General features: G+C 67.4%; 48 protein-coding genes, 1 tRNA gene and 2 pseudogenes (1 of these 51 cut by a window edge). 25 read left to right on the top strand and 26 right to left on the bottom strand.

Annotated features, from left to right (window positions below; genetic code table 11):
* The 5 genes and pseudogenes from hslU to ASE89_RS15135 form a co-directional block, all read right to left on the bottom strand.
* On the bottom strand, positions 1–841 hold the 5' portion of the coding sequence (gene hslU, locus ASE89_RS15155) for an ATP-dependent protease ATPase subunit HslU (RefSeq protein WP_031393589.1). 455 nt of this gene lie to the left of the window's left edge; 841 of the gene's 1,296 nt are visible here — the first part of the coding sequence; its start codon is at positions 839–841; its stop codon lies beyond the left edge, outside the window.
* A 118-nt stretch (positions 842–959) separates the two neighbouring features.
* Positions 960–1,502, bottom strand: coding sequence for an ATP-dependent protease subunit HslV (gene hslV, locus ASE89_RS15150; protein ID WP_081874259.1), 543 nt, complete (start codon positions 1,500–1,502; stop codon positions 960–962).
* A gap of 212 nt (positions 1,503–1,714) precedes the next feature.
* A pseudogene (locus ASE89_RS15145) lies at positions 1,715–1,942 on the bottom strand (3TM-type holin); the annotation flags it as partial.
* Positions 1,943–2,013: 71 nt separating this feature from the next.
* Positions 2,014–2,549: pseudogene (locus ASE89_RS15140) on the bottom strand (glycoside hydrolase family 108 protein).
* Positions 2,550–2,725: 176 nt separating this feature from the next.
* The gene (locus ASE89_RS15135) at positions 2,726–2,911 is read right to left on the bottom strand and encodes a DUF4169 family protein (RefSeq protein WP_056680723.1); all 186 of its coding nucleotides are present in this window, start codon (positions 2,909–2,911) and stop codon (positions 2,726–2,728) included.
* On the opposite strand from ASE89_RS15135, the gene ASE89_RS15130 reads away from it, so the two are divergent.
* Positions 2,910–3,428, top strand: a complete 519-nt coding sequence (locus tag ASE89_RS15130) for a DUF3617 domain-containing protein (protein ID WP_236701819.1) — start codon at positions 2,910–2,912, stop codon at positions 3,426–3,428. The two genes, ASE89_RS15135 and ASE89_RS15130, sit on opposite strands and share 2 nt — an antisense overlap.
* A 76-nt stretch (positions 3,429–3,504) precedes the next feature.
* Here ASE89_RS15130 and ASE89_RS15125 read toward each other — a convergent pair.
* Positions 3,505–3,581: transfer RNA gene (locus ASE89_RS15125), tRNA-Pro, on the bottom strand.
* A 200-nt stretch (positions 3,582–3,781) separates the two neighbouring features.
* Between ASE89_RS15125 and yajC the strand changes: the two genes are divergently transcribed.
* The 4 genes from yajC to ASE89_RS15105 are packed head-to-tail and all read left to right on the top strand — an operon-like array spanning position 3,782 to position 7,114.
* A complete protein-coding gene (gene yajC, locus ASE89_RS15120) occupies positions 3,782–4,120 on the top strand; it encodes a preprotein translocase subunit YajC (protein ID WP_031395363.1) in 339 nt (112 codons plus the stop codon).
* A complete protein-coding gene (secD, locus tag ASE89_RS15115) occupies positions 4,120–5,724 on the top strand; it encodes a protein translocase subunit SecD (RefSeq protein ID WP_056679367.1) in 1,605 nt (534 codons plus the stop codon). Before yajC ends, secD begins: the two co-directional genes overlap by 1 nt.
* 16 nt (positions 5,725–5,740) lie before the next feature.
* On the top strand, positions 5,741–6,706 hold the full coding sequence (secF, locus tag ASE89_RS15110) for a protein translocase subunit SecF (protein WP_031441217.1): 966 nt from the start codon (positions 5,741–5,743) through the stop codon (positions 6,704–6,706).
* A 39-nt stretch (positions 6,707–6,745) separates the two neighbouring features.
* A complete protein-coding gene (locus tag ASE89_RS15105) occupies positions 6,746–7,114 on the top strand; it encodes an Mth938-like domain-containing protein (protein WP_082447040.1) in 369 nt (122 codons plus the stop codon).
* A 27-nt stretch (positions 7,115–7,141) separates the two neighbouring features.
* Here the strand turns inward: ASE89_RS15105 and ASE89_RS15100 are convergent, their stop codons facing one another.
* The 3 genes from ASE89_RS15100 to ASE89_RS15090 all read right to left on the bottom strand — a co-directional run bounded on the left by ASE89_RS15100 (position 7,142) and on the right by ASE89_RS15090 (position 9,934).
* On the bottom strand, positions 7,142–8,323 hold the full coding sequence (locus ASE89_RS15100; RefSeq protein WP_056679364.1) for a glycosyltransferase: 1,182 nt from the start codon (positions 8,321–8,323) through the stop codon (positions 7,142–7,144).
* A 43-nt stretch (positions 8,324–8,366) separates the two neighbouring features.
* Positions 8,367–8,849, bottom strand: coding sequence for a hemerythrin domain-containing protein (locus tag ASE89_RS15095; protein ID WP_056409029.1), 483 nt, complete (start codon positions 8,847–8,849; stop codon positions 8,367–8,369).
* Positions 8,850–8,926: 77 nt separating this feature from the next.
* Positions 8,927–9,934, bottom strand: coding sequence for a class 1 fructose-bisphosphatase (locus ASE89_RS15090; RefSeq protein ID WP_056679362.1), 1,008 nt, complete (start codon positions 9,932–9,934; stop codon positions 8,927–8,929).
* 170 nt (positions 9,935–10,104) lie between these two features.
* On the opposite strand from ASE89_RS15090, the gene ASE89_RS15085 reads away from it, so the two are divergent.
* Genes ASE89_RS15085 through ASE89_RS15075 form a run of 3 tightly spaced genes read left to right on the top strand, consistent with a single transcriptional unit; the run spans position 10,105 to position 13,096 of the window.
* The gene (locus ASE89_RS15085) at positions 10,105–11,229 is read left to right on the top strand and encodes an 8-amino-7-oxononanoate synthase (RefSeq protein ID WP_056679359.1); all 1,125 of its coding nucleotides are present in this window, start codon (positions 10,105–10,107) and stop codon (positions 11,227–11,229) included.
* A complete protein-coding gene (gene bioD, locus ASE89_RS15080; RefSeq protein ID WP_056679357.1) occupies positions 11,226–11,849 on the top strand; it encodes a dethiobiotin synthase in 624 nt (207 codons plus the stop codon). Before ASE89_RS15085 ends, bioD begins: the two co-directional genes overlap by 4 nt.
* Positions 11,846–13,096 carry an adenosylmethionine--8-amino-7-oxononanoate transaminase gene (locus ASE89_RS15075; protein ID WP_056679354.1) on the top strand — a complete coding sequence of 417 codons (1,251 nt, stop codon included), beginning with the start codon at positions 11,846–11,848 and terminating at the stop codon, positions 13,094–13,096. The genes bioD and ASE89_RS15075 overlap by 4 nt, the downstream gene beginning before the upstream one ends.
* Here ASE89_RS15075 and ASE89_RS15070 read toward each other — a convergent pair.
* Positions 13,093–13,755: a sulfite oxidase-like oxidoreductase gene (locus ASE89_RS15070; RefSeq protein ID WP_056679351.1), complete on the bottom strand. Its 663-nt coding sequence runs from the start codon at positions 13,753–13,755 to the stop codon at positions 13,093–13,095. The genes ASE89_RS15075 and ASE89_RS15070 overlap by 4 nt on opposite strands.
* A 110-nt stretch (positions 13,756–13,865) precedes the next feature.
* Between ASE89_RS15070 and ASE89_RS15065 the strand changes: the two genes are divergently transcribed.
* Positions 13,866–14,966, top strand: coding sequence for a glycosyl transferase (locus ASE89_RS15065; RefSeq protein ID WP_056679346.1), 1,101 nt, complete (start codon positions 13,866–13,868; stop codon positions 14,964–14,966).
* An 85-nt stretch (positions 14,967–15,051) separates the two neighbouring features.
* Entirely contained in the window at positions 15,052–16,221 is a 1,170-nt protein-coding gene (locus ASE89_RS15060) for an aspartyl/asparaginyl beta-hydroxylase domain-containing protein (RefSeq protein WP_056679343.1), read from the top strand.
* Between the two features lie 18 nt (positions 16,222–16,239).
* On the opposite strand, the gene ASE89_RS15055 is transcribed toward ASE89_RS15060, so the two are convergent.
* From ASE89_RS15055 to ASE89_RS15045, 3 genes are read right to left on the bottom strand one after another with little or no spacing between them, the layout of a single operon-like run.
* Positions 16,240–16,845, bottom strand: coding sequence for an energy transducer TonB (locus ASE89_RS15055; protein ID WP_056679340.1), 606 nt, complete (start codon positions 16,843–16,845; stop codon positions 16,240–16,242).
* Between the two features lie 51 nt (positions 16,846–16,896).
* Positions 16,897–18,225 (bottom strand): aspartyl/asparaginyl beta-hydroxylase domain-containing protein, encoded by a 1,329-nt coding sequence (locus ASE89_RS15050; protein WP_236701818.1) that lies wholly within the window; start codon positions 18,223–18,225, stop codon positions 16,897–16,899.
* Entirely contained in the window at positions 18,200–18,544 is a 345-nt protein-coding gene (locus tag ASE89_RS15045) for a hypothetical protein (RefSeq protein WP_056679335.1), read from the bottom strand. Before ASE89_RS15045 ends, ASE89_RS15050 begins: the two co-directional genes overlap by 26 nt.
* A gap of 93 nt (positions 18,545–18,637) precedes the next feature.
* Between ASE89_RS15045 and ASE89_RS15040 the strand changes: the two genes are divergently transcribed.
* Positions 18,638–19,699, top strand: a complete 1,062-nt coding sequence (locus ASE89_RS15040) for a hypothetical protein (protein WP_236701817.1) — start codon at positions 18,638–18,640, stop codon at positions 19,697–19,699.
* A gap of 107 nt (positions 19,700–19,806) precedes the next feature.
* Here ASE89_RS15040 and ASE89_RS15035 read toward each other — a convergent pair whose 3' ends face one another.
* Complete coding sequence (locus tag ASE89_RS15035; protein WP_056680710.1) at positions 19,807–22,932, bottom strand: TonB-dependent receptor domain-containing protein; 3,126 nt, start codon at positions 22,930–22,932, stop codon at positions 19,807–19,809.
* Positions 22,933–23,153: 221 nt separating this feature from the next.
* On the opposite strand from ASE89_RS15035, the gene ASE89_RS15030 reads away from it, so the two are divergent.
* The gene (locus ASE89_RS15030) at positions 23,154–23,693 is read left to right on the top strand and encodes a hypothetical protein (protein ID WP_156363515.1); all 540 of its coding nucleotides are present in this window, start codon (positions 23,154–23,156) and stop codon (positions 23,691–23,693) included.
* A gap of 65 nt (positions 23,694–23,758) precedes the next feature.
* On the opposite strand, the gene ASE89_RS15025 is transcribed toward ASE89_RS15030, so the two are convergent.
* Positions 23,759–25,246: a glycosyltransferase family 39 protein gene (locus tag ASE89_RS15025; protein WP_168427693.1), complete on the bottom strand. Its 1,488-nt coding sequence runs from the start codon at positions 25,244–25,246 to the stop codon at positions 23,759–23,761.
* A 63-nt stretch (positions 25,247–25,309) separates the two neighbouring features.
* Positions 25,310–27,601, bottom strand: a complete 2,292-nt coding sequence (gene bglX, locus ASE89_RS15020; protein ID WP_056680707.1) for a beta-glucosidase BglX — start codon at positions 27,599–27,601, stop codon at positions 25,310–25,312.
* Between the two features lie 176 nt (positions 27,602–27,777).
* Here bglX and ASE89_RS15015 point away from each other — a divergent pair, with 176 nt between their 5' ends.
* From ASE89_RS15015 to ASE89_RS14985, 7 genes are all read left to right on the top strand, one after another.
* A complete protein-coding gene (locus tag ASE89_RS15015; protein WP_082451582.1) occupies positions 27,778–28,845 on the top strand; it encodes a LacI family DNA-binding transcriptional regulator in 1,068 nt (355 codons plus the stop codon).
* Positions 28,842–31,907, top strand: a complete 3,066-nt coding sequence (locus ASE89_RS15010) for a TonB-dependent receptor (protein WP_236701816.1) — start codon at positions 28,842–28,844, stop codon at positions 31,905–31,907. The genes ASE89_RS15015 and ASE89_RS15010 overlap by 4 nt, the downstream gene beginning before the upstream one ends.
* A 67-nt stretch (positions 31,908–31,974) precedes the next feature.
* Positions 31,975–33,429: a glucoamylase family protein gene (locus ASE89_RS15005; protein ID WP_056679324.1), complete on the top strand. Its 1,455-nt coding sequence runs from the start codon at positions 31,975–31,977 to the stop codon at positions 33,427–33,429.
* Between the two features lie 66 nt (positions 33,430–33,495).
* Entirely contained in the window at positions 33,496–34,395 is a 900-nt protein-coding gene (locus tag ASE89_RS15000) for a hydrogen peroxide-inducible genes activator (protein ID WP_056679320.1), read from the top strand.
* Between the two features lie 93 nt (positions 34,396–34,488).
* Positions 34,489–36,177: an ABC transporter transmembrane domain-containing protein gene (locus ASE89_RS14995; protein ID WP_056680701.1), complete on the top strand. Its 1,689-nt coding sequence runs from the start codon at positions 34,489–34,491 to the stop codon at positions 36,175–36,177.
* A complete protein-coding gene (locus ASE89_RS14990; protein WP_056679316.1) occupies positions 36,167–37,246 on the top strand; it encodes an efflux RND transporter periplasmic adaptor subunit in 1,080 nt (359 codons plus the stop codon). Before ASE89_RS14995 ends, ASE89_RS14990 begins: the two co-directional genes overlap by 11 nt.
* Positions 37,243–38,646, top strand: a complete 1,404-nt coding sequence (locus ASE89_RS14985; protein WP_056679313.1) for a TolC family protein — start codon at positions 37,243–37,245, stop codon at positions 38,644–38,646. The genes ASE89_RS14990 and ASE89_RS14985 overlap by 4 nt, the downstream gene beginning before the upstream one ends.
* Positions 38,647–38,663: 17 nt before the next feature.
* Here the strand turns inward: ASE89_RS14985 and ASE89_RS14980 are convergent, their stop codons facing one another.
* The 4 genes from ASE89_RS14980 to ASE89_RS14965 all read right to left on the bottom strand — a co-directional run bounded on the left by ASE89_RS14980 (position 38,664) and on the right by ASE89_RS14965 (position 43,961).
* Entirely contained in the window at positions 38,664–40,532 is a 1,869-nt protein-coding gene (locus ASE89_RS14980; RefSeq protein WP_056679310.1) for a gamma-glutamyltransferase family protein, read from the bottom strand.
* Between the two features lie 83 nt (positions 40,533–40,615).
* A complete protein-coding gene (locus ASE89_RS14975) occupies positions 40,616–41,788 on the bottom strand; it encodes an MFS transporter (RefSeq protein ID WP_056680698.1) in 1,173 nt (390 codons plus the stop codon).
* Between the two features lie 137 nt (positions 41,789–41,925).
* Positions 41,926–43,263 (bottom strand): sensor histidine kinase, encoded by a 1,338-nt coding sequence (locus ASE89_RS14970; protein WP_056679306.1) that lies wholly within the window; start codon positions 43,261–43,263, stop codon positions 41,926–41,928.
* A gap of 20 nt (positions 43,264–43,283) precedes the next feature.
* On the bottom strand, positions 43,284–43,961 hold the full coding sequence (locus ASE89_RS14965) for a response regulator transcription factor (RefSeq protein WP_056680695.1): 678 nt from the start codon (positions 43,959–43,961) through the stop codon (positions 43,284–43,286).
* Between the two features lie 149 nt (positions 43,962–44,110).
* On the opposite strand from ASE89_RS14965, the gene ASE89_RS14960 reads away from it, so the two are divergent.
* From ASE89_RS14960 to ASE89_RS14940, 5 genes are all read left to right on the top strand, one after another.
* Positions 44,111–45,406: a glycosyltransferase family 4 protein gene (locus ASE89_RS14960; RefSeq protein ID WP_082451580.1), complete on the top strand. Its 1,296-nt coding sequence runs from the start codon at positions 44,111–44,113 to the stop codon at positions 45,404–45,406.
* A 95-nt stretch (positions 45,407–45,501) separates the two neighbouring features.
* Positions 45,502–46,407, top strand: a complete 906-nt coding sequence (locus tag ASE89_RS14955) for a lysylphosphatidylglycerol synthase domain-containing protein (protein ID WP_056679303.1) — start codon at positions 45,502–45,504, stop codon at positions 46,405–46,407.
* A gap of 28 nt (positions 46,408–46,435) precedes the next feature.
* On the top strand, positions 46,436–47,260 hold the full coding sequence (locus ASE89_RS14950) for a hypothetical protein (protein WP_236701815.1): 825 nt from the start codon (positions 46,436–46,438) through the stop codon (positions 47,258–47,260).
* 87 nt (positions 47,261–47,347) lie between these two features.
* Complete coding sequence (locus tag ASE89_RS14945) at positions 47,348–49,819, top strand: prolyl oligopeptidase family serine peptidase (RefSeq protein WP_056679299.1); 2,472 nt, start codon at positions 47,348–47,350, stop codon at positions 49,817–49,819.
* Between the two features lie 60 nt (positions 49,820–49,879).
* Positions 49,880–50,533: an SOS response-associated peptidase family protein gene (locus tag ASE89_RS14940; protein WP_056679295.1), complete on the top strand. Its 654-nt coding sequence runs from the start codon at positions 49,880–49,882 to the stop codon at positions 50,531–50,533.
* Between the two features lie 103 nt (positions 50,534–50,636).
* Here the strand turns inward: ASE89_RS14940 and ASE89_RS14935 are convergent, their stop codons facing one another.
* The 3 genes from ASE89_RS14935 to ASE89_RS14925 form a co-directional block, all read right to left on the bottom strand.
* Complete coding sequence (locus tag ASE89_RS14935; protein ID WP_236701814.1) at positions 50,637–51,218, bottom strand: hypothetical protein; 582 nt, start codon at positions 51,216–51,218, stop codon at positions 50,637–50,639.
* A 12-nt stretch (positions 51,219–51,230) separates the two neighbouring features.
* Positions 51,231–51,653 (bottom strand): hypothetical protein, encoded by a 423-nt coding sequence (locus ASE89_RS14930; RefSeq protein WP_056679293.1) that lies wholly within the window; start codon positions 51,651–51,653, stop codon positions 51,231–51,233.
* A gap of 180 nt (positions 51,654–51,833) precedes the next feature.
* Entirely contained in the window at positions 51,834–52,292 is a 459-nt protein-coding gene (locus ASE89_RS14925) for a hypothetical protein (protein WP_056679290.1), read from the bottom strand.
* Positions 52,293–52,483: 191 nt separating this feature from the next.
* On the opposite strand from ASE89_RS14925, the gene ASE89_RS14920 reads away from it, so the two are divergent.
* Entirely contained in the window at positions 52,484–52,855 is a 372-nt protein-coding gene (locus tag ASE89_RS14920; RefSeq protein ID WP_192003237.1) for a hypothetical protein, read from the top strand.
* Positions 52,856–52,922: 67 nt separating this feature from the next.
* On the opposite strand, the gene ASE89_RS14915 is transcribed toward ASE89_RS14920, so the two are convergent.
* The 3 genes from ASE89_RS14915 to ASE89_RS21290 form a co-directional block, all read right to left on the bottom strand.
* Positions 52,923–54,797, bottom strand: a complete 1,875-nt coding sequence (locus ASE89_RS14915; protein ID WP_197979421.1) for a putative bifunctional diguanylate cyclase/phosphodiesterase — start codon at positions 54,795–54,797, stop codon at positions 52,923–52,925.
* 555 nt (positions 54,798–55,352) lie between these two features.
* Positions 55,353–56,039 (bottom strand): response regulator transcription factor, encoded by a 687-nt coding sequence (locus ASE89_RS14910; RefSeq protein ID WP_056679288.1) that lies wholly within the window; start codon positions 56,037–56,039, stop codon positions 55,353–55,355.
* Positions 56,040–57,671, bottom strand: a 1,632-nt coding sequence (locus ASE89_RS21290) for a DUF4118 domain-containing protein (RefSeq protein WP_236701813.1), incomplete at its 5' end; no start/stop codon positions are given. It lies immediately after the preceding gene.

The raw sequence follows: 57,671 nt of genomic DNA, 5'->3' as shown, positions 1-57,671 counted from the left end.
TGGTCGCGACCGTCGTCCCCTCGATCAGCGGCAGCAGATCGCGCTGCACGCCCTCGCGGCTCACCGACCCGCCGCGCCCGTCGCTGACCGCGATCTTGTCGATCTCGTCGAGGAACACGATCCCGTTCGCCTCGGCATCCGCCAGCGCGACGCGGCTCACCTCGTCCTGGTCGAGCCGCTTGTCCGCCTCTTCCTCGACCAGCTTGTCCCACGCCGCGGTCACCGTCAGCTTGCGGCGCTTCAATTGCTGCCCGCCGCCCAGCGACTTCATCATCTCGCCGATGTTGATCATCTGCGGCGCGCCGCCGGGGATCTCGAACGGCGTGGTCGGCGTCTGCTCGACCTCGATCTCGACCTCGGCCGCGTTCAGATGCCCGTCGAGGAACCGCTGCTTGAAGCTCTCGCGCGTCGCGGTGCTCGAATCCTTGCCGACCAGCGCGTCGAGCAGCCGGCCCATCGCCGCCTCCTCCGCCTTGTCCTTCACCGCGATCCGCCGGCGTTCCTTCTCCAGCCGGATCGCCTCCTCGACCAGGTCGCGCGCGATCTGCTCGACGTCGCGCCCGACATAACCGACCTCGGTGAACTTGGTCGCCTCGACCTTGACGAACGGCGCATCGGCGAGCTTCGCCAGCCGCCGGCTGATCTCGGTCTTGCCGCAGCCGGTGGGCCCGATCATCAGGATGTTCTTCGGCGTCACCTCGTCGCGCAGATCCTCGCTGAGCTGCTGGCGCCGCCACCGGTTGCGCATCGCCACCGCAACCGCGCGCTTGGCGGCGGCCTGGCCGATGATATGCGCGTCGAGCGCGGCGACGATTGCCTTGGGGGTAAGCTGGTCGTTCATGATCACTCTTCTTCGCCCCTCCCCTTCAGGGGAGGGGTTGGGGGTGGGGACTATCCGCGGGACGGGCCCCTGGTGAAGCCCGACCCGACCCCTCCCCCGAACGGGAGGGGCGTCGAAATCAGCTGGTCGAGTCCATCGACTCCACGGTCAGCCGGTCATTGGTGTACACGCAGAGCTCGCTCGCGATTCCCATCGCCTTGCGGCACAGCACTTCGGCATCGCTCTCATACTCGACCAGCGCGCGCGCCGCGGCGAGCGCGTAGTTGCCGCCCGATCCGATCGCTGCGACGCCGTTCTCGGGCTCGAGCACATCGCCATTGCCCGTCAGGATCAGCGTCACGTCCTTGTCCGCGACGATCATCATCGCCTCGAGGTTGCGCAGGAACTTGTCCGTCCGCCAGTCCTTGGCGAGCTCGACCGCGGCCCGGAGCAACTGCCCCTGATGCTGCTCCAGCTTGCGTTCGAGCCGTTCGAACAGCGTGAAGGCGTCCGCGGTCGCGCCGGCGAACCCGCCGATCACCGACCCGTCGCCGAGCCGCCGCACCTTGCGCGCATTGGGTTTCATGACCGTCTGGCCCATCGAGACCTGGCCGTCGCCGATCACGACGACCTTGCCGCCGCGCCGGACCGAAAGGATGGTGGTGCCGTGCCAGACCGGCATGGCGTGGGGATCATTTGCACTCATGACCGCGATGTAGGGTGCGCTTTCGACCACGCAACGGTCCGCTGCATCCACCCCCTGCACCACCCCCTCACCCTCCCGCTCGACTTCCCTGTCGGCTTCCCGGTTACCTTCCCCCTTTACGTCATCCTGACGAAAGTCAGGATCCAGAGCCCCGAACGCCACGCGCGCCGCTCCGATACCAGCCCCGCTCACCGCCGCTTCCCCCACTCGCGCGCCGCGGTATACCCCAGATACCCCGTCCCGAAGAGCGCATAGAGCGGCTCGGGAATCGCCCCCAGATATGCCCCCACGCCCGCCGCGATCGCCTGCGCCGCCGCCGGCCGCACCGCCGCGAGCAGCCCCACCGGGATCGCCCCCAGCAGCAACGCGTACATCACATACAGAAACCCCGGCCGCGCCCGCGTCACCCACGGATCGGCGGGCAGCTCCGCCCCCTCCTCAACGCCTCTCGTCATGACACCCCCTTGGAAAGATGGCGCTTTCCGCCTCACGCCCGGTTGGCGAGCCAGCCATAGAGAAACGCCTCGTTCGCCGGCCGCCGCTCCGCCAGCGCGACATAGCGCTCGCCCTGCAGCGCCTCGATCGCCTTCAGCAGCACCGCCTCGCCCCCTGCCCCGCGTCGCTTGAGGAACCCCGCCAGCGCCGCCAGCGTCCCCGGCCCGATCCGGCCATCGACGACGAGATCGGGATAATCGCTCGCCCCGCGATTGAGCGCGTTGAGCGCCCGCTGCAGGAACCCACTCGCGACCGCCGGCCCCATATTGACCCCGGTATCAAACAATTCGCCCGCAATCCCCGGCGCGATCCGGCCAACCCCCTCATATCCGGGGTCAATCCAGTAAGCCTGCCGATAGATCGCGACCGCCGCCGTCCGCGGAAACACCCGCATGTCCCCCGCAAACCCATGCGCCCGCGCCACCGCCTGCGTAATCCCGAACCGCGTCGCCCCCCGCGATCCGCCGGATGATCGCCGTACCCGCCCTCACGATCGATCACCGCCTCGATCAGCCCACCGATCTCCATCCCCGATCTCCCCGATTCGCCCACCACCTTATAACCATATAGGTTAGTGAATAGCAAGATCAGCGGCACGAATGGTAAAAGACGAACACTCACTTCCACCCGTCATCCTGACGAAAGTCAGGATCCAGAGCCCAGCAAACCCACCCCCTGATCACCCGGCAACCCGCTCCCAAACCTCAGCTTTCCTCCCCATCAAGCCGAGCCCCATCCAGCACCCGCTCCCCCCGCGCCCGCTCCTCAGCATCCCGCACGCGCTCCGCCCTGGTCCGCCCGAACGCCGCGCGGTTCGCGTCCGCCACCACCCCCGCCTCACGCCGCACCCGCGCTTTGCGCGCCCGCCGCAAATTGATGATCTCGCCCATGAAAACCCCTGTCACACCGCTTGCCAGCACCCCGCCGGCGCTACAGACTGCCCCTCCTATGCGCGATCCCGTCCTGCTGTCCGCCCTCCTCCTGCTCCCTGCTGCCGCCTCGGCGCAGGCGCTGCCGCCCGGCGCCTGGGCGATCACCTCAACCGCGGTCGAGCTCGTCATTCCGGGTGCGCCGGGGTTCATCCTGCGGATGATGCGCGGAAAATCGAAGACCGAGCGCAAATGCCTGCCGCCCGAACAGGCCTCGTCGGGCGTCGCCGCGCTGTTCGTCCCCAAGCCCGAGGCGCGCTGCACCGTCGAGCGCGCGCAGTTCTCAGGTGGCCGGATCGACCATGTCATGACCTGTCCGCAGAAAAAGGGGGCGCCGATGCGGATCGTCCGCGCGGGCAGCTATGGCGCGACCGGTTTTACCGCGCGGATGACGATGAGCGGCGAGACCGACAAGGGCGCGATGCGGATCGTCGCGGACCAGGTCGCGGCGCGCACCGGTCCTGTCTGCAAACGCTGACGCCAGGATCTGGAATGGCACGATATTTCGTGCCCGGGAGCGGCATCGCCTCTGGCGGCCGGCTCCGGAAAGTTTCTGGTCGGGGCGACAGGATTCGAACCTGCGACCCCCACACCCCCAGTGTGATGCGCTACCAGGCTGCGCTACGCCCCGACCGAAGGGCGCGCATTATGCGGATGTTGCGCGCGATGCAAGCACGCGATTGCGGCAAAGCCCATATTCGTCCGTCTCATCGCGGCCCGGCCACGCTTCACCGGCGCACATTGGTTGCGCGGGGCGGCAACCGGTGATAGCGGCATCGCCCATGCGAGCGCGGGCGTATGGCGCCTGCCCACCAGCCAAAACGGGACTCCATGTTCATTTCCCCAGCATATGCGCAGGCCGCCGGCGAGACGGCGACATCGGGCGGCATCGCCTCGTTTCTGAGCCTCGCGCCGCTCTTCCTCGTCTTCGTCGTCTTCTATTTCCTGATGATCCGTCCGCAGCAAAAGCGGATGAAGGCGCTCCAGGCGTCGGTCGCGGCGGTCAAGAAGAATGACAGCGTCGTCACCGCGGGCGGCATCATCGGCAAGGTCACCAAGGTCGAGGACGCGATCGTCGAGATCGAGATCGCGCCCAACACCCGCGTCCGCGTCGTCAAGGCGACGCTCACCGACATCACCAGCCCGAACACGAAGCCGGCGAACGACTGATGTTGGATTTCCCCCGCTGGAAGGTCGCGTCGATCATCGGCCTGCTGGCCGTGCTCTGCGCGCTTGCGATCCCGAGCTTCTTCTCCGAATCGACGACCAGCAAGTGGGGGGCGATTCCGCATAAGCGGATCAACCTGGGTCTCGATCTGGCGGGCGGCAGCTATCTGCTGCTTGAGGCGGACACCGCCGACCTCGCCAATTCGCGGATCGAGGCGATGCGCGACAGCATCGCGGGCACGATGCGCAACGGCACGCCGCGGATCGCGATCGGCGATATTTCGGTGCGTGGCGGGCAGCTTAGCTTCCTGCTCCGCGATCCGAGCCAGGTCGATGCCGCGCGCGAGCGGCTGCTTTCGATCACCGGCGGTGGCGCCGGGATGAGCGGCCAGCGCGAATGGGACATCAACGTCGTCGATACCAGCCGGTTCGTGCTCAAGCCGACCGAGGCCGGGCTCCAGCAGGCGATCGACACCGCGATGAAGGACGCGACCGAAGTCGTCCGCCGCCGCATCGACGAACTCGGCACCAAGGAGCCGACGATCGTCCGCCAGGGCGCGACGCGTATCGTCGTCCAGGTGCCGGGCCTGCAGAATCCGCAGGCGCTCAAGAGCCTGCTCGGCAAGACCGCAAAGCTCGAATTCAAGCTGGTCGACGAGACCGCGAACCCCGCCGATCTCGTCAAGGGCATCGCCCCCGTCGGCAGCCAGGTCATTCCTTATCCCGGCAATCCGCAGGGCATTCCGTTCATCGCGGTCAAGCGATCGGTGATCATCTCGGGCGATCAGCTCGCCGATGCCCGCCAGGAGTTCGAGCCGCAGACCAACGCGCCGCAGGTGGCGATCACCTTCGACGCGGTCGGGGGCCGACGTTTCGCCAAGGTCACGCAGGAAAACACGAACAAGCCGTTCGCGATCATCCTCGACAATTCGGTGATCTCCGCGCCCAACATCAACGAGCCGATCCTCGGTGGCCGCGCCTCGATCTCGGGCAATTTCACGGTCGAATCGGCCAATTCGCTCGCCATCTCGCTGCGGTCGGGCAAGCTGCCGATCAATCTGAAGATCATCGCAGAGAGCACCGTCAGCCCCGATCTCGGCAAGGATTCGATCCGCGCCGGCGTCCTCGCCAGCATCGTCGCGGCGCTCGCGGTGATCGTGTTCATGTTCGTGACCTATGGCCGGTTCGGCCTCTATGCGAACCTCGCGGTGGTCATCAACATCCTCGTGATCGTCGCGGTCATGGCGATGCTCAACGCGACGCTGACGCTGCCCGGCATCGCCGGCTTCGTGCTGACGATCGGTACCGCGGTCGACGCCAACGTGCTGATCAACGAGCGTATTCGCGAGGAACGCCGCCGCGGGCGCAACATCGTCCAGGCGGTCGAGCTCGGCTATAAGGAGGCGTCGCGCACGATCTTCGAGGCCAACGTCACGCACGCGATCACCGGCGTGATCATGCTCCTGCTGGGCTCGGGCCCGGTCAAGGGCTTTGCGGTCGTGCTGCTGATCGGCATCTGCACCAGCGTGTTCACCGCGGTGACCTTCACGCGGATGCTCGTGGCGCTCTGGCTGCGCAAGAACCGCCCCACCACGATCAATATTTGAGGCGGGAGACATCATCATGCGCCTGCTGAAACTCGTACCCGACAACACCAACCTGAAGTTCGTCTCGCTCCGCAAATGGGCGTTCGGGCTGACCATCCTCCTGTCGCTCGCCGCCGTCGGGCTGGTCTTCGCCAAGGGTCTGAATATGGGCGTCGACTTTGTCGGCGGCGTCCTGATCGAGGAGCGGTTCGCAACCCCGCCGTCGATCGACGCGGTCCGGACCGAGGTCGATCGCCTCGGCGTCGGCGAAGCCTCGATCCAGTCCTTCGCCGATCCGACCGTGCTGTCGATCCGTCTGCCGATCCCCGAAAGCACCGACGAGGGTGCGACCAACGCACTCGTCAAGAAGGTTGCCGATGATCTGGCGGTCAAGTTCCCCGGCGCGACCTTCTCGAAATACGACACGATCTCGGGCAAGGTCTCGGACGAGCTGATCAGCAAGGGGCTGCTCGCGGTCGGGCTCGCCATCCTCGGCATCGGCCTGTTCGCGGTGGTCCGCTTTGAGTGGCAGTTCGGCGTGTCGACCGTCGTCGCGATCGTCCACGATCTGTTGATGACGCTCGGTTTCTTCGCGCTGACGCAGTTCGAATTCGACCTCAACATCGTCGCTGCGGTGCTGACGATCGTGTCCTATTCGATCAACGACAAGATCGTCATCGACGACCGCATCCGCGAGAATATGCGCCGCTATCGCAAGATGGACATGCGCGAGATCATCGATCTGTCGGTGAACGAGACGCTGCCGCGCACCGTCATGACCTCGGTCACGATCCTGCTCGCACTGACCGCGATGCTGGTGCTCGGCGGCCATGTGCTGCGCGGCTTCACCGCAGCGATGATCCTCGGCATCGTCGTCGGCACCTATTCGTCGATCTACGTGTCGTCGTCGCTGCTCATCACGCTCGGCCTGCGCGCCGAGCCCGAGGGCCGCAAGGGCGACCGCGACGACGCCGAGCGCGTGGGTCCGAAGGCCGGCCGCTGATGCGCGGCGGGCCCGGCGCGTGAGGACAAGCGCGTGAGAATGGACAAGGAAAAGACCGACGGGCCGATGATCTCGGCAATCGGTCATGGCGGGTTCCGGGTCGACGACGGCTATTACACCGCGCTGCTGATCACCCCGTCGCGCGCCGACGGCTGGACCCCGCCGCCGTTCGAGACCTTGGGCGCGGACGATGTCGCCAGCGTCCTCGCGCTGTCGCCCAGACCCGAATTCCTGCTGCTCGGCACCGGATCGCAGCTGCGCCAGCCCGCCGCCGCCTTCCGCCGCGCGGTCGAGGCGCAGGGCGTCGGGATCGAGGCGATGGACAGCCGCGCCGCCGCGCGCGCCTGGGCCGTGCTCCGTGGCGAAGGCCGCTGGATCGCCGCCGCGCTCTACCCGCTCGAAGGCTGAGGCTTTTCAGGCGCTTGGTCGGGCGCGCTAGGCCCCGCCCCCGACCAGCCCGGCCAGATGCGCGAACAGCGCGGCGCTGTTGGCCTCCCAGGTAAAGCGCGCCGCGACACGCCGCGTCGCCTCTCTCGCCGGCGGTGCCGCCAGGATCCCCGCGATCGCCGCACCGAACGCCGCCGCATCGCGCGGCACGATCCGGCCCGCCTCGTCCGACGTGACCACCTCGCCCGCGCCGCCCGCATCGGTGATCACGATCGGCGTCCCGCAGGCGAGCGCCTCGACCCACGCATTCGCCAGCCCTTCGGACGCCGACGCCAGCGCCATCACGTCGGCGGTCGCGACCAACCGCGGAATCGCCTCATGCGCGACGCTGCCGAGCAGCCGGACCCTGTCTCCCACGTCCAGCGTGCGGATCAGCGCCTCCAGCCGCGCCCGGTCGCCCCCCTCGCCCGCGATCCTCAGCGAAACGCCGGGCAGACGCGCAACCGCGTCGATCACCACGTCATGCCCCTTGCGCGGGATCAGCGCCCCGACCGACAGCACCAGCGGCCCCGTCACGCCCAGCCGCGCCGCCTCGGCCGCACGCGCCGCCGCGTCGATCGGGCGGAACCGCGCCTGGTCGACCCCGGTATGATGCACCCGGATCCGCGCCGCCGGCATCCCCATCGCGATCATGTCCGCCCGCATCGCCGCGCTGACCGCGAGCAGCCCGTCCGCCGCGCGGCCCGCACGCCGGATCTGCGCCCGCGTGCCCGCCGCACGACCCCAATGATGGATATCCGCCCCCCGCGCCTTGATCGACACGGGCACGCCATAGCGTCGCCCGAGCGCGACCGCGGCGACGCCGTCGGGAAAAAAGAACGACGCATCAATGACATCGAACGGAAAATTCGGCCGCACGGCGTCGAGCACCGGGATCAGCGCGTGGGTCAGCGCCGCGGCATGCCACCGCCCCCCGGTCGCAGGAATCGTCGTGAACCGCGGCCGCTGCACGCCCACCCCGCGCCACCTCTCCTCGAGCGGTAGCTGCGCAAACGGCGCAAAACGCGGCATCAGACGCAGCGGCCCGGGCGGCAAGCCGATCGGCGCAACGACACGAAGATCGACCCCCGGATGCGCCGCGAGCCCGAGCGTCTGCCGCTCGACGAAGACGCCGAAATTGGGCCGGCTTGCATCGGGAAACAGCGTGGACAGGGTCAGGACGCGCATCATGGCCCTTGGTATCGCCGCCGGGTTAAGAACCCTGTCGCTGCGATTATTGCAGGTCGACCGGCCCGGTCGCGATCACCCCCGCGCGCAGGGCATCGTCATACAACAGCGCGCTTTCGCGCTGCACCTGATGCGTCAGCCGCGCGAGCATCGCCTCGGCCTCACCGCGGAATTCATACCAGTCCGCAGGCTCGATCGTCGGCAGCCAGTGCGCGATGAACACCCGCCATTCGCGCCGCAGCGCGTCGAGTTCCGCGGCCATGACCGCGACCGTCTCGGGCGAATAGTCCGCCTCGGTCGCGATCGCGGTCAGGTCGATCACCTCGTCCTCGACGCCCAGATGGTCCGCGACCAGCACGGCGAGCTCGAGCAGCTTGCGCGACGCCGCCGCGCAATTATGCCCGCGCCGCTGCAACAGCGCGACGAGGTCGGCGCAGCGTTCGGCGATACGGTCATGATCGTCGATCAGGCGTCGCCACGACGTCCGGTCGTCACGCTGTTCGGCGAGTCTTTGTGAGGTGACTTCCATCGAACTTCTCCCCTTTTCAACGCGCGCCCTCGTCCGTCATGCCCCAACCCCCGACCGCCGGCGGGTGACGATGCGCGCTACTCCCGATAGGCGGTGGTTATCGCTTCGACCTCGGCCGGATCGCCCATGATCAGGCCGATCCGCTGGTGCAGGCTGCTCGGCTCGATCGACAGGATGCGCTGCTCGCCGTCGGTGGCGGCACCCCCTGCCTGCTCCATCAGCATCGCCATCGGATTGCCCTCGTACATCAGCCGCAGCTTGCCGACCTTGCCGGGCTGGCGGACGTCGCGCGGGTACAGGAACACGCCGCCGCGCTTGAGGATGCGGTGCGCGTCGGCGACCATCGATCCGGTCCAGCGCATGTTGTAATCGTCGCCGATCGGCCCGTCCTTGCCCGCGATCCGCTCGTCGATGAACCGCGTCACCTCGGGCGACCATTGGCGCGCATTCGACGTGTTGATCGCGAATTCGCGCTTGCCGCCGGGCATGCGGATGTTGGTGTCGGTCATCACCCACGACCCGATCTCGCGGTCGAGCGTGAACTCGTGCACCCCCGCGCCGACCGTCAGCACCAGGATCGTCTGCGGACCATAGACCGCATAGCCCGCCGCGACCTGGGTCTGCCCCGCCTGAAGGAAATCCTGCTCGGACACATCGGCACCCGACGCGGTCTCGGCGGCGCGCAGCACCGAAAAGATCGTGCCGACCGACAGGTCGACGTCGATGTTGCTCGACCCGTCGATCGGATCGAACAGCAGCAGATATTCGCCCTTGGGATAGCGATTGGGGACGAGGTGGATCGTCTCCATCTCCTCCGACGCCATCGCCGCGAGGTGCCCGCCCCACTCGTTCGCCTCGAGCAGCATCTCATTCGCGATCACGTCGAGCTTCTTCTGCACCTCGCCCTGGACGTTCTCGCTCTCGAGGCTGCCGAGCACGCCGCCCAGCGCGCCCTTGCCGATCGCATGGCTGATCGCCTTGCACGACCGCGCGACGACCTCGATCAGCAGGCGCAGCTGCGGCTGCAGCGTGCCGGCCTCGCGTTGCTGTTCGATCAGGAACTGGGTCAGCGTCTTGCGCTTCATGGGCAGGGTACCTTCGACCGGAATGGAGAATGCAATCGTGGTTAGCCAAGCCGATCCTGCTATACCATAGGAGAGAAATGCCCGATCCGACCGAACGATCCCTCTTTATGACGGGGTGTTTCGGCCAATCGGCTCGCGCTGGCGCGGCGTTGTCGCTAGAGGCTGCCGCGATGTCCGCGTTCGACCAGCATCATCGCGACCTCTCCGCGCTTGCCACGGCAACGCGCCGCCGCGCGCTGATTGCGCGGCAAGGGGTTGATTTCGCGTCCAATGACTATCTCGCGCTTGGCCAGAGCGGGCGGATCGCGGCGGCCGTCGCGGCCGCGCTCGCGCGCGGCGTCGCGGTCGGTTCGGGCGGATCGCGGCTGCTCCGCGGCAACGACCCCGAACATATCCTGCTCGAAGCCGAGGCGGCGGCGTTCTTCGGTGCGGAGGCGGCGTTGTACTTCTCGACTGGGTACGCCGCCAACGCCGCGCTGTTCGCGACGCTGCCGCAGACCGGCGACCTCGTCGTCCACGACGCGCTGATCCATGCGAGCGCGCATGAGGGGATGCGGCTCGGCCGTGCGGCATGTGTCTCGGCGGCGCATAACGACGTCACCGCCTTTGCCGATGCGATCGCGCAGTGGCGCCGGGCGGGCGGCACCGGGCGGCCCTGGATCGCGGTCGAAAGCCTCTACAGCATGGACGGCGACCGCGCGCCGCTCGACGATCTTGTCGCGCTCGCCGAGGCGCATGACGGCGTTGTGCTGATCGACGAGGCGCATGCCACCGGCGTATTCGGCGACGATGGCCGCGGCCTTGCCGGGCATCTGGAGGGGCGACCCGACATCGTCATGCTGCGCACCTGCGGCAAGGCGATGGGGTGCGAGGGCGCGCTGGTCTGCGGCCCCGAAATTGTCCGAGACTTCCTCGTCAACCGGGCGCGCGCGTTCATCTTCTCGACCGCGCCCTCGCCATTGATGGCGAGCGCCGCGCGCGCAAGCCTGCAGATCCTCGCCGACGAACCCGACCGCCGCACCGCCCTGCGCGCGCTCATCGCCACCGCCGAAGCCACGCTCGCGCCCTACGGTGTCGCGCCGACCGGATCGCAGATCCTGCCGCTCGTGCTCGGCGACGATGCGACGACGATGCGCGTCGCCGCGGCGGTCCAGGCGGCCGGGTTCGACGTTCGCGGGATTCGCCCGCCGACCGTGCCCAAGGGCACGTCGCGACTGCGGATCTCGCTCACGCTCAACGTCACCGCACCCCAGATTGCGGGGCTCGGCGACGCGTTGCAAAAGGCCCTGTCATGACCCGCCTCGTCGTTACCGGCACCGACACCGATGTCGGCAAGACCGTCTTTGCCGCCGCGCTCGCGGGCGCGCTCGACGCAAGCTATTGGAAACCCGTCCAGGCCGGGCTCGACGGCGGCAGCGATGCGTCGCGCGTCGCCGCCCTGTCCGGCCTCGCGCGCGAGCGGATCCTGCCCGAGGCCTATCGGCTGACGACGCCCTGCTCGCCCGACCGCGCGGCGACGCTCGACGGCGTGACGATCGACCTCGACCGGCTCGTGCCCCCCGCGCTGCCCGGCCCGCTGGTGATCGAGGGGGCGGGCGGGGTGATGGTGCCGCTGACCGACACCCACGTCTTTGCCGACCTGTTCGCACGGTGGCGGCTGCCCGTCGTGATCGTCGCGCGCACCGCGCTCGGCACGATCAACCACAGCCTGTTGTCGATCGAGGCGCTGCGCCGCCGCGACGTGCCGATCCTCGGCGTCGCGTTCGTCGGCGATGCGGTCCCGCACAGCGAGGCGGCGATCGTCCGGCTGGGCGAGGTGCGGCATCTCGGCCGGCTGCCGATCCTCCCCCGGCTCGACGCCGCCGCGCTCGGCGCCGCCTTCGCCGCCAGTTTCCGGCTCGAGGATTTCCGATGACGTCGCCGATCTGGCATCCCTTCACCCAGCATGGTCTCGGCGATCCGATCCCCCGCATCGTCCGGACCGAGGGGGCGGCGCTCCACACCAGCGACGGGCGGCGGATCGTCGACGCGATCTCGTCCTGGTGGGTGACGACGCACGGCCACCGCCATCCCCGGATCATGGCCGCGATCACCGAGGAGGCGGGGCGGATGGACCAGATCATCTTCGCCGGCTGGACGCACGAGCCCGCCGAGACGCTCGCGCACGGCCTCGTCGCGATCATGCCCGAAGCGCTGCGCCACGTCTTCTTCTCCGATTCCGGTTCGACCGCGGTCGAGGTCGCGCTGAAGATGGCGCTCGGCTACTGGCGCAACCGCGACGAACCGCGCGACCGGATCCTGGTGCTCGAACACAGCTATCACGGTGACACGATCGGCACGATGTCGGTCGGTGAACGCGGCGTCTACAACCGCGCCTACGCGCCGCTGCTGTTCGACGTCGGCACCATCCCCTTCCCGCACCCCGGCGCCGAACAGGCTACGCTCGACGCGCTCGAGGCAGCGTGCCGCGCCGCGCCCGCCGCGTTCATCGTCGAACCGCTGGTGCTCGGCGCGGGCGGCATGCTGATCTATCCGCCGCACGTGCTCGCGGAGATGCGCGCGATCTGCGCCCGCCACGCCGTGCTGTTCATCGCCGACGAGGTGATGACCGGCTGGGGCCGTACCGGTACGCTGCTCGCCTGCGAACAGGCGGGCGTGGTGCCCGACATCCTTTGCCTGTCCAAGGGCTTGACCGGCGGCGCGGTCCCGCTCGCGGTGACGATGGCAACCGCGGAGATCTTCGACGCGCATGTGTCCGACGATCGCGCGCGGATGTTCTTCCACTCCTCGAGCTATACCGCCAACCCGATCGCCTGCGCCGCCGCCAACGCGAACCTCGCGATCTGGCGCGACGAGCCTGTGCACGACAGGATCGCGACGCTCGGCGCACGACAGGCGGCGCATCTCGCCCGCATCGCCCGCCTGCCCGGCGTGACCAATCCGCGCCGCATCGGCGCGATCGCCGCGGTCGACCTGCAGGTCGGCGATCGCGGCTATCTATCGGATCTCGGCCCGAAACTGCTGCGCTTCTTCACCGCACGCGACCTGTTGCTGCGGCCGCTCGGCAACACCGTCTACGTCATGCCGCCCTATTGCATCGACGAGGCCGACCTCGACGCGATCTATGCCGCGATCGAGGAGGCGTGCGCGACCATGCTCTAGTCCTGGCTGTAGCGTTCCTCGGCCCAGGGGTCGCCGCGCCGGTGATAGCCATTGACCTCCCAGAAGCCCGGCTTGTCCGCGCCAAGGAACGCGATCCGCGAAATCCACTTCGCGCTTTTCCAGAAATAGAGATGCGGGATGACGAGGCGGACCGGGCCGCCATGCTCGCGCGTCAGCGGTTTGCCCTGCCAGCTGTGGACGAGCAGCGCGTCCGCCGCGGCGAAATCGGCCAGCGGGACATTGGTGGTGTAGCCGTCATAGCCGTGCAGCGTCAGGAACGCCGCCGCATCGACCGGGCCGACATGGTCGAGCAGGTCGCGCGTCGCCACGCCCGACCAGTCATTGTCGTAGCGCGACCAGGTCGTGACGCAGTGAATGTCCGACCGCACCGCGGTCTGCGGCAACGCCATGAACCCCGCCCAGTCGAGCGTCACCGGCCGCTCGACCATCCCGTCGATCGTCAGCCGCCACCGCTCGCGCGCGATATCAGGCTGCTGGCCGAGATCGAGCACCGGCCAGTCGCGGACCAGATGCTGCCCCGGTGGCAGGCGGTCGCCCTCCGCGCGGTCCGTCGCTCCCGTCAGGAACTTGCCCTCGCTTGCCCAGCGTTGCTTCGACCGCGTCAGCTTGGTCGGTTCGGACCTGTCATCATCGCTCATGCGGCACAGACTAGGCGGCTTGCGGCGACGGGGCCACCGTCGATTTCCCGGGGGATTTCCCGGGGGATTTCACGGGAGATTTCGTGGCGCGGAGCGGGTATCCCCCGGTAATGCCTCAACCGATCACCTTCTATGTCGGCCATCAGGGCCGGGGCCATGCCAATCGCGCGATGGCGATCATCGACGCGTTACCCGCCGGGCGCGCCGTCACGATCCTGACCGCGCGGCCCGCATTGTTCGACGGCTTCGCCCGCGCCGTCACGCTGGTGCCCCTGCCCGACGAGGGCGCGGCCAGCGACAGCCCCCCGCCGGCGCTCGCCGCGCAGCCCACCCCCGACATCCTCCACCGCGCACCGATCGGCGACGCGGCGATCCGCGCGACGATGCGGACGATCCTCGACCATCTCGACACGGTCGATCCCGCGCTGTTCGTGGTCGACGTCTCCGCCGAGATCGCGCTGCTGGCCCGCATCGCCAGCGTCCCTGCGATCGGGATCCGGATGCACGGCAACCGCGGCGATGCCGCGCATCTCGCCGGCTATCGCGCCTGTGTCGGCCTGCTCGCGCCCTTCGACGAAGCGCTCGAACAGCCCGAGACCCCTGACTGGATCCGCGCCATGACCCATTATGCGGGCGGGCTGTGCACCGCGCAGGACGTCGTGCCGGGCAAGGCGGAGGCGCGGGCGATGCTCGGCCTCTCCCCCGACCGTGAGATCGTCATCGTGCTGACCGGCGGCGGCGGCGCAGGCACGCCCTATGCGCCGCTGACCATGGCCGCGCGCGCGCTGCCAGAGACCGACTGGCTGGTGCTCGGCCCCGTCCAGCGCGAGGGCCATGAGACCGATTTCGGCAATCTCCACCTGCGCGGCTGGGTCTCGACGATCACCGCGCACATCGCCGCGGCCGACGTCGTCGTCGCCTCCAGTGGCGATACCATCGTCCACGAAATCGCGCGCATCGGCCGCCCCTATGTCTGCGCGCCCGAATGGCGCTATTTCGACGAACAGATGCGCAAGGCCGAGCGCCTGGCCGAACTCGGCGCCGCGATCCTGGTGCCAAGCTGGCCCGGCGCATCGACACCATGGCGCGGCCTGCTGGACGCCGCCAAGGCGCTCGACCCCGCCGCACTCGCAAGCCTCCACACCCCCACCGCCGCCGCCAGCGCCGCGAACTATCTCGACCGGCTCGCCACCGATCTCTGGACACGCTGAACCGGCATTACCGGGTTGAAAGACGGGCGGGTCCGATCCGGATGTTTTTAGCTGTATCCAGTGCAATGGCAGGCTAGCCTGCGTCATGCACCTGACCCGCCCACAGGCCGACTCGCTCGCCCGTGAGGGCATGACCGCGCTGCGCAACGGCAACGCCGCTGTCGCCTATGAAAAATTGTCGCTGTTGCGCGACGGCGCGCCGGGCATGCCCGCGCCCTGGTTCCTGATCGCGCAGGCGGCGCAGGCGCTCGGGCGCGACGACGAGGCCGACGACGCGCTCGTCCGCTTTCTCGCGACCGAGCCCCGGCATCTCGGCGCACTGCTGACGATGGCGGCGCTCAAGCGTCGCCGTGGGGACGATCGTGCTGCCGAGTCCTTCTATCGCACCGCGCTGTCGGCTGCCTCCCAGCCAGGTGCGAACATCGCCCCCGCGCTCGTCCCCCTGCTCCGGGTTGGCGAGACCTTCCTGACCGAAGTCGCCGGCCGTTTTTCGGCCCATTTCGACGCGGCCCTGAAGGACATACCCCGCGTAGCGGGTCCCCGGATCCATCACGCGCTCGACCTGCTGCTCGGCCGGAGCGAGCTCTATCTGCAGCAACCCTCGATGTTCTATTTCCCGGGCCTGGCGCAGCGTGCTTATTTCGAGCGCGAAGAGTTTGACTGGGTCGCCCCGATCGAAGCGGCGACCGGCGCGATCCGCGCCGAACTCGACGCGGTGCTCGCGGCCGGACAGGGCTTTGCACCCTATGTGCAGACGATGGCCGGTCGACCACCGCCCGCAAACCCGCTGCTCGACGATCCGGGCTGGGGCGCCTTTCACCTTTGGCGTGGTGGCGTGCCGGTCGAGCCCAATGCGACGATGTGCCCGAACACGATGGCCGCGCTGTCGCTGGCGCCGATCCCCGTCATTCCCGGCAGGTCACCGATGGCGATCTTCTCGCGGCTGACCCCGGGCACGCATATCCGCCCGCATCACGGCATGCTCAACACGCGGCTGATCTGCCACCTCCCCCTGATCGCCCCTGACGGATGCGCGCTGCGCGTAGGGTCCGAGACGCGGCCGTGGCGGGACGGCAGGATGCTGATATTCGACGATTCTTTCGAGCACGAGGCGTGGAACCGGGGGACGCAGACCCGGATCGTCCTGCTGTTCGAAATCTGGCGTCCCGAATTGACCGCAACCGAACGCGACGCGCTGACCGACATATTCGCCGCGATCGACCGGTATCAGGGTCCCGTCGTCGATACCGGCTAAACGCGGCCGGCGTGTCGATCAGTCGCCCGGCATCGCGCGGGTATGCATCTCGCGCGTCTCGTCCTGCGCCAGTTCATACTGGCGTCGCCATTCCGCCTTGGTCAGGCAGATGCGCTGGCTCGCGACCAGCGAGCCCGTCCTCGCCTGCGCACGACAGATCTTCTTCTCCGGCAAGGGCCCCGCGGTTGCTGACGCGGTCGTGGGTCGGACACCCGCAGGCAGCGTCCACACGACTTGCCCCTCCTGCCGGGTCGTCGGCCCGCCGCCGCCCGGTGCAACATAGGCCGCAATCTGCGCATGCGAGAACAGGAAGTCGCACGTCGCCTCGTCGAGCGACGCAAAGCCGCTGCTCTTCGAAACCGCACATTCGCGCAACCGCCCCTGCCGATCGACGGTAACGCTGATCCCGACGGTTCCCTGCTCACCGCGACGCAGCGCTCCGCGCGGATAATTGGCGAGCTGAACCCGTGCATTCTTTTCCCGGAGCGCCTGCAGTGCGGGATCGTCTGCAGATGCAGTGGAGACGGGTGCGATTTGCGCCCCCACGGCCGATAAGCCGACCATACCCCCGACGAGCGTGGTGACCCACGACCCCGGGCTTGCCCATGACAGCATCGTCCGCATAATTTCGTCTCCCAGCCAGTATTTCACCACCGCAGCCTCGCGCGGGCAAGCTCAATCCACCACGTCGCCCGCCATGCCCAGCTGCGCGCCGAGCGTCCCGAACATCCGCCGCATCATCGCGATTTCGCTCGCGGTGAGATGCGGATTCCAGACGTCGACGATCAGGACGGCGCGAATCTCGTCGCTGTCGTTCCACGCCTCATGCTCGATCGTGTCGTCAAACACGAACGCCTCACCGACGCGCCACGCTCGGGTCTCGCCACCGACCCGAAAGCCGCATCGGTCGGGAACGATCAGGGGGAGATGCACGACGGACCGAATATTGCTGACCCCCGTATGCGGCGGCAGCCGCGTGCCGGGCTTGAGGACCGAGAAGAAGGCGGACGGCCCGCGGCCGGGAATGTCCGCCAGCGGCAGCGTCTCCAGCATCGCCGCGGTTTGCGGGCACCGCGTGCACACCGCATCGTCGCGCACGCCATACCGCCACAGATATCGAGCGCTCCACAGATCCGACCCGTCGAATGGGGTCCACCGGTTCGGCGGCGTGCCCGGCGTCATCGCGACATAGGGCGCGAAGCCCGGTGCCCCATCGGCAAGAAGGTTTTCCAGCTCTGCGCCGATTGCCGGCGTGGCCGCTTCGAACGCGGCCAGCCAGGGAAAATGCCGCCGCGGGAAGAATTCGTCCGCGGGCAGGAATGGAAAATGCAGCCCATGGGGTACCGGCGCATGGATCGCCCGACGACCGAGCATCGCATCGATACAGACGTCGATGCGACGTCGGTCGTCCGCGGCCGCATCCTCCCGCAACGGTGCAAGCGCCGTATCGATGGCATCGGACAGCGCACGTGTATGCTGCGCGATCCTATCAGAGGCACGGACGAGAAGCTGGCTTAACGCCGGCGACCGCTCGGGGAGCGACTGAACGATCGTGGCCACCCCACCCCAGCGAAACGCCGCCGCCGCAGTGTTACCGACGCGGTCCTGCAGTTCGGCCAGCCGGACGTTCGCCATCAGATTGCGCTGGTCGAGCGCAAGTGCGCGTTCGAGCGCGGTCTGTTCCCCCACGCTGTCGCCGAGCCCGCGATAGGCGCTCGCCAGGTTCATCCACAGCGGCGATGCGGCAGGGTCAGCCGTCGTCGCGCGCGCGAAATAGCCGACCGCCATACCATCGCCCCGCGCCAACGCGTCGAGGCCCAGCGCGTTGAGCGCAACAGGATGTTCGGGCGCAATGCCGAGCACGTCGTGAAAGACGGCGCAGGCCCGCGCACCGTCGCCGGCACGCTGCGCGGTTTCGGCGGCTTGCAACAACATCTCGAGCGACGGCCCCGGCTGCTGGCGCATCACCGGGGCGCCGTTATTGCGCACCGCTGCGTGCGGCACGTTCGACCATATCCTGTCCAGCGGCACGTCCCGCCTGCGCGATCTGGTCCCATTCTGCGCGCGTATGGCATTCGCGTCGCGTCTCGATCAGCGATCCCGACGGCGCCGATCGCTTGCAGATCCGACGCTCGGCCGGCGGCGTCGCGGCCGGTGGCGCCTCATCGCGTTGCGCCATCGTTGCGCCGGCCGCTGCCAGAGTGAACGCGGACGGCGCCGCCACGATCAGCAACACCCCGGCAAGACCCGATCGGGCCGCCGATCCATACCATGTCGTCCGCATCATCATGCCGCTCCACAACGCATCGCCGCCACGCATCATGACGGGTCCTTTCAATTTCGCAACGACATTTTGGCCGATTCGGACGTACCAAGACCGGTGGCGGTCGGGACCATGATATGCGATCCCGATGCCATGACCCGTCCGACCCGCCCGCCCGCCCCCGCTCGGGAATCCGCCACGTCCGTCGGCGCACAGATCGGCAATCCGTGCTGGCTGGCCCATCGTTACGATCCGGACCATGATGCGGTGCATTTCATCGCGGCGGACCGGGCGCAGCGTGGCGTGGCGACCTTCCTCACCGACGAGTATATGCCGTCGTCGGCCACGCCGATCGTGGTGCCACGACGCGACGCCGTCGCGGCCGCCCCGCCCGCTGCATCGGTTCATTTCATTTTCCACTCGGCCTATTGCTGTTCGACGATGCTGGCGCAGGCACTCGACATGCCGGGCTTCGCCACCGCGCTGAAAGAGCCGGTAATTCTCAACGATCTCGTCGGCTGGCGTCACCGCGGCGGTCATCCCGCGCGCGTCGGCGAGGTCCTTGATGCGACGCTGAGACTGCTTGGCCGCGCCTTCGAACCCGGCGAGGCGGTGGTGATCAAGCCGTCGAACGTCGTCAACGCCCTCGCGCCTGCGATGCTGGCGATGCGGCCACAGGCCCGCGCCGTGCTGCTCTACGCGCCGGTGCGCATCTATCTGACGTCGATCGCACGAAAGGGTATGTGGGGCCGGCTTTGGGTGCGCGAGCTTCTCGCCAAGCAGCTCGCCGATGGCATCGTCGATCTGGGCCTCACGCCCGAGGACATCTTTAGGCTGACCGATCTGCAGGCGGCAGCGGTAGGGTGGATCGCGCAGGCGGATCTGTTCGCCGGCCTGGTCGCCCGCTTTCCGGACCGCGTCAGAACGTTGCAGAGCGAAACCCTGCTCGCGAACCCCTTTGCCACGGTGACGGCCCTGGCACGATTCTATGCGCTGCCCGACGATCCGGCGACCGTGCAGGTGCTGCTCGACGGCCCTGCTTTTGCGCGCAATGCCAAGGACGGCAAGAGCTATGGCGCGGCGGACAGGGCACGCGAGCACGAGACCGGCGCGGCACTCCACGCCGACGAGATCGACAAGGTGGTCATCTGGGCAGAGGCGGTCGCACGCACCGCCGGCGTCGCGCTTGATCCCCCGGCGCCCCTGCTGGGCTAGGCGCTCGTCCCGCCACCACGCGCAGCCGATAGGTTCGCGGTCGAGCCCGGACAAAAAAAGGGGCGGTTCCGAAGAACCGCCCCAATCCAGACCGAGATGGCCTGACCCTAGAAGTGCAGGTTCGCACCGATCGCAAAGCGGCGGCCCAGTGCGTCATACGTCGACGGATAGGTGTTGCCGCTGTTGAAGCTCGTCGAACCCACCGTCGACCCGACGAGCGGCGGCTGCTTGTCGAACAGATTCTGTACCGTGACGGTCAGGTCGAAATTCTCGGCAATGCCGATCCGGGTCGACAGGTCGATATAGTCGTAGGACGGGATCCGCGTGAAATCCGCAGACTGGCCGGCGAGAGCGCCACCGGTGAGCGTACCACTAAACGCCGCCCCGTTACCGTTGACGACATCGTCCGGCTCCTGCTGGACGTTATCGATGTGACGCCACAGCACCGAAACGTCGATGTTGTCGACGAAGGTGAACGTCGCCCGAGTGTTCCAGGTGAATTCGGGCTGGATCGAGCCCGAGCCCCCAGCCGCAGCGCTGGCCGCGCCGCCGCAGTTGACCGAATAATAGCCGATGCACTCACGATTGATGAGCCCCGGTGCGGCTTGGAAGGTCGCAGAGTTCGACCAGTTGCCCTGGAACGACAGGCCCAGTTTGACACCCTGAGTCAGCGGCGTGCGATAGTTGATCGCAAGATCGATACCGTCGGTCTTGACGGTGCCAAGGTTCGAGATTGCAGCCAGCAGACCGCGCGTAGTTGCCGGATCGCCGTCGAGTCCGCCCGTGACCGGGTTTCGCGAAATCGCAAGGCAGGCCGGGCTGGTGGCGCTCGCCGCGGTGATGGTGTCGAAGCAGTTGGAGATGATATCGCCCGGCGCGAACTGCGAAATCGCGCCCTTGATCTTGATGTTGTAGTAATCGACGTTGATCGAAAGGCCGGGAATGATCTGCTGCGGCTGGATGACGAGGCCGAGCGTGTAGCTGTCCGACTTTTCCGGACGCAGGTCGAGGTTACCGCCGGACGTGATGTTCGCCTGACCCGCAGTCGGAACCGCAATGAGACCGATGGTCGAGGCCGGTGCGCCCTGCGCAAGGCAGACGGCGCGCAGATTGGCATCGTTGACCGGCGCTGCACCGGCGCAACGATCGGTCGCCAGGTTGGTCAGACCCGTATTCACCGGCGAGAACAGCTCGCTGATCGTCGGTGCACGGACGGCACGCTGGTAGCTGCCGCGAACCTTCAGGCCCGTGACAGGCTCCCAGCTGCCGCCGCCCTTGTAGGTAGTCGTGTTGTACGAGGGCGAGTTGGCCGCGAACACCTTGTAGTGCGAGTAGCGGACGCCCGCTTCGAGCGTCAGGCTCTGGAAGAACGGACGATCCTGGACGAGCGGCGCGATGAGCTCGCCAAAGCCTTCGCTGACTTCATAGCCACCGTCGATGTTCGGCGCGGCGCCACCGGCGCCACCGAGTTCGCCAGCGGTCTGTGCCAGCGTATCCGAACGCTGCGACGCACGGTACTTGCGATACTCCGCACCGGCCGCGAAACCGATCGAGTCGCTTGCGAACGGCGAGGCAAAGCCGAAATCACCGTTGAGAACCGCGCGGGCCTGCGCCAGCGAGGTACGAACGGTCGTCGTGCTCTCACCCGTGATATACGAGGTCATATCGGGGGTGATCGAACCGTCGGCACCGAAGACGTTGAGCGGAACGCAGCCGGTTCCCGCGTCGATCGCTGCACCGCCGGGCGCACCGCCAAGGCAGCTCGTGGTATTGGTTGCATAGACCGCGGACCGTACGCGCGACGTCAGGACATAGCCCTGCAGCGTCTGCGTATTCTCCGATTCACCGTAACCGCCCGAGACGTCGAGCTTGATACCCTCGGTCAGCCCGACCTTAACGCCGGCACGATAGTCGAAGATCGTCGTCTGGAAGTTCGAGATACGCGGCCCGACCTCGGTCGTCCGGCGCGACAGGTTTGTCGTGATCGTGCGGAAGTTCGGGTTTGCGGTCGTCACGCCGCCCACGGTCACGGTCGGGCTGGTCGCGGTTGCGGCGAGGTCGCACTGCGCCTGGGTGATGCTGGCGGCGGCGCAGAACTGGTTCCGCGCACCGGCCGGCAGATAGGGGTTCGACAACGGCACGACGATCGACGAGTTGAACACGCCCGACGGCGCGATGATCGTGTCGACGGTGTTCTTCGAGAACAGGCCGCGCGTGTAGATCTCGACGCTGTCCGACACTTCGTAATGGCCGGCGCCATACATGTTGAACCGCTCGAACGGCGTCTGGAAGATGTTGTACGGGTTGAAGTTGAACGGAATGACCGCAGTCGTCAGCGAACCCGTGGCCGGGTTGATCTGGCGACGACCGCCAAGCGTGAAGACCGATGGGACCGTCGTGCCCGAGCCGCTGCTCGCGCCCGAGAACGAGTCGTAATTCTGCACCGAATAGTCGCGCTCGCCCTGATAGACGGGATCCGACTGCTGGTACCCGACCGAGAAGACCGCGTTACCGCGGCCATCGTCGAAATTGGCGCCGATCGTGATGTCGCCGCGGAAATACGCGCCATCGCCACGCTCGGTGATCTGGTTCGAGACCGAGGCGTCGATGCCCGAGAAATCCGACCGCGTGATGAAGTTGACGACGCCCGACACGGCGTCCGCGCCGTAGGTGGTCGCGGCGCCGCCGGTCAGCGTGTCGACCCGCTCGACTAGTGCGAGCGGGATGTTGTTGAGATCGACGCGACCGAGCAGACCCGAGGGTGCGATGCGGTTGCCGTCGAGCAGGACGACGTTGCGGAACGAGCCGAGGCCGCGAAGATCGACATAGGACGCGCCGCCATTGCCGTTGTTGACGGCCGAACCGATGCTCGGCGTCGCACCCGGCAGCGTGCGCAGAATGTCTTCGGCGGTGTTCGACTGGCGAAGCTTGATTTCCTCCTGGCCGATGACAGTCACCGGCGATGAGGCGATCAGCGCGGGGTTCTTGATCAGCGAGCCGGTGACGACGATGTCACCCTGGCTGTTCTCCGTGCTCGGTGCGGCTTCCGACGTCGTCATGCCGACTTCGCCCTGGGCGTTGGCGCCCGGCGTGGTCGACTGAGTCGCGGTCGCGCCCCCCGCGCGGATCCCAGAATTGTCACCCTGGACCTGTGCGAAGGCTGGCGTGGCGAACGTCGTCGCCCCCATCAGCAACGTGGTCGCAAGCAAATGGGCGCGAGCAGCAGATGTCATAAATACCCCTTTGTCGCCGGTGAATGCACCGTGCATTTTCTCCGGATTTTCCGGTTCTGGTCACGATCTATCCAGCCACGCCATTGCGCTGCAACAATTATCGTCGATTCGGACCTTTTCTCATTTCGTTTGCGACATCACCGTGACATAACCGCAACATAGTGTCGTATGGCGAAACCCGAGGCCGGGTTCTGCCAAGCCAAACCTCATAAGGCGATCATATGCGAATGTTGCCGGCTATCCCTGTTGCCCTGTCAGCGCTGCTCGTCGGCGCCCTGCCGATCGCCCCGGCTGTCGCCGCGCAGGCCAGAGAAGACTCTTCGAAGACATTGGATGCGCTGGCCGCGTGCAGGGACATACCGGCCGATGCAGCCCGGCTTGCCTGCTTCGACACGACCGCCGGGCAGATCGCGCGCGCGCGCCAGGCAGGCGACCTGCTTGCGCTCGACCGCGGCAAGGTTATCGAGCGCAAACGCCAGCAATTCGGCCTTGCCGATGCCGGTCAAAGCCCCCTCGGCGGCGGTGAGGCGGATCGCGTCACACGCGTTACGGAGGTGCAGACCACGATCACCACGGCAAAGCCGGCGAGCTATGCGCGGTTCGCGCTGCAACTGGCGAACGGCATGGTCTGGGAAACGATCGAACCGCTCTCGCTGCAACCCCGGCCGGGTACCGCAATCACCATCCGGCAGGCCGGCTTTGGCGGGTTCAAGGCGTCGATCACCGGCGAGCGCGCGATTCTGGTCAAACGTCGGCGTTGAACCCCGTCGCTATCTTCGGCACCTCGTGAAAAGGTGGCGTCCTGCGGTCGTGGACGGGCTTCAGATCAAGGCCGACATGCTCGGCGCGCCCGCGGGATATCGATCAGCGTCACCGCCGGGGCGGTGTCACGGGTGAGCGGTCGGGCGGTCACCGCCGGATCGTCAAGTATCGGCGGATGAAAGGGCCCCCATTCGACCACCGCGCCGCAACCCCAGTCGCGAATCACCGCAAGCGCGGCGGCGGGCGACAAATGCGGGCCCGAATACAGCCCGTCGGCCCAGCGTTCACGATAGGCCGAGTGAACGACGATCGGTCTCGGGCCCTTGAGCTCCGCCTTTGAGCGATAGCGATCAAGCGCCAGCGCGACCGCATCGTCGCCGACGATGACGAGCGCGGGTTTATGGTTCCCGATCAGGGCGACGGCCTGGGGCCAGTGCTCGCGCTCACGGCTGGGCAGCCAGCTCGCTAGGCCGATGGCGCTCAGGCCAAGCAGAATGGTGCCGCTTGCACGGGCGACGGGGGTCGATCTTATCCGCGTCACACCGAGCGCCACGAGCACCAGCTCGGGCCCGCTGTTCCAGCTCAGCGTGCGCGGCAGGAATATCGGCACGCGCTGGCTGATCGCGAACAGCAGCACCGGTGCGCCGATCGTCACGACGGCGAGCAACCGTATCTCGGGCCGCGCCGCGCGTACCGCGCACACCGCCAGCCCCGCGAACATCGCGGCGAGCAATAGTGTGCCCGCCAGCCCCGGCCGGTCCGCATAGAACGGCAGATAGACCTGCGCCGTCATCGCGACCGCGTCACGCCATGACGGTGTGGCGATCCACGCGATATTGGTCACGGGCATCGTCATCTGGCGGACGCTGATCATCGCCCACCATCCCCAGCCGGCCAGCACCGCGACGTTCGTCGCCAGCCACCGCGCCTGTGCCCTCCGGTCGCCGTGCAGCAACCAGAGCATCGTCACTCCCGCCAACCCGGCAAACACCGCGACCGTCGTATGCGTATACAGGCCGATGAGCGTCGCAAGGCCGTAGAGGACCAGCCAACCCGGCGTCCGGCGACGCAGATAGAGGACCATCCCGGTGCAGGCGAGCAGCACCGCCAGCTGCGCGAGCGCATAGCCGCGCACCTGTTGGCTCAGATCCGTGCCCAGCGCGGAGAGCGACAGCAGCGCGGCGGCGAGCAGCCCGACCTTCGCATCCCCGACCGCTCGCCCTAGCCCATAGGCCGCGCCGATCCCCGCCGTCCCGATCCCGATCGGCAGGAGCCGCACCGCGACATCATCCTGGCCGACCAGCGCGATCCAGCCCGACAGCATCGTGTAGAACAGCGGCGGGTTCGTCTCGCGCAGCATCCAGCTGCTCCACAGCCGCGACACAGGCTGGCGGGCGAATTCGAGCGACGCCAGCTCGTCATACCACAGCGAATACTGCGCCGTGTGGATGCGGAATGCCGCAACGGCGACGAGCATCAGCGCCAGCATCAGCGGCGCGCGCAGGCGTCCCGCCGCCGCCGGGGAACCACCATGCTGATCGACCCGCTTCACCCGCATTGCCTTTCCCGATCACGCGCGCCCGCACAAGGGGCGGCCTCACCGCATCGATGATCGTCAGACGAGCTGGAACTCCCCGGATACACCCTCCGCCTGTGCGGACGGCGCGATCCACAGGTGGAAGCGGCCCGGCTCGACGGTCGGCACAAGATCCCGGCCGATGAAGAGCAGGTCGTCGCGACGCAGCGTGAACGACACGACCTGCCGCTCGCCCGGTTTTAGCGCGACACGGCGAAACGCTTTGAGTTCGCGCACTGGGCGCGTCACGCTGGCCGCCAGATCGCGGATATAGAGCTGCACGACCTCTTCGGCGGCGCGCGTGCCGCTATTGCCGATCGTCGCGCGCACCGTCAGCGCGCCATCGGTCGACAGCTGTGCAGCGCCGAGATCGAGCGCTTCGTATTCGATCGCACCATAGGTCAGGCCATGACCGAACGGGAACAGCGCGGCGTTGGCGAATTCGCGGTAGCGCGCCTTGTATTCGAGCAGCGGGCCCGGCGGGTTGGGCCGCCCGGTGTTCTTGTGATCATAATGATAGGGCTCCTGCCCCGTGGCATGCGGGAAGGAAACGGGCAGCCGCGCCGACGGCCCGGTCTTGCCGAACACGATGTCGGCGATCGCCGGCCCGTCCTGCGACCCCAGAAACCAGGTGACCAGGATCGCCGGCGCCTTGAGCACCGCGTCGCTGAGCACCAGTGCACGGCCGGTACGCAGCAGCACGACGATCGGCGTGCCGGTCGCTGCCACCGCCTCGGCCAGCGCCATCTGTGCCGCGGGGATCACGATCGACGCCCGCGACTGCGCCTCGCCCGACATGCGCTGGCTCTCGCCGATCGCGAGCAGGACGACATCGGCCGCGCGTGCGGCGGCGACGGCCGCGGCAATCCCGCCGGAAAGCGGATCGTCGATCCCGGACCCCGGCGTCACGCTGACCTGCGCCGGGTCGGCCACCGCTGCCCGGATACCGGTCGCCAGATCGACCGCTTCGGCGTCGGTGCCGTACACGTTCCACGGACCGATCAGGTCGTGCTGCCCGGCCGCGAACGGACCGATCAGCGCGATCCGCCGCCCCTGTCGTGGCAGCGGCAGCAATGCGCCGTCATTCTTCAGCAGGACGATCGACCGCGCCCCCGCATCGCGGGCCAGCGCCAGCGTCTCGCGCGTCCGGATCCGCGTCTTCTCGCGACGCGGGTCGATCCGCCGGAACGGATCGTCGAACAATCCGAGCGCGACCTTGAGCGCGAGGACGCGGCGGACCGCCTGGTCGAGCCGCGCCATCGGCACCTCGCCCGCCGCGACGAGCGCCGGCAGATGCGCCAGGTAAAACCCGCTTTGCATGCTCATGTCGACGCCGGCCATGAAGGCGAGCTTGGTCGCTTCGCGCGCATCCGTCGCAAAACCGTGCGCGATCAATTCCTCGTCGCCGGTATAGTCGGACACGACCAGCCCGCCAAAGCCCCATTCGCGGCGCAGGATCTGCGTCAGCAGCCACGCATTCGCGGTCGCCGGGACGCCCGAAATCTCGTTGAATGCCGCCATCGTCGTCGCAGCGCCGGCGTCGAAGGCCGACTGGAACGGCGGAAAATACACCTCGCGCAGCGTACGTTCCGAAACGTCCACCGTGTTGTAGTCGAGCCCGGCTTCGCCCGCGCCATAAGCCGCGAAATGCTTCGCGCAGGCCGCGACCGCGTCCGACGCCGCCAGTCCCCGCTCGCCCTGGAACCCGCGGACCCGCGCCGCCGCCATCATCCGGCCGAGCAGGACATCTTCGCCCGCCCCCTCGACACCACGCCCCCAGCGCGCGTCGCGCGCGACATCGACCATCGGCGCGAACGTCCAGTCGATCCCCGATGCCGCCGCCTCGGCCCCCGCGGCCCGGGCGGTACGCCGCGCAAGGTCGGGGTCGAAGCTTGCCGCCTCTGCCAGCGGGACCGGAAACACGGTGCGCAGCCCATGGATCACGTCGGCGGCGAACAGCAGCGGGATCTTCAATCGCGACTGGCGCATCGCGGCGGTCTGCATCCGCTGCGCCATCACCGCACCATTGCCGTTGAACACCCCGCCCAGTCGCCCGGCGCGGACATGCGCGAGCTGTTCGTCGAAACTCGACGACCCGCCCGCGGGATTGAGCGCGGTCGCCGCCCCCCCCGCCCAGGCCGCCGCCATCAGCGTCAACTGCCCGGCCTTCTCGACGACGGTCATGCGCGCAAGCACGGCTTCGACCGATGCAGGCAGGGCACGCGCCTGTGCCGTCTGCTGCAGCAGCGCGCGCGCCGGGCTTGCTGCCCAAGCGGTGACGGCGCCCGCCCCCATGATCATCGCCCGTCGTGAAATCGTCCGTTGTGCCATCGTCGCCGCCATCCGCTAACCCTTCGCCCGTGCCTGCTTCGACCGCCCGGCTTCACCGGGCTGATGATCGTTGCAAGGTTCTTGATCCCCGTTTCTGGATCATGTAACCGGTTACATCAAGAACAACATTTCCAGCCGCGAACGACGGCCGACGCCAGAGGGGATCCTGACCAGCCATGTCGCACGCCACGATCCGTGATATTGCCCGCGAGGCGGCGGTGTCGGTGGCGACCGTGTCGCGCGCGATGAACGGGCTTGCCAGCGTCCGCCCCGAATTGCGCAAGCATATCGAGGAGGTCGCATCGCGGCTTGGCTATGTCCCGCATGCCGCGGCGCGACACCTGAGCTCGGCCCGCTCGGGGATGATCGGCGTGGTGATCCCCGATCTCCACGGCGAATTCTTCTCCGAACTGCTCCGCGGCATGGACCGCGAGGCGTCGGAGCGCGGGCTGTACCTGATGCTGATGAGGATGCACGGCGACGCGGCGCGCGGTGTGGCGGCGCTGAACGCGATGCGCGGTCGGGTCGACGGGCTGCTGGTCATGGCCCCTCAGGTCGCGGCGGACGAGCTGCTTGCGCACCTGCCGCGCGACATGCCCGCGGTGCTGCTGAACTGTGCGCCGGGACAACCCGGCCGCGCCGAACTGCGTATCGACAACGCCGCCGGCGCCGCCGCGATCGTCGAGCATCTGATCGCAACCGGCCGCCGCCGGCTGGTTCATATCACCGGCCCCGAGGGGAATATCGATGCCGAGGAACGGTGTCGCGGCGCGCGCGACGCCTGTGCGCGTGCAGGCGTCACGCTGCGCATCCTGCCGGGTGACTTTAACGAACCCTCGGGCATCGCCGCCGCCGCGACCCTTCTCGACGAGGGGTGCGACGCCGACGCGATCTTTGCCGCGAACGACATGATGGCGATCGGCGCGATGATGACGCTGAAACGGGCCGGGATTGCCGTTCCGGAGCAGATTGCGATCGCCGGTTTCGACGACATCCCGCTCGCCCGGCTCATCACGCCGTCGCTGACCACCGCGAGCATCGACATCGCGGCCTTCGGTGCGCGCGGCGTCGCACGGCTGGCAGGCGCGATTGCCGGGCAGGACGATGGCCTGCCCGAGCAGCGCGTCCCGGTCGTCGTCATACGGGAATCGACCGGCCAGCCCGACCCGGCACGACCCAACGCATTTCTATCCACAATCCACAACGAGACACCCGATCAATCGGGAACAGGGGAACGACCATGACCAAGATGATGTTGCGTGCGGCAGCGCTTTCGCTGACGGCGCTGTCCGGCGGGGTGCTGTTCGCCCCCGCGCCGGCAGCCGCCCAGGTCGGCCAGGCGTCGTTACGCGGCACGATCACCGCGCCGGCGGACAATCCGGTCGTCGAGGTCACCGCGGTCGAGGTCGCGACCGGCCTGCGTCGCACGGTGCCCGCTGACGCCGCTGGCGGCTACAACTTCGCGTCGCTGCGCGCAGGCACCTATCGCCTCGAGATCAAGCAGCGCACCGGTATGCGCAATTCCGACAGCTTCACGCTGCGCGTCGGGCAGAGCGCCGGGCTCGACCTCGACCTGTCGAGCGCCGCGACGCCCCCCGCCGCCCAGCCGGCCACGCCCGGTGCCGAACCCGATCCGACGGCGGACACCGGGGCAACCCCGGCCGCAGGCGGCACGGGCGACGAGATCGTCGTCACCGGCAACCGGATCCGCTCGCTGTCGGGCGGCCAGGTCGGCAGCAACATCACGCAGCGCCTGATCGAGCAACTGCCGCAGAACAACCGCAACTTCCTTGCCTTCGCCGATCTCGCACCGGGCGTCCGCTTCATCGAGGACGCCAGCGGCGCGTCGCGCATCCAGGGCGGCGGCCAGGACAGCCGCACCGTGAACGTCTTCGTCGATGGCGTCAGCCAGAAGGATTACGTCCTCAAGAACGGCATCACCGGCCAGGATTCGTCGCCCGGCAACCCCTTCCCGCAGCTCGGCATCGGCGAGTATCAGGTGCTGTCGTCGAACTACAAGGCGGAGTTCGACCAGGTCAGCTCGGTTGCGATCACCGCGGTGACCAAGTCGGGCACGAACGAATTCCACGGCGAGGGCTTCTTCGACTACACCAACCAGAAGCTGCGCGACCGTCGCCCGAGCGAGATTTTCCCGACCACGATTCCGAAGGTGGACACGAGCAACAAGCAGTTCGGCGCGGCCCTGGGCGGCCCGATCATCAAGGACAAGGCGCACTTCTTCTTCACCTATGAAGGCAAGCGCATCACCAGCCCGTACGACGTGCGACCCGAGAACGGCTATCCGGTCGCGTCGATTCCGGAACAATATCGGGACGATTTCGGCACCTTCGCGCAGCGGTTCAAGGAAGACCTGTATTTCGGCAAGATCGATATCGTGCCGACCGACAATGATCTGATCGAGCTGTCGGGCAAATATCGCAACGAATCCGGGCTGCAGAACGCGACGGGCATCAACGCCGCGAGCACGTCGACGCTGAACAAGGTCGTCGACAAGCGCGGCCTGCTGCGCTGGCAGCATACGGGAAATACTTGGATCAACGACGCGCGCGTCTCGTATGAGGATGTGGTCTTCTCGCCGACGCCCGCGACCGACGGCATCACGCAGTTCTTCCAGGCGACGCAGCGGATCGGCAGCGGCACGCAGCGCACCGATTTGCTACGCGCCGGCGCCGGCGGCAATTTCCAGACCAAGGGGCAGAAGGGCTGGACCGTCCAGGACGATTTCACCTTCACCGGCCTCCAGGGGCACACGATCAAGGTCGGCGCCAAGGCGAAGTGGGTGAAGCTCAACACGCGCGAGCAGAACCTGACCAACCCGCAATATACCTATGACGTCAACGCGATCCCCGGCGTCGCCTTCAACGACACGCTGCCCTACCAGCTCCAGTTCGGCGCCGCCGTCGCGGCGGGCAACCCCAACGTCCGGTCGAACAATTTCCAGATCGGTTTCTACGCGCAGGATGATTGGGACGTCACCGATCACCTGACGCTCAATCTCGGCCTGCGCTGGGATTATGAGCGGACGCCGGCCTATCTCGATTATGCCACCTCGGCAGAGAATGTCGCTGCGGTGTCGCCCGCCAATTACGGCAACCTCATTGGCGCCGACTACGACATCAACGATTATATCTCGACCGGCAACAACCGGAAGGCGTTCAAGGGTGCGTGGCAGCCGCGGCTGGGCTTCACCTATCGCTTCGACGAAGCCGGACGCTTCTCGATGTTCGGGGGCTATGGTCGCTCCTATGATCGCAACCAGTTCGACTTCCTGCAGCAGGAGGTCAGCCAGGGCGCGTATCAGGTCCGCACGTTCAACTTCATTGGCAACGACTCGCTCAACCCCTGCGTACCCAGCCAGACCTGTATCGCATGGGATCCAGTCTACCTGACCGAGGCCGGACGTCAGCAGCTGGCAACCTCGGCGAGCGGCGGTGGCCGCGCGATCGTCATGATGAACAACGATCTGAAGCTGCCCTATTCGGACCAGTTCAGCCTTGGTCTGCGCGGCCGCTTCTCGCCGGTCGAACTCGAGCTGGGCTTCACGCATATCGAGAGCAATGACGGGTTTGCGTTCCTGCTCGGCAACCGCCGTCCGGACGGGAGCTTCTTCTTCAACGATCCGGCCAACCCGACCGACGTGCCGCAGTCCCCGTTCTCCTTCTCGCCGAACGGCTATGGCTCGATCATTCTCGGCACCAATGGCCTGAAGACCAATTCCGATGCGGTCTATTTCAAGCTGACCAAGACCTATTCGGCGGCCTCGCCGTGGAGCATCGACGCAACCTACACCTACACGCAGGCCGACGAGAACCGCCAATTTGGCGAAACCTATTCGCTCGATTTCGCCCAGCTCTCCGATTATCCGACCTTGCGCTCGTCGGGCGTGCCGCGTCACCGGTTCGTCATCGCGGGCAGCGTCGATACGCCGATCGGCGTGACGATCTCGACCAAGTTCCAGATCGAATCGCCGATCTACCTCAAGGCGTTCATCGACAATTCGGATCCGTTCTCGCGGACGCTGGTCGGGCGCGAAGCCGATGGCCTTGGCGATCTCTGGGGTCGCCGACAGCTCGATTTCGCGTTCACGAAATATGTCCCGCTCGGCTTCATCTCCGATCAGACCAGGATCCGCATGCGGCTCGATATCCTGAACGTGATGAACGACCGCAATTACGTCGATTTCAACAATAGCCCGCTCGATCCGAATTACGGTCGGCGGTCGACCTACAGCACGGGCGGCAACGCACCGCGCACGGTCAAATTGTCGGCGGGTTTCTCCTTCTGACCTGCCCCCGGGGGACGTGGCCCAGCCACGCCCCCGCTTTTTTTGAAGACCAGACCCGAAGGACATCATGATCGATCGCAGGCAGATGCTGGGCCACAGCACGCTCGGCCTGGCGGGACTCATGGCCGGTTGCGCCGCGCCGTTCCGCCCCAGTACGCCCCTCCCCAGCGCGGCCCTCCCCGGCCCCGAGACCATCGCTACGCCGATGCCGAGCGCGTTGCTCGCGGACCTCCATCACCGCAGCTTCCGCTATTTCTGGGACACGACTGATCCCGTCACGGGGCTTGCACCCGATCGTTGGCCGACCCCGTCCTTCGCGTCGATCGCCGCGGTCGGCTTCGCGCTCACCGCCTATCCGATCGGAGTCGAGAATGGCTGGATCACGCGCGACCAGGCGCGCGCGCGGACCCTGGCCACGCTCGAATTCTTCGCGGCCGCCCCGCAGGGCGACAGCCGCAGCGACGACAGCGGCTTCAAGGGCCTGTTCTACCATTTCCTCGGCAGGACCAAGGGTCACCGCTTCGCACGCGCCGAACTGTCGACGATCGACACGGCGCTGCTGATCGGCGGCGTGCTGTTCGCCCAGAGCTGGTTCGATACCGAACATCCGGGCGACGTCCGGATCCGTGCGCTGGCGGACCAGCTCTATGCCGCGATCGACTGGACTTGGATCACCCCGCGTGCGCCGTTCATGGCGATGGGCTGGCACCCCGAAAGCGGTTTCATCCCGCATGACTGGAACATCTACAACGAAGGCCTGCTGCTCTATATCCTCGCGCTCGGCTCGCCAACGCACGCGCTACCGGCACAGAGCTGGGATGCGTGGACGAGCCGGTTCGACGCGCAGTGGGGCGACCGCTGGGGCGGCGAGCCGCACGTCCAGTTTCCCGCACTGTTCATCCATCAGTACAGCCATTGCTGGATCGACTTCCGCGGCATTCGCGACCGCTACATGACGGCGAAGGGCATCGATTATTTCGAGAACAGCCGCCGCGCGGTCCGCGCGCAGCGCGCCTATGCGATCGCCAACCCCGAAGGCTGGGTAGGCTATGGCCCAGATGTCTGGGGGCTGACCGCGTGTGACGGCCCCGGCGATTTCGCCATCGACATCGGTGGCCGCCGCCGCGAATTCTTCAGCTATGCAGCCCGCGGCGTCGGCGACCGGGACGACGGGACGCTGGCCCCGACCGCGGCAGCGGCATCGATCGCGTTCGAACCCGAATTGTCGAGCCGTGCGATCGAGACGATGCACGCCCGCTACGGCGCCCGCATCTACGGCAAATACGGATTTCTCGATTCGTTCAACCCGACGCTGACGGCCACGTCGGTGCCGCTCAAGCATGGCAGCGTCGATCCCGCTGCGGGGTGGGTGGACGACGATTATCTTGGCATCGACCAGGGTGCGATCGTGGTCATGATGGAGAATTGGCGCACCGGCCTCGTCTGGACGACCATGCGCCGCAATCCGCATATCCGCCGCGGGTTGCAGCGCGCGGGGTTTACCGGGGGTTGGCTGACCTGATCGCCGCACCGGGCGATGACGCGATAACAGGTGCGCACGGCCGGCTCGAGCGCGATAGGATGACGCATGCATCGCCCCAGGACCACCATCCGCCAGCTCAGCTATTTCGTCGCGCTTGCCGAAAACGGCAGCTTCACGCGCGCGGCCGAACGGATGGGCGTGTCGCAGCCGTCGCTTTCGCAACAGATCCGCGCGCTCGAGACGATTCTCGGTGCGCCGCTCTTTGAGCGCGGCGGGCCTGCGATCCCGACGCCGCTCGGCCGCGAGCTTCTCGAGCGCGCGCGTCGGATCCTGTTCGACCTTGCGGACCTGGAGGAGGTGCGCGTCGCTTCGGCGGACGCGTTGGTCGGGACGATCCGGCTGGGCGTATCACCGACGCTCGGCGCCTATCTGCTACCGACCTTCGTCGCGCGTCTGCACCGTGACCATCCGACGCTGCGCATCCATGTCCGCGAAGGCCTGCCCTCCGCGCTGACCGCGGGACTCGCGGCGGGTGACCACGACCTGATCCTCGCACAGCTGCCGGTCGCCGGGCGCGGATTCCACACCGAGCGTCTGTTCCGTGAGGCGCTGTATCTGGCGATGGCGGCGGACCATCCGCTGGCGCCCAAGGCTGGGATCGAGATGGCCGATCTGCGCGGCCAGAACTTGCTGACGCTCGTCGCGGACTATCGCCTCGCGCAACAGGTCGCCGCGATCGCCGGCGAGGTCGGCGCGGTCGTGCTCAACGATTACGAGGGCACCAGTCTCGACGCGATCCGGCAGATGGCCGGGATGGGCATGGGGCTGGCCCTTCTGCCCGAACTCTATGTCCGCCAGGAAGTGCGCGACGGCGACGACGTCACCGTCCGCCCGTTCAATCACGGTCGCCAATATCGCGAGATCGGACTGCTGTGGCGCATCGGCGCAGGCCGTGCTCCCGCCTATCACCTGATCGCCGACCTGTTGCGCGCGGTTGGCCCATAGGTTTATCCTATCGATGATATAGCCGCCCCGTAGTTGTATCAATGAGGCTGTGCGGCGATTCTAATTGCGGACTCGAGCAGTTGGATGACGCAGGTGGCAGGCAAACGAATCGGATGGCGTGAAGCACGCGGCTGGCTGGGCGAGATCGTTGCACCCGATACGCCCTATCTCCGCCTCGCAATGGTGTACGGCGTCGCGATCAGCCTGTTGTCGCTCGCCACGCCGATCTCGGTGCAGCTGCTGATCAACAGCGTCGCCAACACCGCGCTGCCCGCACCGTTATGGACGCTGGCCGGGCTGTTGCTCGTGCTGCTGCTGTTCGTGGCCGGGCTCAGCGCGATGCGCTTCTGGGTCATGGCGCTGTTCGAACGGCGGTTCTTTGCGCGCGTCGTCGCCGAAATCACCGAACGCGCCGTCCATGCGCAGAACCCCTTCTTCGCCGATCAGAATCGCGGCGACCTGTTCAACCGCTATTTCGATCTCGTCGTGGTGCAGAAGGCGGTGCCGAGCCTGGTGATCGGGGCGTTCACGATCATCATCCAGTCCGCGGTCGGGCTCGTCGTGACGAGTTTCTACCACCCCTTCTTCCTCGCGTTCAACGCGCTGCTGATCCTGCTGGTGCTCGCGATCTGGACGATCTGGTCGCGCGGATCGATCCGCTCCGCGGTCGCGCTCAGTCACGCCAAGCATGAGGCCGCCCGCTGGCTGGAAAGCCTGGGCGGATCGAACGGTTTCTACAAATCGAGCCGCCATCTCGATTTCGCGATGGATCGGTCCGAAGCCGTCACTGCCACCTATGTCGACCGCCACGAACGCTATTTCCGCTACAGCTTCGCGCAGACCGTGGCCTTCCTGCTGCTCTATGCTTTTGCCAGCGCGGCGCTGCTCGCGCTCGGCGGTAATCTGATCCTGCGCGGCGAACTATCGATCGGACAGCTGGTCGCGGCCGAGCTGATCTTGAGCGGCGTGTTCTACGGCGTGTCGCAACTCGGCTGGTATCTCGACACGCTCTACGACCTGATCGCGAGCGCGGAGGAATTGTCGCTGCTATTCGCGATTCCCCAGGAACAGGCGGCCGCCACCGCGGGACAGGCGCCCGGCGATGGTGCCGTCCGGCTCGAAGCAGTCGAAGTCGAGGGTGCGCGCTTCGACTTCTCGCTGGCGGCGGGCGAACAGCTCGTCACGCTGGCGGATGGCGGGGCGGAACGGCTGCTGGCGATGGTGCTGAAGCGCCACATCGTGCCCGAGCGCGGGCTGGTCACGGTCGGGGGCGCCGACATGGCGACGTTCGACATGTATCTGTTGCGATCCGCGGTGATGGTGCTCGACCGGCCGACCATCGTCGAGGTCACGATCCGCGAATATCTGTCGCTTGCCGCGGCGGCTGGATCCGACCCGGGCGGGATGCTCGAAGTCCTAGATGCCGTGGGCCTGCGCGAGCGGGTTGCGCAATTCCCGCACGGGCTCGACACCCCGCTAGCCGCGTCGGGCTATCCGCTGGCGATCGGCGAGGTCGTCGCGCTCAAGCTTGCCAGCGCGCTGCTCGTGCGACCACGCGTGCTGATGCTCTCGCAGCTGTGCGACCTGATCCCCGCGGAGCGGCTGGCGGACGTGCTGCGCCGGCTGAAGGCGGCCGGGACGACCACCCTGCTGTGTACCGGCCGGCCCGAAGACATCGTCCTCGATGGCTGGTTCCGGCTCGAACCGCATCGCCAGCGACGCTTCGCCACCCATGCCGCGCTGATCGCCGACGCGCATACGGAGTCGAACGATGCCGTATAGTCCCGATCGCGTCGCACATTTCCCGACACTGGCGAAGATGCGGGCACCGCGCAGCGCGGTGACGGTTGCCTGGCTGCTGTTGATCGGCATCCTGGTCGCGGTCGCGATCATGGCGCTGGTCCCCTGGGTGCAGACCGCCAACGGCACCGGCCAGGTCGTCGCGCTCGATCCCGACGATCGGCAGCAGCAGGTGACGGCGTTCGTGCCGGGCCGCGTCGAACGCTGGTACGTACATGACGGGCAGCATGTCGAACGCGGCGATCCGATCGCGCGCGTCGTCGATCTCGACCCCGACCTGCTTTCGCGTCTGCGCGCCGAACGGGCGCAGGTCGAGGCGGAGATCGCCGCGGTCCAGCAAAGCCGCGCGGTCGCCGGGATCGACGTGTCGCGTACTGCGCAGCTCTTCGCCGAGGGGCTGGCCGCGCGGCGCGACTATGAGCAGACCCAGATCAAGGTCGCCGATGCAGGCGCCAAGCTGGCCGAGGCGCGCGCCAAGCTCAACCGGATCGACATCCAGCTCAACCGCCAGTCCGCCCAGATGGTCCGCGCACCCCGCGACGGTCGCGTCCAGCAGCTCAACGCCACGACTGGCGGATCGATGGTGTCGCCCGGCACGGTGCTCGCGGTGATCGCCCCCGAGCGCGTCGAGCGCGCGGTCGAACTGTTCGTCGACGGTCGCGACGTGCCGGTGCTGCGTCCCGGCCGCCCGGTCCGCCTCGAATTCGAGGGCTGGCCCGCGATCCAGTTCAGCGGCTGGCCATCGGTTGCACAGGGGATGTTCGACGGCCGCGTCCGCACGATCGATCCCAATGCCGCCCCCGACGGGCTGTTCCGCATCCTGGTCGAGCCCCAGCCCGACAAGCCTGCCTGGCCCGCGCGCGAATTCGTCCGCCCCGGCGGCAAGGTGCGCGGCTGGGTGCAGGGCGAGACGGTGCTGGTCGGCTATGAACTCTGGCGCCAGCTCAACGACTTCCCGCTCGAATTCGGCCGGCGCCCGGCGGCAGCCGCAAAAGGCGAGGCCAAGGCAATGGATGCGAAGGCGTCCGACGAGGAGGGCGGCAAGAAGTGACCCGGTTCCTCGTTGCGGTGCTAGTGCTGCTATGCCCGGTGACAGCGATCGCGCAGCCCGCCCCACTGACACTCGACGAGGTGCTGCGTGCCTCCGCGCGGTCGGCCCCGCAGATCGTCGAGGCACTCGCGCGCGTCCGCCAAGCGGAGGGGCGATCGCTGTCGGCGGACGGCGCATTCGACACGGTGTTCGACGTCGACGGCAAGTCGCGCGTCGCGGGCTATTATGACGGCACGGTGGTCGAGAGCCGCGTGACGCGGCCGCTGACGACCAATGGCGGCTATGTCTATGGCGGCTACCGCGCGTCGCGGGGCACTTTTCCGGTCTATGAGGATCAGGCCTATACCAACCGGCTGGGCGAGGCGAAGGTCGGCGCGCTGTTCGCCTTGTTGCGCGACCGCGTGGTCGACGAACGCCGGACGCGGCGCAACGTCGCCGGCGCGGACATCGACGTCGCACGGTTCGAGGCGCAGATGGTCGCGATCGGCGTCCAGCGCCGCGCGGTCGACGCCTATCAGGCCTGGGTCGCCGCGGGGTTGCGACTGCGTGCCTATCGCGACCTACTCGACCTTGCGGAGCGGCGGCGCGGCGCGATCGAGCGGCTGGTGACGCTGGGTGCACGACCCGAGATCCTGTTGACCGAAAACGACCAGAACCTCGTCCGCCGGCGCACGCTCGTCGTGCGCGCCGAACAGGATATCGCCACCGCCGCCAACTCTCTTTCGCTTTATCTGCGCGACGATGCGGGAGCACCGCTGCTCGTATCACCCGACCGGCTGCCCGCGGACACGAGCGCGCTTGCCGGCGTCGCGCCGACCGGATCGAGCGCGGCAGCGGTCACGCGGCCGGATTACCGGGCGATCCTGACCCGGATCGACCAGTCGACCGCGCGGCTGATGCTGGCGGAAAACGATCTGTCGCCCCGGCTCGACCTGCGCGGTGAAGTCGGCAAGGATGTCGGCCCGGTCGGTCTGGGCGGACCGAACCGCACGCCGCTCGAAGCGGCGGTCGGCTTCCGCTTCAGCGTCCCGCTTCAGAATCGCGCCGCCAAGGGACGCGTGGCCGAAGCCCGCGCCGAGATCGACGCACTGGCACAGCGCAGCCGCTTCCTGCGCGACCAGATCGCAATCGAGGTCGAGGGGATCGTCATCGCGGTCGGCGCGACCGAACGGCTCGCCGGGATCGCGGAGGAGGAACGCAGCCTGGCCGACCGGCTCGCGGTCGCCGAACGCCGCCGCTTCGAGCTGGGCTCGGGCGACTTCTTCCTCGTCAACCAGCGCGAGGAGACCGCGACCGATGCGCGCGTCCGCCTGATCGACGCGCAGGCCCGCATCGCCTCCGCGCGCGCCGAACTCGCCGCCGCGACGGCCGACCGTGTCGCACTGGGGCTGGACCGCTAGGCCCCGCCCCGGCTGGCTCAATAGGCCAGCGCGCAGCCATCGGCGCGCATCTCGCTCGCCGCGGCATAGACGCGGGTGTCGCCGTCCATCCGGTGCTCAACGCATTCGTAGCGCCCGAAGCCGCCATCGGGATCGCCGATCGTCCACCCCATGTCGGCCAGCCGCTTGCGCGTCGCGACCGGCACCCCGGTTTCTAACCGTAGCAGCCCGGTGGGCCCGAGCCCGGGCGTATCCTCGCCCATCGATTGCGACGATCCCTCGTGATGCCAGCGCGGCGAATCCCCTGCCGACTGGATTTCGAGCCCGTAGTCGACGCGGTTGACGATGATCTGCGTCTGCCCCTGCGGCTGCATGTCACCGCCCATCACCCCGAAGCTCATCCACGGCGTGCCCTTGCGCGTAGCGAAGCCCGGGATGATCGTCTGGAACGGCCGCTTGCCCGGCGCATAGATGTTCGGATGACCGTCCTTGAGACTGAACAGCTGCCCGCGATCCTGGAACATGAAGCCGAGGCCATCGGCGACGAGGCCCGATCCCATACCGCGAAAATTGGACTGGATCATCGACACCATCATGCCGTCCTTGTCCGCGCAACTGAAATAGGTGGTGTCGCCGTGACTCGGGGCCTGGCCGGGATAGACCGGGGTCAGCAGCCGGTCGGGCCGTATCAGCCTGGCGCGCTGTGCGGCATAGTCCTTGGAGATCAGCCACTCGACCGGCACCTTGGCGAAGTGCGGATCGGCATAATAGCGCGCGCGGTCCTCATAGGCGAGGCGCTTGGCCTCGGCCTGCAAGTGGATCGACAGCGCGGACTGGAAGCCTGCGCCCTTCAGGTCGAACCGCTCGAGGATGTTGAGCATCTGGAGCGTCGCCAGCCCTTGCGTGTTTGCTCCAAGCGCGTGGACGGTGGTGCCGCGATAGTCGGTGGTGCTGGGCGCGATCCATTCCGAATGGTGCGCGGCGAGGTCCGCTGCCGACAGCCATCCGCCGATCCGCTTGAAATAGCGTTCGATCTTCTGCGCGATGTCGCCCTGGTAGAAGGCATCGCGCCCGCCGCTCGCGATCGCGCGATAGGTGCGCGCAAGATCGGGATTGCGGAACACGCCGCCCGCCGCGGGGCCCTTGCCGTCCGCCAGCCCGTAGGTGCGTAGCGCGTTGGCGGACTCCTCCAGCCCGTTCCCCGGACGGCGGAACGCGGTGAGGCTACGGCGGATATAATAAGCGATGATGTCGGGCACCGGCGCGCCCGCTTCAGCCAGCGCGATCGCGGGTTGGAACAGCGCCGCCCAGGGCAGCTTTCCGTAGCGCTGGTGCATCGTCCACCACGCGTCGACCGTCCCCGGCACCGACACGCTGAGCGCGCCGAGCGGCGGCAATGCGCCGTTCCTGGCGCGCGACCGCACCGTTTCCAGGCTCAGGCCGCGCGGCGATTTGCCCGAGCCCGCGAGGCCGACCACCGCCTTGGCCTTGGGATCCCAGATCATCGCATAGGCATCCCCGCCGATCCCGCTCGACGTCGGCTCGAGGAAGCCGAGACACGCGTTGATCGCGATCGCCGCATCGACCGCCGACCCACCCGACCGCAGGATGTCGATCCCCGCCTGCGTCGCGAGCGGGTGCGCGGTCCCCGCCGCGCCGTTGAGGCCATAGACCGCTGTGCGCGACGCGAAGCTCGCGCCGATCGGCCGGTCGCCGGCATGGACGTCGGGGCGCAGGAAGCGCTCCTCGCCAGGCGCCCAGAATGTAGGATTGGTATCCGTCGCGGGTGCTGCCCCCTGCCCCGGGCCGGGCGCAGGGTCGCTGCTGGCTTTACCGCGCTGCGCAGAAGCGAGTGTCGGAAGCAGCGCAGTCGCGGGCAGCGATGCGATGAAGGTGCGACGATGCATTGGCGAACTCCCAGAACTTGGCAAGGTTGTTGCCCGCAGGGGCGATCGGCGCAAGTGGCTGAAATCGGCGGTGCCTCGACGGATCAGCGCCGGCGTCTGGCCGCGACGATCTGAAGCAGCACCGCCGCCGCGGACAAGGCCGCGCCCAGGCCCGTGACCGCGACCCAGCCGTACATGCGCCATGCCCAGGTCGCGCCGGCCGATCCCGCCGCGCCACCGAGGAACATCGCCCCCATGAAGATCGTGTTGAGCCGGGCACGGGCCTCGGGCCGCAGCGCATAAACGACATGCTGATTGGAGACGAGCGCGCTCTGGACGCCGAAATCGAGCAGGATCACGCCGACCACCAGTCCGGCAATCGAACTCCAAAGCGCAAAGACCGCCCAGCTTGCCAGCGTCAGCACGGCCCCGAGCAGGATCACCAGCCTGGGACCGCGGCGGTCGGCGATACGCCCGGCGACCGGCGCGGCAAGCACGCCGACCGCGCCGACCACCCCGAACAGACCCGCAATATCCGCCCCCAGACCGAAGCGCGGACTCTGCAGATGGAGTGCGAGCATCGTCCAGAACACGCTGAACGCGCCGAACAGCAGCGCCTGCGTGATGGCCGCCTTGCGTAGCGCGCCGAACTCCCGCCAGAGACTGCCGAGCGACCGCAACAGCCCTGTATAACCGAGCTCCGCGGTCGGGACGCTGCGCGGCAGCCGCATCGCCATCACCACCCCCGCGCCCAGCGCCATCGGCACGCCCAGCCAGAACATCGCCCGCCATCCGGCATGCGTCGCGACGAAACCCGCCAGCGTCCGGCTGAGCAGGATGCCGCACAACAGCCCCGCCATGACCGTCCCGACCGTTGCACCGCGTCGTTCCGGGCTTGCGAGATGCGCGGCAAACGGCACGACCTGTTGGGCGACGGTCGACAATATCCCGACGAGCAGCGACGCGGCGATCAGCATCACCGCGCTCGGTGCGATCGCCGCGAGGATCAGGGCCGCGGCCAGCCCCAGGAACTGCACGACGATCAGGCGCCGGCGTTCGACTAGGTCGCCGAGCGGCACCAGCAGGAACAGCCCCGCGGCATAGCCAAGCTGCGTCGCGGTCGGCACCAGGCTGGTCGCGGCCCCGGGCAGGTCGCGCTCGATGATCCCCAGCATGGGCTGGTTGTAATAGATATTGGCGACGGCAACGCCGGCCGCCGCGGCCATCACGAACGTCAGCCCCCGACCGAGATGGTGTCCGCCCGGCGGGCCTGGCATCGACGCATCCGTCTCCAAGGGGCCACGGTCGTCCGCAATACTCGTCATACCAAATTCCTCTGCGACCGCGTGCCCGCTATGTGGACCATGGTGCAATGCCCGATAAGAGCGCGTCAGTGGCGAAGATGGGCTCGCGATCAGCGGCGCATCAATGCGGTGCGGAAGGTGATCGCGAACCGGGTCCGCCCCGGCCGCGACGCGAGCACCACCCGCGTCGCGTGCGCCTCCGCAACCTGCGCGACGATCGCCAGCCCCAGCCCGCTGCTGGCGGATGCGGCACGATCGCGTTTCCAGAAACGGCGAAAGATCGACGGCTGATCCGCCTCGGGGATGCCGGGGCCGTCGTCGCAGACCGCCAGCGTGCCGTCTGTCCCGATCGTCACGTCGATCCGCCGTCCCACGCCGCTATGCTTGACCGCATTCTCGATCAGGCAGCCCAGCGCCTTGGCGATCCAGGCCGCATGGCCCGCGACCATCACGCTGTTTGCCTCCGTCGACAGCGCGATCGACTTGCCCTGGCGGATCGCCAGCGGTGCGATCGAGGCCACGCCGTCGGTCGCGATCGCGACGAGATCGACCGATGCCGCGGTATCCAGCGCGACGGTTTCGAGCTCGGCGATCTCCAGCACCTGCTCGACGATGCGGCCGAGCGTGTCGAGATCGCTGCGCAGCGTCGCCCGCAACGTAGCATCCTCGACCTCCTCGACACGAAGCCTGGCCACCGCGATCGGCGTGCGAAGCTCGTGCGCGGCATCGGCGATGAAGTCGCGCTGCATGCGGTAGCTCGACGTCAGACGCTCCAGCAGCGCATTGACCGCGCGCGCAAGTGGACGCACCTCGGCCGGAAGCCGGTCGTCATGCACACGCAGATCGAGCGGCAGCGCATCGTCCGTCCGCAGCGATGCGGAGGCTCGCCGTACCGGCGCGACCGCACGCCGGATGATCAGCACGTCGATCGCCAGCAGAACCAGCAGGACCGGCGTCACGATCGCCAGGCCGTAGAGCAGGAACTGCGCGAGCAGGTCGTCGAGAATATAGTCCGGGTGGGTCAGGTTCTGCAGGACAACGATCCAGACGCGTGCGCTTCCGACGCGCGCCGGGCTGCTGGCGCCGGCATAGAAGGCGTGCCGCGACTGACGGCGGAAGAAGCGCTCCTCGTCGCTCAGCGGGACGGCCGCGAGCGGCACCATGATCGGCGAGTCCGACCGGAACAGGACCGCACCACGCGGATCGACGATGCGGAATGCAAAGCCCGCCCCCGGCGCGAACACCGCGGCGCTGGTCCCGTCCTGGGTCAGGTGCAACCGGCCGGTCGCGTCCTGCGACAGCGCCTGGCGCAAGGCCTGGGTATGGACGTGGACCGTCTGATGCTGGATCCGCGCCGCCGTCGTGTCGAGAAACAGATAGACCCCGCCGGCTACCGCCACGGCGGTGATCAGCACCGCGATCGCGTGCCAGCGCAGGATCTGTGCCATCAATGATCGTGGCGGCCGCGTCACGCGTCCCGCTCCAGCATCATGTAACCGACCCCTCGGACCGTGACGATATCCGCGGTCGCCTGCGACTCCGCCAGGCGACGCCGCAGCCGGTGGACATAGACCTCGACCGCATTCGACCCGAGATCGTCGGCGAGCCCGAACAGCAATTGTTCGAGATGCTGCTTGGTCACTACCCGGCTCGTGCGCCGGATCAGCCCGGCGAGCACCTCCAGTTCGCGCGCCGACAAAACGGTCGGCCGGCCGGCAACGGAGACCTCGCGCGTTGCCGGATCGAACCGGACATTGCCGCACTCGATCGTCCGGTCGACGATCGTGCCGCTGCGCCGGAGCAGCGCCTGGATGCGCGCGAGCAGTTCCTCGGGCGCGAACGGCTTGGCGAGATAGTCGTCGGCCCCCGCCTCGAGCCCGGTCACGCGGTGTGCGACGCTGGCCCGCGCGGTCAGTGCGATAACCGGCGTGGGATCATCGCGGTCACGCAATTCGTGCACGACCGACAGGCCATCGCCGTCCGGCAGCCCGAGATCGAGGATGACCGCGGCATAGCGCGTATAGGACAGGATCAGCCGTGCATCGGCGGCCGTCGCGGTCGCGTCCGCGGCATAGCCCGCCTCGCCGAGCAGCCGGATCAGCATCGTGACCAGATCGGCATGATCCTCGACGATCAGGATCCGCATCGACGCTCCCCGGTCGGGCTGCCCGGAGCGCACCGGCCGCGCCGATGGCCGCCTGTAAGGCTGGCGTAAGCCGGACGGGATAGGCCGACCGATCCTCGATCCCGATCGATGTCGCGCGATGCGCCGTCAGCAAAAATCAGAGTGTCTCCATGTCCGATATCCTTGGCCCGTTCGAACGGCTTGCAGCGACCCGCGCCGCGGTGTCCCGCGTCCGTGCGGCGCCCGACCAGCCGCGCCGGGTCGCCCTGTTCTCGGGCAACTACAACTATCTGCGCGACGGCGCCAACCAGGCGCTCAACCGCCTCGTCGGGTATCTTGAGCGCGACGGCGTCGACGTCCGGGTCTATTCACCGACATCGCCCCGCCCCGCCTTTGACCCCACGGGCACATTGGTGTCGGTCCCGTCGGTCCGGATTCCAGGTCGCGGCGAGTATCGGCTGGGGCTCGGATTGCCGGCGAGCGTGCGGCGCGATGTCGAATGTTTCCGCCCCGACATCGTCCACCTGTCCGCCCCCGACTGGACCGGCGTTGCCGCGCAGCGGCTGGCGCGGACGATGGGCGTCCCGGTCGTCGCCAGCTTGCACACGCGGTTCGAGACCTATGCGCAATTCTATGGTGCGGGATTGATCCGGCCAATGATGGAACGGCATCTCGACCGGTTCTACACCGGCAGCGACGCGATCCTCGTGCCCACCCCTCCCATCGCCGCCGAGTTTTCCGCCAAGGGGCTTGGCGAGCGGACACGTCTCTGGGGTCGCGGGGTCGATCGCGACGCCTTCTCTCCGCGCCACCGCGACCTGGCCTGGCGCCGGCACATGGGCATCGCCGACACCGACATCGTCCTGCTCTTCTTCGGCCGGCTGGTCCGCGAGAAGGGACCGGCGCTGTTCGCCGACATCGTCGACGCGGTTCGCAAGGGTAGCGGAGATCTGTGCGGATCATCCGCCACGATCCGGGCCGTGATCGTCGGCGACGGGCCCGAACGGGACTGGCTAACGCAGCGCCTGCCGGACGCGATCCTCCTCGGCAGCCTGTCGGGCGACAGGCTGGCCCGCGCGGTCGCCAGCGCGGATATTTTCGTCAATCCGAGCATTTCCGAAGCCTTTGGCAACGTAACGTTGGAAGCGATGGCATCGGGATTGCCGAGCGTGTGCGTCGACATCCCCAGCGGACGCAACCTGCTGCGCAAGGAAACGGGCATGTTCTTCGCCGCGAACGATCTCGATGCGGCGGTTGCCGCGGTTCGCCGTCTCGCACTGTTCTCGGATCTGCGCGCTTCGATGGGCCGGGCCGCACGCGTGGCAAGCGCGGCCTATGACTGGGACACAGCGTCGGCGATGGTCCTCGACGCCTATCATGCGCTGTTGGGGACGGACACGGTGTCGGCAACCGCCGATCCGGGTGCCGCGTCGGCACTCCGGCGGAACCGGTCGGCCGCGGGCTGAGCGTCGTGACAGAACAGTGCAGCGCCCGGACGCCGTCAGGGTGGCGACGTCTCCTGTCATCGTCGTCGGTGCGAACGGCAGCCGCTGCTGCCGCGATGCTCGCCGTCGTCGCGATCGCCCTGTCGGCACTCGCAAGCCTGCTAGACGGGGTCGACTGGTCCGACGTCCGCGACGCGCTCACGCGGATCGGCTGGGTCCGGCTGCTGCTCGCGGCCGGGATCACCGCAACCAGCTACGGCGTGCTGACCGGCTATGACGTGATCGCGCTGCGGGTCATCGGGCGACGGGTTGCCTATCCCCGTGCGGCGCTCGCCTCGTTCACCAGCTATGTCTTCAGTCACAATTTCGGGTTCGCGCTGCTGACCGGCGGAACCGCGCGGTTGCGGATCTACCGGCCCGCAGGGCTGACGATCGGCGAAGTCGGCCATGTCATGGTGCTGACCGGACTGACCTTCTGGTCCGGGGTGCTCCTGCTGCTGGGGATCGGGCTTGTCGCCAGTCCCGACAGGCTGGCGATTGCCGGCCTTGCGATGTCCTACCCTGTCCACGCCGCGATCGGCGCGGCGAGCCTTGCCCTGCTGGGCGTGGTGCTGATCCTGCTCCACCGGCGTGGCGGTCGGATGATCGTCGCGTTCGGCCGGTCGATCCCCGTGCCTCGCACGCGGCAGGCGCTGATCCAGATGATGCTGGCGAGCATCGACCTCGTCCTTGCGGCGCTGGTGCTGGTCGTCCTGCTGCCCGGTGCGTCGCTTGCCCTGCTTCCCGGCCTGTTGCTCGGTTATTTGGTGGCGATCACGACGGGACTGATTACCCATGCCCCGGGCGGCGTGGGCGTGTTCGAAGCGGTAATGCTGGCGAGCCTCCCCGAGATCGACCGCGCGACGCTGTTCGCCGCCTTGCTCGCCTATCGGATGGTCTATTTCCTGATCCCGCTCGCCGTCGGGATGGTGCTGTTCGCCCTTCATGAAGTCGACCTGCGGGCCCGCGTAAGGTCGGCGTAAGTCGGCGCGGCGATGAGCGCATGTCCTCATGCTCTCTCCATCGGAACCCGTCACCATGATCATCCGCGCGCGGCCCTGCGCCCCGTTCTCCCTCGCAGCGTTCTGCGCCCCCGCCCTCCTCGCCGCCAGCACCGGTGCAGCCGCGCAGACGCGATCGCCAAAAGTCCAGCCGGTGCCGGGCGCGACCGCGATCGCGGGGGCGACGTCCGCGGCGATCCCCGCCATCCCCGAACCGATGATCTTCGACATGGTCCGGCCACTCGGCGCACGGCGCGGCGAGCTCGAGACCAATACGCTCGCCCAGGTCAATCTCAGCGGACCGTCGCGCCATGTCGAATGGGCGCCCGAGGTCGAGTATGCGGTCGCCGACGGCTTTGCGGTCGAGCTCGAGCTGCCGTTCACCAATGGCCGGCTGACCGATCTCAAAATGGGGCTGCAGGGGACGTTCGGCACGTTTCGCGGCGGACGCAGCATCCATGGCGTCCAGTATCTCGGGCTTCACAATCGCCGCGATGGGGGCTGGTCGAGCAGCCTGGTCTATCTGCTCGGCAACCGCTTCGGCGAACGGTTGAGCACGATGACGATGATCGGCGCGGGCGACGTGACGCTCAGGAGCACGAACGGCACCGGGCTGATCGTCAATCACTCGACATTCTGGGATGTCGATGACGGCACCGTGCTCGGGTTCGAGGTAAACCGGCAGACGGGGGCGAGCGGCCATTGGCTCTTGATGCCACAGCTGCACCGCGCGATCGGGCGGAAGGTCTCGGCGCAGATCGGTGCGGGCGCCGACCGGGCCGTGTCGGGTCCATTCCGGCCGCGCGTCGGCCTGCGCATCATCCGCGAATTCTGAGGTGCCAGCTGCCACGCAGGCCGGGCCCGCTGGTGCCGGCACGCCCGACATGCCACACCCCTGACATATCAGAACAAGGGGTTATGAATGCGCGCCAGTGCCTGTTTGATCGCTCTCCTCCTCGTCACCACGACCGCTTTACCCGGCGCGGTGGTCTCCGGCGCCAGCGCGCAGACGCCGGGCACGCCCTATCACCGCGCGCCCGATGCGATTGCACGGGCGCTGGAGACACCGCCGACCCCAGGCGTCTCGGTCAGCCCCGACCACCGGACGCTCGCAATTCTGGGTCGCGAGAATCTTCCGTCGATCGCCAATCTGTCCAAACCGATCCTGCGGCTCGGTGGCTATCGCATCGATCCCGCGACCAACGGCCAGGCCGAGGTCCGCGTGCAGTGGCTGAACGCGCTGCAGTTCAAGAATCTGGCGAGCGGCAAGACCATTAATGTCGCGCTGCCGGCCGGACTACCCTTTGCCGCACCCGACTGGTCGCCCGACGGCAGCCGCCTCGCCTTCTACGCACAGCAGGCCGACGGTCTCTCGCTGTGGATCGCCGAGCGTGACGGCAGTGCGCGCATGGTGGCCAAGGGCCTGAACGGGACGTTCGGCACGCCGTTCACCTGGATGCCCGACAGCACGGCGCTGATCGCCTACACCGTCCCCGCGAACCGCGGCCCCGCGCCCGTCGCCGGCGACACGCCGACGGGGCCCGTCGTCCAGGAAAGCGCGGGCCGATCGTCGGCGGCGCGCACCTATGAAGATTTGCTCGGCGATGCGCAGGACGAGGCCCTGTTCGATCATTATTTCACGGGCCAGCTCGTCCGGATCGCGCTGTCGGGCGCCACCCGGCCGATCGGCGCACCCGGGCTCATCACCGAGTTCAGCGTCTCGCCCGACGGCCGGTATCTGCTGACCGAACGGCTCAAGCGCCCCTATTCCTATCTGCTGCCCGCGCGCTATTTCCCGACCGAGATCGCCGTCGCGACGATGGATGGCCAGCCGGTACGGACGCTGGTCGATCGCCCTCTCGCCGACGATCTTCCGGTCGACTTCGACGCCGTCGTCAAGGGTCCGCGCGAGGCGATGTGGCGATCCGACGCCCCTGCCACGCTCGTCTGGGCCGAGGCGCTCGACGGCGGCAATCCGCGTGCGAAGGTCGCCTTCCACGACGTGGTCAAGATGCAGGCGGCACCGTTTGAAGCGGCGCCGGTCGATCTGGCGATGACCCCGGCGCGCTATGCGACGACCTTCTGGGGCGATGACGGCTTCGCGATGGTCGTCGATCGCGAATGGCGGTCGCGGACCGAACACCGGCTCGCGGTCGCACCGGCGCGACCGGGCCAGGCGCGGACGCTGCTGACCCGCAATTATCAGGACCAATACGGCGACCCGGGTCGGCCGGTCGTCGAATCGAACGCCGCGGGCAAACCGGTGATGCGCTTCACCCCGGACCATAAGGCCGTCTACGTCACCGGCGACGGTGCGACCAAGGCGGGCGCCTTCCCCTTCCTCGCGACGCTGCCGCTCACAGGCGGCGAACAGACGCGGCTATGGTCCGCCAAGCCGCCCTATTACGAAACCGTCGTCGCGATGCTCGACGATACCGGGCAGCGCATTCTCACGCGCCGCGAAAGTGCGAAGCTCGCTCCCAATTACGTCGTGCGCAGCGTCAGGGGCGGCAGCGCCAAGCCGGTCACCGCGTTCGCCGATCCTGCCCCGGTGTTCGCCGGCGTGACGCAGCGCACGATCACCTATCCTCGCGCCGACGGGCTTGCACTTTCGGGGTCGCTCTACCTGCCCGCGGGCTATGACGCGAAGCGCGACGGGCCGCTGCCGACCTTGCTCTGGGCCTACCCCGCCGAATTCACCGATGCGAAGGTCGCCGGGCAGACCGTCGACCAGGGCAATCGCTTCGTGCGCCCACGCGGCATCAGCCACCTGTTCCTGCTGACCCAGGGCTATGCGATCCTCGACAATCCGGCGATGCCGATCATCGGCGAAGGCGGCACCGAGGCGAACGACACCTACGTCAAGCAACTCCAGCAGGATGCGCAGGCGGCGGTCGATGCCGTCGTCAAGCTCGGGGTCGCCGACCGGACCCGCATGGCGGTCGGCGGGCACAGCTATGGCGCGTTCATGACCGCCAATCTGCTTGCGCATACCGATCTCTTCCGTGCAGGCATCGCCCGATCAGGCGCGTATAACCGCACGCTGACCCCGTTCGGGTTCCAGGCCGAACAGCGGACCTATTGGCAGGCGACGCCGACCTATACCGAGATGAGCCCGTTCACCTATGCCGACCGGATCAAGGCGCCCATCCTGCTGATCCACGGCGGCGCGGACGACAATAGCGGGACCTTCCCGATCCAGTCCGAACGCATGTACGCTGCGCTCAAGGGCAATGGTGCGACGGTGCGCTACGTCGTCCTGCCGAACGAGCCGCACGGCTATCGCGCGCTGGAGTCGACCGAAGAGACGCTGTGGCAGATGACGGACTGGCTGGACCGCTACGTGAAGCCGAAGCCGAAGCCGGCGCCGGAGACGGCGGAGCGCCGGCCGTGACCGGGCGGTGCTCCTTTCCACAGGCTTGCGCGACGGCCGGTCGCATCGCATCGACACCCCATGTGTAATCGCGCGCGGTTCGAGGGCGAGCCCGAAACCCTTACCCAGGTCTTTGGCGCTGGCTGGCTGACGCCAAGGCCGATGGATAACCGGTTCAATCCGACCGAGCTCTATCCCAAAAGCCGCGCCTATGTGATCCGCGAGCAGGACGGGGCCCGCGGGCTCGATGTGATGCAGTGGGACGTGACCGCCGGGCAGGCGCCATGGCCGATGACCAATGTCCGCAACCTCGCGCTGCCGCAGTGGAAAGCGCTCGCGGCGAACCCCGAAAACCGGTGCCTGATCCCGCTCACCGAATTCTGCGAATGGACGCCCGACCCCGTTGATCGCGGCGACGGGAAAAAGCCCATTAAGGGCGAGATGTGGTTCGACGTCATCGACCAGGACGTGTTCGCGATCGCCGGATTCTGGCGCCAGATCGGCGAGCAGCGCTATTTCGCGATGGTCACCTGCGACGCGAACGAACTGGTCGCGCCGATCCACCCCAAGGCGATGATCACCATCCTGCATCCGGACGATCACGCGCTCTGGCTCACCGGCCGCTACGACGACGTCGTCGCACTGCAGCGCCCCTATCCCGCCAGCCGGATGACGGTGCGCGGCCCCGTCTTCCCGACCCGCACCGCCGCACCGCCGGGCCGCACCCTGCTATAAGAGTCGTACCACCCAGCGCGGCATCGGGCCGCGCGCCGACGCCAAGCGGCAATCACCCGCAACCATGGTCAGGCGGGCGGCGTACCGCCCGCCTGACAGATCGTCACTTGGGGGCGGACGGCGCGGCGGGCGCGACCGTGGTGGCGACAGGCGTCGCGGCGATCGGCGCACCCGGTGAAGCCACCGTCGCGGCCGGGGACTTCATCGTCTGGCGGATGAACACGGTCTGGTTGATCTGCTCGAACGCCGTCTGATAGACCGACACGTCGTAGATCGGCTCTTCGTCCTGCGCACCCGAACCATAGGCGTTTGATTTAACTTTTCCCATGACGAAGCTCAGCCGCACATGCGTCGTCGACGGGCTGGTCTGCTCGATAAAGGCCGAGACGATCGGCGTCTTCTTCGATTTACCCATACCAGTCCACAAGCTGAACGACATCTTGCCCTTGGTCGAAGCGATACCGGTGATCAGCCCGGTGTCCTTGTCGGCGGCCTGGATACGATAACCCGAATCCTGCAGCACCGACATGACGGCGCCAAACACCTGGTCCTTGCTCGCCTCGATATCCCGACCCTGCAGCTGCTGCAGTTCGAGCGACGACATGACGACCGGCTTTTTTGCAAGAACGACAGACGCGTCAAGGCATGCACCCGCCATGGCGAGCGCTACGAAAAGCTTCTTCATTGATATTCCCCCTTAGAACGAACTGCTGCGGCTTTGAAAATCGCTGACGACCTTGTTCGCGTCGAACTTGATCACGAGTGTCATGGCGCGCGACGACTGGCTCGACCGCGACTTCTTGTTGCTGAACCCCAGACCGCCCAGCCCCACGCCGCCGCCGCCACCACCGCCGCCGAACAGGCCGATCGAAAACCCCGATGTCTTGTCGTAAGACACCGTGGCATGGCGGTCATAGACCCACATTTCCTGTCCGGAACCATCGATAGTGGTAATGTTCGGTCCGCCAAACGCCTCGATGATCTGTGCCTGAGTCGTGGTGCCGACCTTCAGGTTCATCTGCACCATGCCGTGCGTCAGCGTGTTCGGATCATCCTTCGCCAAAGCCCCTGCTGGAACCGTCGCCGCAAATGCCGCGGCCAGAATGATTGCTCGAATCATAGATCCCCCCCGTAATATCTCGCGCTTATCACTGTTTTTTGTGTGCGAGAAGGTGAAGCCGGAGGCAATAGATCGATATCTGATGTATTGTGACGAAGCGAAGTATTAGAATAGCTAGATCTATTCGGAGATCGTTCCGTCAGCGAAGGCGCGGCGGCGGCCGCTGACGGCGATCCGGCGTCAGGCGGGCGCCGGCCTGGCGTGAACGATCGCGGTCGCTGCGGACATCAGGATCGCGTCCTCGACGAACCCGGTGCTCGTCTGCCCCCAGCGTTCCATCGCCCATTTGCGGGCGGCGAGGCCACCATAAGATGACAGGATCGCCGCACCGATCCCGAGCGCTGCGCCCGACACCTGACGCTTTGGCGGGGCAAGCGCCGCACCGGCAAAGCCGCCCGTGATCGTGCGCGCGAGCAGACCGAGGAACACCGTACGATCGGGCGCCGTCTTCATCTTGTCGCCGGCCATCTCGGCCGCGGCCATCGCCACGCCTCCGGCGGTGATCAGCGGCATCGCCATCAGACGCGCTCCGGCGGTGTTCTCAGGGAGCGTGCCGCGCTGGGCGGCGCCAGCCAGTGCAGCAAGCGGTGTCATCGCACGCTGTCCAGCCACCAGGCCTATCAGAAGGGTACGAAGCATAAGGGATCCTCTCGGTTGGAGCGATTATCTGATCGGCCTCGTCAACGGATGACACCGTCAATGCGCTCCATCGCTGCGCGCCGCTCGATCCTGCACCGACCCGGGCATCACCCCGATACGCAGAGCGGCGCCCGCAAACGCGCTTGAACGTCCCCGATTTGCGCATATGCCGGAATGCATTGGAGCGAACGATGAATGATCCGGCGAATACCAAAAGCGCGGCGTGGGACGGGACTCTGGTCAAAACCTGGCTCGAGCGGCGGCTTGCCGCGGCGAAGCTCGACCAGGCAATGGCGGACCGGCGCGGCTACGAGGCGCAGGACGATTATGACAAGGCGGCCGCCGAGGAATGGGCCTGTCGGGCGCTTCAGGCACCGGACTGCACCGCGGATCAGGCCGGTTTTGCAAAGCGGCTCAAGGACCTGATCGCGCAGGACGACTATACCGCGACCGGTATCTACGACGATATCCGGTTCCAGCGCCATGTCCGCAGCCACCTGCGCAAGATTGCCAAGATGGCCAAGACCAATGAAGGGTTCGAAAAGACCCTCCGCTACCAGTAAAGCCGGGCTGCGGGCGTTGCGCCACCCCGGCTCGCGGGGTGCCGCCGGCACTAGGCCGACCGCATACTCACGAGGCCCGTGCCATCCCGCCGCTGCCGACGCGCCGCGCCTCGCGCTGCCCGTGCATCGCCAGGAGGGTGGTCGTCGCATCCCGGTCGACCGCCGGAGAAAACACGAAACCTTGGCCAAGTACGCAGCCGATCGCGCGAAGCTGCGCGATCTGCCGGTCCGACTCGATTCCCTCCGCGACGATCCGGATGCCCATCTTCTTGGCGACACGGATCAGCCCTTCGACGATCGTTGCGCTGACACTGTCGGGTTCGAGATGATCGACGAACGTCTTGTCGATCTTGATCACGTCGACGGGCACCGTCAGAAGATGCGTGAGCGACGCGAAACCGGTCCCGAAATCGTCGAGCGCCACCCGGATGCCGCGGTCGCGGAGTGCGCGGATCGCCTCCTGGATCGCCTGGTCGCCCCGGCCCATATAGACGGTCTCGGTGACCTCCAGGATGACATGCTCCAGCGAGACGTCATGGCGTTCGAACGCCGATGCGAGCACGCGCGCAATCGCCCCGCCGCTCAAATCCTCCGACGAGACGTTGATCCCGACATGCTGGACCGCGAGACCCAGATCGAGCCAGGTCCGGATGTCGGCGGCGACAAGCCCCATCATCCGTTCGGTCAGCGCGGTCGAAACCCGCGCATCGCTGGTGGCTTCGTGAAACGCGGCGGCGGAAATGATCCTGTCGCCGATGCGCATCCGGCACAGCGCTTCCAGACCGACGATCTCGCGCGTGTCGAGCCGGAAGATCGGCTGGTAATAGGCCTCGATCCGTCCGTCGCAGAGTGCTGCGCTGACATCGCGGATCGCATGCAGACGCCGCGTCATGCTCGAACCCAGCGCCGCCGAATACATCACGAAGCTGCCGCGCGCGGTATCCTTTGCGTGATACAATGCGAAATCGGCGTTCTGGCGCACAGGGTCGGTCACGGGATCGCCCGCGATATAGACCGCGCCGCCGATGGTCGCGCGCGGCACGACGATCTGGCCGCCGCAATCGGCGGGTCGGCCCAGCGCATCGAGGATCCGCTGCGCGATCGCATCGGGTTCGGCCAGGTCGTCCGCCGACTCCAGGATCAGCGCGAATTCGTCGCCGCCCACCCGAAAGGTCCGCCCGGGCTCTCCCGCCGCCGCGATCCGCTGACCGACGATCCGCAGGACAGCATCGCCGGCCGGATGCCCGAACGTGTCGTTGATCACCTTCAGATTGTCGAGATCGAGCACGAACAGCGCCCAGCGCTCGACCGCCCGTTCCCGGATATCGGCCAATGCCGCATTGAAGGCGGCCCGGTTGGGCAGCTCGGTCAGCGTGTCGGTAAAGGCGCGCCGCTCATGTTCGACGACGCGATTATGGCGGTCGATGGCGATCAGGCAGAGATGCAGGCAATGCTCGACGAGCACGCGTTCGAACGCCGTCGGACCCCGCGCTTCGCGGTAGTAGAAGGCAAAGGTCGCCACGGTGAGCCCCTCCGCATTCGATATCGGGCTCGACCAGCAGCCGCGCAGACCGAGCGGCGCCACCAGATGCTTGAAATCGGCCCAGCGCGGATCAGTCGCGATATCCGCGACGCTGATGTCGGTGCCAAGATACGCGGCGGTGCCGCACGACCCGGCCAGCGGCCCGATCGCGGCGCCATCGATTGCCTGCGAATACGACTCCGGAAGACTGGGGCCGGCCAGCGGATGCATCCTGCCCGCGCGGTCGACCGTCAGGACCGAACAGATGACGCCGGGCACCAGCTGCTCCACCTGCTCGCATAACGACCGACAGGTGACGTCCAGACCCTCGCCCCGGGCAATCCTCTTGAGTATCGCGTTCTGGAGTTGCAGCACCACACGCTGGGTATCATCACCGACTGGATAGGATAGATCGGTCATGGAGAAATCATAAGCCATGGATGCATCTGAGAACAATTTCTATTTACTTTTCATGAACATCCCAAACGGCTATAGTTCAGCCCGATTTGGCATGTATCCATTCATCAACGGACGCGCACCCAGAACTGTACTGAACGAGCCCTCCGGAGTCCGACCGACACGCACGGACTTCGCCACGGATTGAGGGTCCTTAGCCAAAGAACATATAGCGAACAATAGGCCTTGTCGCGATCTGGTCCCGCGCCTAGGACGCCGCATGGCTGGCACTCGCCGGCGGCGGAACACACGCGGGCGATGCTGCGCGAGGGGCTTGACGATGACGGACGCAGATCGGTGCTATTTCGAACGGCGAGCCGAGCAGGAAATTGCAATGGCCGCCGCCACCGAAGATCCAAGCGCCTGTGCCCGCCATTACGAACTCGCGAACCTGTATCTGTCGCTCATTTCGGAAACGCCCGTCAGCACGGCCGCCTGACGAGGACATCGGTAGCTACCGTGTAGCCAAGCCGCGGTGGTAACCGACGCTATGCATTGGTTACATTCTCAAGGACCTTGCTACGCGTCGGCACGCAGGCGGTAGCCGACGCCCAGTTCGTTGGCGATCACGCTGCCGACTGGTCCCGGGTGCTCCAGCTTCTGCCGCAGGTTGCGGATGACGATGCGGAGATATTCTACTCGCGGATCCTCCTCGCCGCCCCAGGCCGCGGCGAGCACGCGCTGATGCGTCACGACGCGGCCGATGTGCCGGGCAAGCACCGCGAGCACGTCATGCTCCTTGCGGGTGAGATGCAGTTCCTCCGCGCCCCGGAACACGACCCGGCGATCGAGATCGATGCTGACGTCACCGGTGCGCACGATCTTAGGCGTGGTTTCGGACAGTCCATGATGACGCAGCGCCACCCGCAGGCGGGCGAGCAGTTCCTCGCTGTCGAACGGCTTGGTGATGAAATCATCCGCCCCCAGATCGAGTGCTGTGACCTTCTCGTCGACCGCATCGCGTGCCGACACCACCAGGATCACCGCATCGCCGTGCGTCCTTAGCAGCGGGATGAGGCTCAACCCGTCGCGGTCGGGCAGGCCGAGGTCGAGCAGGACCGCGCTCGGATGCTCGACCGCCGCCTGCTGCAGCGCCTGCCGCCCGTCCTCGGCCTCGACCACGGCATAGCCCGCGCGGGTGAGCGTGTTGCGCAGCAGGCGGCGGATCGCGGCTTCGTCGTCAACCACGAGAATTTTCGCAGGCATTCAGGCAAGGCTTTCGGGTTTGAGATCGCAGACGATGAGCGCGCGGGAGAAGATCAGTGCGAAGGCGGCTCCGCTACCATCGTCGCGGTTCCCGGCCTCGACCGTCATGTCCATCGCCTCCGCGAACGCCTTGACGATCGCGAGGCCGAGACCCGTTCCGCCCACCGCGCGATCGGACCCTTCGAGGCGGCGGAACGTCTCGAACACTTCGGTTTCCTTGCCCGGCGGCAGGCCGGGTCCGTGATCCATGACGGCCAGGCGAAGCTCACCGAACCGGTGCCGCCCCTCGATCACGATCTCGGTCCCGGGATCGCCGTAGCGCCCGGCATTGTCGAGCAGGTTGAGCAGGCAATGATGGAGCAGCTGCGGGTCGGTATAGACCAAAGGCAGGTCGGGCGGGACATCGAGCCGGACCGCATGGCCCTCCAGCGCGCGCCGTGCATCGTGCGCCGCGCCCGTCACCGCATCGCTGAGGTCGGTAGGCTCGATGTTGAGCTTCAATGCGCCCGCCTCGACCCGTGCCATGTCGAGCAGATTGGCGACGAAACGATTGAGCCGCGCCGCCTCGGCCTTGATCGTCGCGATCAGGTCGGGCGTCGCGCCATGCTCAAGCTGGTCCGCCGCGGCAATGACCGCGGTCAGCGGCGTACGCAGGTCATGGCTCACCGACGACAGCAGCGCCGCGCGCAGGCGGTCGCGCGTCCGTACGGTCTCGACGTCGCGCATCTCGACCTCGAGCCGCAGCCGCTCGAGCACCAAGGCGGACTGGTCGAGCAGGCTGCTGAGCAGCGGCAGCTGGTCGGCGCGGACCGGGTCGGCTGCGCTGTCCTTCGCCACGCCGAGCACGCCGAGCACGCGGCCCCCGGCCTTCAGCGGCTGGAACAGCCACTCCGATGCCGCAAGCGTGCCCGATCCTTTCCCGGCCGCCATGCCCGTGTCGAGCGCCCAGGTCGCCGCGGCGGTATCCATCGTGCCGAGATGATAGCCGGCATCGCTGGCCGCGAGGATCTCCAGGTTCTTGCCGATCCCGGGCACCAGCAGGACCACCTGTACGTCGAGCAGTCCGCGGACGTCGTCGCAGATCATCTGCGCCGCGACGTCGATGTCGTTGACGCTCGTGATCTGGCGCAGGAAACCGGCAAGCGTCGCGTTGGTCCGCGCACTCGCCGCGGCCAGATCCGCCTGCGCCCGGACGCGCGAGGTCAGTTGGCTCGTCGCGACCGCGATGGCGAGCAGGACGACGACAGAGACCAGATTTTCGGGGTTGCTGATGCTCAGCGTACCGACCGGCGGCAGGAAGAAGAAATTGTAGGCAAGGCTGGAGGCGATCCCCGCGTAAAGACCGGTGCGCAGGCCATAGAGGCTGGCGGCGGCCATGACCGGCAACAGGTACAACAGCGCGACGTTGCCGAGATCGAGGATGTGGAACAGGGCGCTGGCGACGCCGGTGACGCTCGCGACGAGTGCGGTCGTAACCACATAGCCGGCGGGCGTACCCCACCGCGCCGGCCTACGTCGGCCGCGGTCCCGGCCGCGCGGGTCTGCAGCCACGGGCAGCACATGGACGGTGACGCCCGGGGTATCGCGGATCACCCGGTCGACGACCGAACCGTGCAGAAACTCGAACCACCG

The sequence above is a fragment of the Sphingomonas sp. Leaf30 genome (genome assembly GCF_001422525.1).
GTDB lineage: Bacteria > Pseudomonadota > Alphaproteobacteria > Sphingomonadales > Sphingomonadaceae > Sphingomonas > Sphingomonas aerolata.
The sequence above is the reverse complement of the archived record's forward strand: the minus strand, read 5'-3'. Positions and strand labels throughout refer to the sequence as shown.

Bases quoted from the DNA above. Each gene is read 5' to 3' on its own strand.
- hslV (WP_081874259.1), bottom strand. From the start codon at position 1,502: ATGCCGGTCTGGCACGGCACCACCATCCTTTCGGTCCGGCGCGGCGGC.
- ASE89_RS15130 (WP_236701819.1), top strand. From the start codon at position 2,910: ATGAAAACCCCTGTCACACCGCTTGCCAGCACCCCGCCGGCGCTACAG.
- ASE89_RS15135 (WP_056680723.1), bottom strand. From the start codon at position 2,911: ATGGGCGAGATCATCAATTTGCGGCGGGCGCGCAAAGCGCGGGTGCGG.
- yajC (WP_031395363.1), top strand. From the start codon at position 3,782: ATGTTCATTTCCCCAGCATATGCGCAGGCCGCCGGCGAGACGGCGACA.
- secD (WP_056679367.1), top strand. From the start codon at position 4,120: ATGTTGGATTTCCCCCGCTGGAAGGTCGCGTCGATCATCGGCCTGCTG.
- secF (WP_031441217.1), top strand. From the start codon at position 5,741: ATGCGCCTGCTGAAACTCGTACCCGACAACACCAACCTGAAGTTCGTC.
- ASE89_RS15105 (WP_082447040.1), top strand. From the start codon at position 6,746: ATGGACAAGGAAAAGACCGACGGGCCGATGATCTCGGCAATCGGTCAT.
- ASE89_RS15100 (WP_056679364.1), bottom strand. From the start codon at position 8,323: ATGATGCGCGTCCTGACCCTGTCCACGCTGTTTCCCGATGCAAGCCGG.
- ASE89_RS15095 (WP_056409029.1), bottom strand. From the start codon at position 8,849: ATGGAAGTCACCTCACAAAGACTCGCCGAACAGCGTGACGACCGGACG.
- ASE89_RS15090 (WP_056679362.1), bottom strand. From the start codon at position 9,934: ATGAAGCGCAAGACGCTGACCCAGTTCCTGATCGAACAGCAACGCGAG.
- ASE89_RS15085 (WP_056679359.1), top strand. From the start codon at position 10,105: ATGTCCGCGTTCGACCAGCATCATCGCGACCTCTCCGCGCTTGCCACG.
- bioD (WP_056679357.1), top strand. From the start codon at position 11,226: ATGACCCGCCTCGTCGTTACCGGCACCGACACCGATGTCGGCAAGACC.
- ASE89_RS15075 (WP_056679354.1), top strand. From the start codon at position 11,846: ATGACGTCGCCGATCTGGCATCCCTTCACCCAGCATGGTCTCGGCGAT.
- ASE89_RS15070 (WP_056679351.1), bottom strand. From the start codon at position 13,755: ATGAGCGATGATGACAGGTCCGAACCGACCAAGCTGACGCGGTCGAAG.
- ASE89_RS15065 (WP_056679346.1), top strand. From the start codon at position 13,866: ATGCCTCAACCGATCACCTTCTATGTCGGCCATCAGGGCCGGGGCCAT.
- ASE89_RS15060 (WP_056679343.1), top strand. From the start codon at position 15,052: ATGCACCTGACCCGCCCACAGGCCGACTCGCTCGCCCGTGAGGGCATG.
- ASE89_RS15055 (WP_056679340.1), bottom strand. From the start codon at position 16,845: ATGCGGACGATGCTGTCATGGGCAAGCCCGGGGTCGTGGGTCACCACG.
- ASE89_RS15045 (WP_056679335.1), bottom strand. From the start codon at position 18,544: ATGATGCGTGGCGGCGATGCGTTGTGGAGCGGCATGATGATGCGGACG.
- ASE89_RS15040 (WP_236701817.1), top strand. From the start codon at position 18,638: ATGACCCGTCCGACCCGCCCGCCCGCCCCCGCTCGGGAATCCGCCACG.
- ASE89_RS15035 (WP_056680710.1), bottom strand. From the start codon at position 22,932: ATGACATCTGCTGCTCGCGCCCATTTGCTTGCGACCACGTTGCTGATG.
- ASE89_RS15030 (WP_156363515.1), top strand. From the start codon at position 23,154: ATGCGAATGTTGCCGGCTATCCCTGTTGCCCTGTCAGCGCTGCTCGTC.
- bglX (WP_056680707.1), bottom strand. From the start codon at position 27,601: ATGGCACAACGGACGATTTCACGACGGGCGATGATCATGGGGGCGGGC.
- ASE89_RS15015 (WP_082451582.1), top strand. From the start codon at position 27,778: ATGTCGCACGCCACGATCCGTGATATTGCCCGCGAGGCGGCGGTGTCG.
- ASE89_RS15010 (WP_236701816.1), top strand. From the start codon at position 28,842: ATGACCAAGATGATGTTGCGTGCGGCAGCGCTTTCGCTGACGGCGCTG.
- ASE89_RS15005 (WP_056679324.1), top strand. From the start codon at position 31,975: ATGATCGATCGCAGGCAGATGCTGGGCCACAGCACGCTCGGCCTGGCG.
- ASE89_RS15000 (WP_056679320.1), top strand. From the start codon at position 33,496: ATGCATCGCCCCAGGACCACCATCCGCCAGCTCAGCTATTTCGTCGCG.
- ASE89_RS14990 (WP_056679316.1), top strand. From the start codon at position 36,167: ATGCCGTATAGTCCCGATCGCGTCGCACATTTCCCGACACTGGCGAAG.
- ASE89_RS14980 (WP_056679310.1), bottom strand. From the start codon at position 40,532: ATGCATCGTCGCACCTTCATCGCATCGCTGCCCGCGACTGCGCTGCTT.
- ASE89_RS14975 (WP_056680698.1), bottom strand. From the start codon at position 41,788: ATGCCAGGCCCGCCGGGCGGACACCATCTCGGTCGGGGGCTGACGTTC.
- ASE89_RS14970 (WP_056679306.1), bottom strand. From the start codon at position 43,263: ATGGCACAGATCCTGCGCTGGCACGCGATCGCGGTGCTGATCACCGCC.
- ASE89_RS14965 (WP_056680695.1), bottom strand. From the start codon at position 43,961: ATGCGGATCCTGATCGTCGAGGATCATGCCGATCTGGTCACGATGCTG.
- ASE89_RS14960 (WP_082451580.1), top strand. From the start codon at position 44,111: ATGTCCGATATCCTTGGCCCGTTCGAACGGCTTGCAGCGACCCGCGCC.
- ASE89_RS14955 (WP_056679303.1), top strand. From the start codon at position 45,502: ATGCTCGCCGTCGTCGCGATCGCCCTGTCGGCACTCGCAAGCCTGCTA.
- ASE89_RS14950 (WP_236701815.1), top strand. From the start codon at position 46,436: ATGCTCTCTCCATCGGAACCCGTCACCATGATCATCCGCGCGCGGCCC.
- ASE89_RS14945 (WP_056679299.1), top strand. From the start codon at position 47,348: ATGCGCGCCAGTGCCTGTTTGATCGCTCTCCTCCTCGTCACCACGACC.
- ASE89_RS14940 (WP_056679295.1), top strand. From the start codon at position 49,880: ATGTGTAATCGCGCGCGGTTCGAGGGCGAGCCCGAAACCCTTACCCAG.
- ASE89_RS14935 (WP_236701814.1), bottom strand. From the start codon at position 51,218: ATGAAGAAGCTTTTCGTAGCGCTCGCCATGGCGGGTGCATGCCTTGAC.
- ASE89_RS14930 (WP_056679293.1), bottom strand. From the start codon at position 51,653: ATGATTCGAGCAATCATTCTGGCCGCGGCATTTGCGGCGACGGTTCCA.
- ASE89_RS14925 (WP_056679290.1), bottom strand. From the start codon at position 52,292: ATGCTTCGTACCCTTCTGATAGGCCTGGTGGCTGGACAGCGTGCGATG.
- ASE89_RS14920 (WP_192003237.1), top strand. From the start codon at position 52,484: ATGAATGATCCGGCGAATACCAAAAGCGCGGCGTGGGACGGGACTCTG.
- ASE89_RS14915 (WP_197979421.1), bottom strand. From the start codon at position 54,797: ATGACCGATCTATCCTATCCAGTCGGTGATGATACCCAGCGTGTGGTG.
- ASE89_RS14910 (WP_056679288.1), bottom strand. From the start codon at position 56,039: ATGCCTGCGAAAATTCTCGTGGTTGACGACGAAGCCGCGATCCGCCGC.